The organism is Chloroflexota bacterium (assembly GCA_023475225.1).
Lineage (GTDB): Bacteria > Chloroflexota > UBA6077 > FW602-bin22 > JAMCVK01 > JAMCVK01.
Window position 1 is genome coordinate 1 of the sequence record JAMCVK010000027.1, and the last position, 50,491, is coordinate 50,491.

Annotated in this window: 43 protein-coding genes, 1 tRNA gene and 1 CRISPR repeat array; of the genes, 13 read left to right on the forward strand and 31 right to left on the reverse strand. The window is 55.4% G+C overall.

What is annotated here, in order from left to right:
* The first annotated feature begins 10 nt into the window (after positions 1–10).
* Positions 11–1,566: direct repeats of the CRISPR family, unit length 29 nt; unit sequence GTATTCCCCACGCATGTGGGGGTGAACCG.
* A 32-nt stretch (positions 1,567–1,598) separates the two neighbouring features.
* Entirely contained in the window at positions 1,599–2,114 is a 516-nt protein-coding gene (locus tag M1136_06230) for a ribonuclease H-like domain-containing protein (GenBank protein ID MCL5075228.1), read from the forward strand.
* Positions 2,115–2,386: 272 nt separating this feature from the next.
* Here the strand turns inward: M1136_06230 and aroQ are convergent, their stop codons facing one another.
* Genes aroQ through M1136_06250 form a run of 4 tightly spaced genes read right to left on the reverse strand, consistent with a single transcriptional unit; the run spans position 2,387 to position 5,289 of the window.
* A complete protein-coding gene (aroQ, locus tag M1136_06235) occupies positions 2,387–2,830 on the reverse strand; it encodes a type II 3-dehydroquinate dehydratase (protein MCL5075229.1) in 444 nt (147 codons plus the stop codon).
* Positions 2,823–3,902, reverse strand: coding sequence for a 3-dehydroquinate synthase (aroB, locus tag M1136_06240; GenBank protein ID MCL5075230.1), 1,080 nt, complete (start codon positions 3,900–3,902; stop codon positions 2,823–2,825). Before aroB ends, aroQ begins: the two co-directional genes overlap by 8 nt.
* On the reverse strand, positions 3,899–4,471 hold the full coding sequence (locus M1136_06245) for a shikimate kinase (GenBank protein ID MCL5075231.1): 573 nt from the start codon (positions 4,469–4,471) through the stop codon (positions 3,899–3,901). Before M1136_06245 ends, aroB begins: the two co-directional genes overlap by 4 nt.
* A gap of 32 nt (positions 4,472–4,503) precedes the next feature.
* Entirely contained in the window at positions 4,504–5,289 is a 786-nt protein-coding gene (locus M1136_06250; GenBank protein MCL5075232.1) for an enoyl-CoA hydratase-related protein, read from the reverse strand.
* A gap of 243 nt (positions 5,290–5,532) precedes the next feature.
* Here M1136_06250 and M1136_06255 point away from each other — a divergent pair, with 243 nt between their 5' ends.
* The 10 genes from M1136_06255 (at position 5,533) to M1136_06300 (ending at position 14,777) form a co-directional block, all read left to right on the forward strand.
* Positions 5,533–6,366 carry an electron transfer flavoprotein subunit beta/FixA family protein gene (locus tag M1136_06255; GenBank protein ID MCL5075233.1) on the forward strand — a complete coding sequence of 278 codons (834 nt, stop codon included), beginning with the start codon at positions 5,533–5,535 and terminating at the stop codon, positions 6,364–6,366.
* A 16-nt stretch (positions 6,367–6,382) separates the two neighbouring features.
* Entirely contained in the window at positions 6,383–7,657 is a 1,275-nt protein-coding gene (locus tag M1136_06260; protein ID MCL5075234.1) for an electron transfer flavoprotein subunit alpha, read from the forward strand.
* Positions 7,658–7,718: 61 nt separating this feature from the next.
* Positions 7,719–9,017, forward strand: coding sequence for an FAD-dependent oxidoreductase (locus M1136_06265; protein MCL5075235.1), 1,299 nt, complete (start codon positions 7,719–7,721; stop codon positions 9,015–9,017).
* A gap of 20 nt (positions 9,018–9,037) precedes the next feature.
* Positions 9,038–9,319: a 4Fe-4S dicluster domain-containing protein gene (locus M1136_06270; protein MCL5075236.1), complete on the forward strand. Its 282-nt coding sequence runs from the start codon at positions 9,038–9,040 to the stop codon at positions 9,317–9,319.
* On the forward strand, positions 9,297–9,785 hold the full coding sequence (locus M1136_06275) for a GIY-YIG nuclease family protein (GenBank protein MCL5075237.1): 489 nt from the start codon (positions 9,297–9,299) through the stop codon (positions 9,783–9,785). Before M1136_06270 ends, M1136_06275 begins: the two co-directional genes overlap by 23 nt.
* A 286-nt stretch (positions 9,786–10,071) precedes the next feature.
* Positions 10,072–10,437, forward strand: coding sequence for a hypothetical protein (locus tag M1136_06280; GenBank protein MCL5075238.1), 366 nt, complete (start codon positions 10,072–10,074; stop codon positions 10,435–10,437).
* A 28-nt stretch (positions 10,438–10,465) separates the two neighbouring features.
* Positions 10,466–11,665 (forward strand): M20 family metallopeptidase, encoded by a 1,200-nt coding sequence (locus M1136_06285; GenBank protein ID MCL5075239.1) that lies wholly within the window; start codon positions 10,466–10,468, stop codon positions 11,663–11,665.
* Positions 11,662–12,681: an acyl-CoA dehydratase activase-related protein gene (locus M1136_06290; GenBank protein MCL5075240.1), complete on the forward strand. Its 1,020-nt coding sequence runs from the start codon at positions 11,662–11,664 to the stop codon at positions 12,679–12,681. The genes M1136_06285 and M1136_06290 overlap by 4 nt, the downstream gene beginning before the upstream one ends.
* Before the next feature lie 2 nt (positions 12,682–12,683).
* Positions 12,684–13,817, forward strand: coding sequence for a CoA protein activase (locus M1136_06295; GenBank protein MCL5075241.1), 1,134 nt, complete (start codon positions 12,684–12,686; stop codon positions 13,815–13,817).
* A gap of 6 nt (positions 13,818–13,823) precedes the next feature.
* The gene (locus M1136_06300; protein ID MCL5075242.1) at positions 13,824–14,777 is read left to right on the forward strand and encodes an acyl-CoA dehydratase activase; all 954 of its coding nucleotides are present in this window, start codon (positions 13,824–13,826) and stop codon (positions 14,775–14,777) included.
* Between the two features lie 141 nt (positions 14,778–14,918).
* On the opposite strand, the gene M1136_06305 is transcribed toward M1136_06300, so the two are convergent.
* From M1136_06305 to M1136_06320, 4 genes are all read right to left on the reverse strand, one after another.
* Positions 14,919–16,130: an Nramp family divalent metal transporter gene (locus tag M1136_06305; GenBank protein ID MCL5075243.1), complete on the reverse strand. Its 1,212-nt coding sequence runs from the start codon at positions 16,128–16,130 to the stop codon at positions 14,919–14,921.
* A 53-nt stretch (positions 16,131–16,183) separates the two neighbouring features.
* On the reverse strand, positions 16,184–17,440 hold the full coding sequence (locus M1136_06310) for a CBS domain-containing protein (protein MCL5075244.1): 1,257 nt from the start codon (positions 17,438–17,440) through the stop codon (positions 16,184–16,186).
* Positions 17,441–17,631: 191 nt separating this feature from the next.
* Positions 17,632–18,009: a ribosome silencing factor gene (gene rsfS, locus M1136_06315; GenBank protein MCL5075245.1), complete on the reverse strand. Its 378-nt coding sequence runs from the start codon at positions 18,007–18,009 to the stop codon at positions 17,632–17,634.
* Between the two features lie 185 nt (positions 18,010–18,194).
* Positions 18,195–18,270 (reverse strand) — tRNA-Gly (locus tag M1136_06320).
* A gap of 261 nt (positions 18,271–18,531) precedes the next feature.
* On the opposite strand from M1136_06320, the gene M1136_06325 reads away from it, so the two are divergent.
* Together M1136_06325 and M1136_06330 are read left to right on the forward strand one after the other, a co-directional pair.
* Positions 18,532–18,864, forward strand: a complete 333-nt coding sequence (locus tag M1136_06325; protein MCL5075246.1) for a general stress protein B — start codon at positions 18,532–18,534, stop codon at positions 18,862–18,864.
* Between the two features lie 6 nt (positions 18,865–18,870).
* On the forward strand, positions 18,871–20,172 hold the full coding sequence (locus M1136_06330; protein ID MCL5075247.1) for an NAD(P)/FAD-dependent oxidoreductase: 1,302 nt from the start codon (positions 18,871–18,873) through the stop codon (positions 20,170–20,172).
* A 22-nt stretch (positions 20,173–20,194) separates the two neighbouring features.
* On the opposite strand, the gene M1136_06335 is transcribed toward M1136_06330, so the two are convergent.
* From M1136_06335 to hutP, 23 genes are all read right to left on the reverse strand, one after another.
* The gene (locus tag M1136_06335) at positions 20,195–24,259 is read right to left on the reverse strand and encodes an oligosaccharide flippase family protein (protein MCL5075248.1); all 4,065 of its coding nucleotides are present in this window, start codon (positions 24,257–24,259) and stop codon (positions 20,195–20,197) included.
* Positions 24,260–24,273: 14 nt separating this feature from the next.
* Positions 24,274–24,984: a polyprenol monophosphomannose synthase gene (locus tag M1136_06340; GenBank protein ID MCL5075249.1), complete on the reverse strand. Its 711-nt coding sequence runs from the start codon at positions 24,982–24,984 to the stop codon at positions 24,274–24,276.
* 165 nt (positions 24,985–25,149) lie between these two features.
* Positions 25,150–26,811, reverse strand: a complete 1,662-nt coding sequence (locus tag M1136_06345; GenBank protein MCL5075250.1) for a formate--tetrahydrofolate ligase — start codon at positions 26,809–26,811, stop codon at positions 25,150–25,152.
* 101 nt (positions 26,812–26,912) lie between these two features.
* A complete protein-coding gene (locus M1136_06350) occupies positions 26,913–27,776 on the reverse strand; it encodes a bifunctional 5,10-methylenetetrahydrofolate dehydrogenase/5,10-methenyltetrahydrofolate cyclohydrolase (protein MCL5075251.1) in 864 nt (287 codons plus the stop codon).
* Positions 27,777–27,809: 33 nt separating this feature from the next.
* The gene (locus M1136_06355; GenBank protein ID MCL5075252.1) at positions 27,810–28,436 is read right to left on the reverse strand and encodes a cyclodeaminase/cyclohydrolase family protein; all 627 of its coding nucleotides are present in this window, start codon (positions 28,434–28,436) and stop codon (positions 27,810–27,812) included.
* A gap of 259 nt (positions 28,437–28,695) precedes the next feature.
* Positions 28,696–29,607, reverse strand: a complete 912-nt coding sequence (ftcD, locus tag M1136_06360; GenBank protein ID MCL5075253.1) for a glutamate formimidoyltransferase — start codon at positions 29,605–29,607, stop codon at positions 28,696–28,698.
* Positions 29,608–29,696: 89 nt separating this feature from the next.
* Positions 29,697–31,019, reverse strand: coding sequence for an imidazolonepropionase (hutI, locus tag M1136_06365; GenBank protein MCL5075254.1), 1,323 nt, complete (start codon positions 31,017–31,019; stop codon positions 29,697–29,699).
* A 79-nt stretch (positions 31,020–31,098) separates the two neighbouring features.
* Positions 31,099–32,616, reverse strand: coding sequence for an ABC transporter substrate-binding protein (locus M1136_06370; GenBank protein MCL5075255.1), 1,518 nt, complete (start codon positions 32,614–32,616; stop codon positions 31,099–31,101).
* Positions 32,617–32,796: 180 nt separating this feature from the next.
* On the reverse strand, positions 32,797–33,669 hold the full coding sequence (locus M1136_06375) for an ABC transporter permease (protein ID MCL5075256.1): 873 nt from the start codon (positions 33,667–33,669) through the stop codon (positions 32,797–32,799).
* A 57-nt stretch (positions 33,670–33,726) separates the two neighbouring features.
* Positions 33,727–34,644: an ABC transporter permease gene (locus M1136_06380; protein ID MCL5075257.1), complete on the reverse strand. Its 918-nt coding sequence runs from the start codon at positions 34,642–34,644 to the stop codon at positions 33,727–33,729.
* A gap of 29 nt (positions 34,645–34,673) precedes the next feature.
* Positions 34,674–34,868, reverse strand: a complete 195-nt coding sequence (locus M1136_06385) for a 4Fe-4S binding protein (protein ID MCL5075258.1) — start codon at positions 34,866–34,868, stop codon at positions 34,674–34,676.
* A complete protein-coding gene (locus tag M1136_06390) occupies positions 34,865–36,523 on the reverse strand; it encodes an FAD-binding protein (GenBank protein ID MCL5075259.1) in 1,659 nt (552 codons plus the stop codon). Before M1136_06390 ends, M1136_06385 begins: the two co-directional genes overlap by 4 nt.
* 3 nt (positions 36,524–36,526) lie before the next feature.
* A complete protein-coding gene (locus tag M1136_06395) occupies positions 36,527–37,702 on the reverse strand; it encodes a M20 family metallopeptidase (protein MCL5075260.1) in 1,176 nt (391 codons plus the stop codon).
* 135 nt (positions 37,703–37,837) lie between these two features.
* Entirely contained in the window at positions 37,838–39,493 is a 1,656-nt protein-coding gene (gene hutU / locus M1136_06400; protein MCL5075261.1) for a urocanate hydratase, read from the reverse strand.
* A gap of 192 nt (positions 39,494–39,685) precedes the next feature.
* Positions 39,686–40,678, reverse strand: coding sequence for an ATP-binding cassette domain-containing protein (locus M1136_06405; GenBank protein ID MCL5075262.1), 993 nt, complete (start codon positions 40,676–40,678; stop codon positions 39,686–39,688).
* Positions 40,679–40,701: 23 nt separating this feature from the next.
* On the reverse strand, positions 40,702–41,658 hold the full coding sequence (locus tag M1136_06410) for an ABC transporter permease (GenBank protein MCL5075263.1): 957 nt from the start codon (positions 41,656–41,658) through the stop codon (positions 40,702–40,704).
* A gap of 10 nt (positions 41,659–41,668) precedes the next feature.
* Positions 41,669–42,589: an ABC transporter permease gene (locus M1136_06415; protein ID MCL5075264.1), complete on the reverse strand. Its 921-nt coding sequence runs from the start codon at positions 42,587–42,589 to the stop codon at positions 41,669–41,671.
* Positions 42,590–42,675: 86 nt separating this feature from the next.
* Positions 42,676–44,391: a peptide ABC transporter substrate-binding protein gene (locus M1136_06420; GenBank protein ID MCL5075265.1), complete on the reverse strand. Its 1,716-nt coding sequence runs from the start codon at positions 44,389–44,391 to the stop codon at positions 42,676–42,678.
* Positions 44,392–44,436: 45 nt separating this feature from the next.
* Positions 44,437–45,579: an alanine--glyoxylate aminotransferase family protein gene (locus tag M1136_06425; GenBank protein MCL5075266.1), complete on the reverse strand. Its 1,143-nt coding sequence runs from the start codon at positions 45,577–45,579 to the stop codon at positions 44,437–44,439.
* 20 nt (positions 45,580–45,599) lie between these two features.
* On the reverse strand, positions 45,600–45,809 hold the full coding sequence (locus M1136_06430; GenBank protein ID MCL5075267.1) for a ferredoxin family protein: 210 nt from the start codon (positions 45,807–45,809) through the stop codon (positions 45,600–45,602).
* 1 nt (position 45,810) lies between these two features.
* Positions 45,811–47,466: an FAD-dependent oxidoreductase gene (locus M1136_06435; protein ID MCL5075268.1), complete on the reverse strand. Its 1,656-nt coding sequence runs from the start codon at positions 47,464–47,466 to the stop codon at positions 45,811–45,813.
* A 291-nt stretch (positions 47,467–47,757) separates the two neighbouring features.
* Positions 47,758–49,335, reverse strand: coding sequence for a histidine ammonia-lyase (gene hutH / locus M1136_06440; protein ID MCL5075269.1), 1,578 nt, complete (start codon positions 49,333–49,335; stop codon positions 47,758–47,760).
* Between the two features lie 224 nt (positions 49,336–49,559).
* Positions 49,560–49,997 (reverse strand): hut operon transcriptional regulator HutP, encoded by a 438-nt coding sequence (gene hutP / locus M1136_06445; GenBank protein ID MCL5075270.1) that lies wholly within the window; start codon positions 49,995–49,997, stop codon positions 49,560–49,562.
* Between the last annotated feature and the right edge of the window lie 494 nt (positions 49,998–50,491).

The window sequence follows — 50,491 nt, forward strand, 5'->3', positions numbered from 1 at the left end:
GGCCAGCGGAGTATTCCCCACGCATGTGGGGGTGAACCGTACAGCGCTATCGTATGTTCATAAGTGTCATCGTATTCCCCACGCATGTGGGGGTGAACCGTCGCATCCCCACTGGTAGGGCTTGTTCATAGCGTATTCCCCACGCATGTGGGGGTGAACCGCCTTGGCTGCAGCTAACGCTAAACAAGGCAATGTATTCCCCACGCATGTGGGGGTGAACCGTTCTCGGCAGCGGTGCGTTTATACCTCCCGTTGTATTCCCCACGCATGTGGGGGTGAACCGCTTGAGTGAGGACAAGCAGAAGATTCTCTCCAGTATTCCCCACGCATGTGGGGGTGAACCGTCGCATCCCCACTGGTAGGGCTTGTTCATAGCGTATTCCCCACGCATGTGGGGGTGAACCGTGATTACACCAGGCCTCACCTACCCAGATGCAGTATTCCCCACGCATGTGGGGGTGAACCGGATTTGCGCTCAGGCTATCAACCGGCTATCACGTATTCCCCACGCATGTGGGGGTGAACCGCACAGTATTAATGACTGATAATACATGGGAGTGTATTCCCCACGCATGTGGGGGTGAACCGCGAGGATAAACAGAAGATGCTGCCCAGGGAGGTATGTCCCCACGCATGTGGGGGTGAACCGTAGCCAGGAACGGAACTGCGCTATAGCTGAGAGTATTCCCCACGCATGTGGGGGTGAACCGACATCGTGTCTGGTGCCGCTATCACGTTACTGGTATTCCCCACGCATGTGGGGGTGAACCGTTGGAAAGAGAAGTTGGCGACGGGCCAGCGGAGTATTCCCCACGCATGTGGGGGTGAACCGTACAGCGCTATCGTATGTTCATAAGTGTCATCGTATTCCCCACGCATGTGGGGGTGAACCAGCGATGGCGATCCTGATCGCTGATGGCGCCACGTATTCCCCACGCATGTGGGGGTGAACCGTGGTCTGGCTCACCACTCCGTCCCAACGGGTCGTATTCCCCACGCATGTGGGGGTGAACCGTGTATCTCCCCGGGGGAGAGGCCACCCCGGAGGTATTCCCCACGCATGTGGGGGTGAACCGACATACCTCCCTGGGCAGATGGTATTATTACCGTATTCCCCACGCATGTGGGGGTGAACCGTCGACTTGGCTGAGCTCACCCAGGCCCAGCGGGTATTCCCCACGCATGTGGGGGTGAACCGCGAGGATAAACAGAAGATGCTGCCCAGGTTGGGTATTCCCCACGCATGTGGGGGTGAACCGATATCCTCCGTGAACTGGAAGCATCTACCCCGGTATTCCCCACGCATGTGGGGGTGAACCGCTTCAGGCTCAAGGGGAGCATGCTGGCCCGACGTATTCCCCACGCATGTGGGGGTGAACCGCTCCATCTTGCAGGCTCCGAGTGGCAGGTGCTGTATTCCCCACGCATGTGGGGGTGAACCGCAGCAGGAGCGCCCGCACGCCCCAAGCGGAGCCGTATTCCCCACGCATGTGGGGGTGAACCGTACAATCTGGCCCAGATACTGGGCTACAAGGTCGTATTCCCCACGCATGTGGGGGTGAACCGTGGTCTAGCGCCGGTGTGAAGAGGTATGGTAGATGCTCGAAGCCTACTTGGATATCGAGACTACAGGCCTATCCCCGATACGAGATTCTATCACTGTAATCGGCTTGTGTCTCGCCGATGATAGCCACTATAAACTTATTCAGTTGGTTGGCGAAGGCATAACCAAGCATAACTTGCTCCAAGCGCTACAGGGAGTACAGGTGATATATACCTATAATGGCACTCAATTTGATCTCTCTTTTATCACCGTCTCACTGGGCATAGACCTAGACAAGCTGTGTAAGCATCATGACCTCATGTTGGATTGCTGGAAGAACGATTTCTACGGTGGATTCAAAGCTACGGAGGCGGCTCTGGGAATAAAGAGGCAACTGAAAGGCATCAATGGGGCGGAGGCGGTGAGACTGTGGCGGAAGTATAAGGTCGACCAGGACCAAGAGTCTCTAGCCGTCTTGCTCCAATATAACAAGGAGGATGTACTTAACCTCAAGTTGCTTAAAGACAAGCTATATGCCGCCCGCCAGCATTGTGAACCAAGTCCCCCCTGATCAATATTCTGGCGGAATGTACAATCTCCATCATTTGATGAATCGCACGAACCCCGAAAAACGGTTCTGCACTACTAAGTGGAAAAAGGCTAATTGAATAGCACCCGCTGACCTCTGTAGCCTTTGGTCGGTGAAAAACTCAAAGTAAAGGAGGTCAAGGCGATCCTTCGACTTTATTTACAGCGACTTCTGGCACATTCTAAACCTCCCCCTGGGGGCTTCCCCTTTTGGGTCCTCTGCTATTCGACTCTCGGCGCCGGAGTGATGCTGAGTTAGGCTGAAGGTCTCAATTTGTTGAGGAGAGCGCGCAGCCCCAGCTCGTAGCTCTGCCAGCCAAAGCCACTGATTTGGCCGAGGCAAACGGGAGCAATTACAGAGTGGTGGCGGAATTCCTCCCGGGCAAAAATGTTTGAGAGATGCACCTCTACCGTTGGTAAACCTGAGGCGGCGATGGCGTCCCGAATAGCATAGCTATAGTGGGTGAAGGCGCCGGGGTTGATCACCACGCCCTCTGCCCAATCCATCGCCGCTTGGATGGCCTCAACCAGCTCCCCCTCATGGTTAGACTGGGTGCAACGCAGCTCGATACCGTTCTCCAGCGCAAAACGATTCAGCCTTTCGTCGATCTCCTCCAAGGTCTGGCCACCGTAGATATTTGGTTCGCGTTTCCCCAGAAGGTTGAGATTTGGCCCATGAATGACGATTATCCTAGGCACTGCTGTTACCCCCCTTGAGAGCTATCCTATGTAGACAGCGTTGAATGATGTCTTCCGGTACATCATCTGTGATAACGACCTCGCCGATACGTTTCGGCAAGATGAAACGTAACTTGCCCTCTCGTCTTTTCTTGTCAACGGCCATGGCCTCCCATACCGTGTGGGGATCGACGCTGATACTTACGGGTAGGTCGAATTGGAGCAGTAGACGGCGCAGGCGCCCCTCTACATCGGGTGGACACAGATGCATCTCCTGGGCTATCTGAGCGGCGGCGACCATCCCGATGCTCACTGCCTCACCATGCCGCAAGCGAAAGCTGGTTGCTGTCTCCAGAGCATGGCCGATGGTGTGTCCAAAGTTAAGGATGGCCCGCAGGTCCCTCTCAAAGGGGTCGGTTGTGACCACCTTCACCTTAATGGCTACTGTTTCCCTGATCACGTCTTCCAGAGGTTCATGTCCTTGCCTCTCCAGGTGCTCAAAGAGGGCGGAAGATTGTATAACAGCTGATTTGATCACCTCGGCCATACCGCAGCGCCATTCCTGGGGTGGCAGAGTCTGCAATACGTTGGGATCGGTTACGACCAGCCTTGGTTGATAGAAGGCGCCGATAATGTTCTTGGACCCTCCATAATCGATGGCTACCTTACCACCGATGCTGGCGTCTACCTGAGCCAATAAGGTTGTCGGTACCTGGACGAACGGGAGGCCACGCATATAGGTAGCGGCAACGAAGCCGGCCAGATCCCCGATGACACCCCCGCCTAAGGCCAGGGCAGTGGCCGTCCGGTCCAGGCGGAGGGCGAGGAAACGGTCGTAGAGCTGGGTGGTCGTAGTCAGGTTTTTATGCTTCTCACCATCAGGAACCTCGCAGAAATTGGGATGGAATCCTGCCTGGCGAAGGCTCTGTTCTACGTTTGTCCTATACAGGGAAGCGACGATTGGGTTAGTGATTATGGCCACATTCTTGCCCAGCTGATGCTGGTGGAGGAGCTCTCCTAGTTGGGCAAGCAATCCCTTCCCCACATAGACCTTATAGCCACCTTGGGGCAGGTCGACATCAAAAACGGTCACTTTGTCTCACCCTCGGTCGCTTCCTTATAAGCACGAATCACCTGCGTGGCTACCTCATCAATGCTGCAGCCGGTGGTATCAATCTGAAGGGGGAATTGTTTATAGAGAGGTGATCGCTCCTTTAAGAGGGCCTTTATGCGGGCCATCTTGTCGCCACGAAGGAGGGGACGATCCTCCATGTCCTCTAAGCGGCGGGCAACCTCCTCCGGGCTACAGGTGAGACAGATGATGATCCCATTTTGGGAAAGGGCCTCGCGGTTCTCCTGGAAGAGTAGCGTCCCACCACCGGTGGCGATGACGGTATCCGTTCGTTGAGCCAGTTCCCGCGCCATCTGCTTCTCCTTTTCGCGAAAAGTGGGCTCGCCGTAGCGCGCAAATATCTCGGGGATGCTCATGCCTGAACGTTGTTCGATCAGGAAGTCCATATCGACGAAATGCATCTGCAACTGTCGCGCGACACGCAGTCCTATGGTGGTCTTCCCCGTTCCCATAAAACCGGTGATGACCACGTTCTTGCGTCCTGAAACCAGCCTCTCGGGGCTGGCTGTTTCGCCTTTTGTATTTTCCATACGATTTTCACCAAGGTCATTGTAGCGTATCCTTAACGCCCTTTAAAGGTCGGACGACGTTTTTCGAGGAAAGCGCTCATCCCCTCCAGACGGTCCTCCGTAGCACAGACGAGGCCGAACTGTGCGGCTTCAAAGGCACAGCCACGTTCGAGATCCATCTCCAAGCCAGTGTTGATCGTTCTCTTGGCCAAGGCCACGGCCAGGGGAGCCTTGCTGGCGATGGTCTTAGCGATGCTTTTCGCTGTCGCCAATAACTCTGCTGCGGGCACCACCTTATCTACAAGCCCAATGCGTAATGCCTCCTGAGCATCGATGATCTCACCGCTGAGGATCAACAACTTAGCCTTTCCCAGGCCGACGAGGCGAGGCAACCGCTGCGTGCCACCCCAGCCCGGGATGATGCCCAGATTGATCTCCGGTTGGCCAAACTTGGCCGTATCAGCGGCTATGCGGATGTCACCGGCCATGGCCAGTTCACAACCACCGCCCAGGGTGTAGCCGTTCAGAGCCATGATCACCGGCTTGCTGAGGTGCTCGATCTTGAAGAGGACCAGGTGTCCCTCTCTGGATTTTGCTTCCCCTGCCGAGGCCGAGGGTATGGCCCGCAGTTCGTTGATGTCTGCTCCGGCAACAAAAGCCTTTTCACCTGCTCCCGTTATGACTATGGCTCGAATGTCCTCAACAGATTCCAGTTCAGCGAGGGCCTGCATCATTTCAGCGAGAGTGGCGCTATTCAGGGTGTTGAGCACCTGGGGGCGATTGATGGTGATCACGGCGATGTTCTCTTCACGCTCGATAAGGATATTCTCGTAGGGCATCGCTGTTTCTCCTTACAATGGGATGGCTAAATTTTATCCAGGGTGTTCGATCAGGAAAGGGGATCAGACTGACAGCCAGGGGTATGATAACACATAACAGGAACAGTTTAAAGGTAGTGTGCTCGTCCAGATGGCTCCCCCAAGTTGTCTATCCAAACATTCCCTTCAAGATTGACTACGAACGTGGCACTATGCTATAAAATGGTGGCCATATGACCACCCACAAAGGTAAGAGAGGAAGAGATGCATGCCGTAGTATGTATAAAACAGGTTCCGGACACAACTGAGGTGAGGATTGATCCAGTCACTAACACGCTGCGACGTGAGGGGGTACCATCCATTGTCAACCCCTACGATATGCACGCTGTTGAGGAGGCCCTGAGACTGAAGGATAGGTTTGGTGGCAAAGTTACGGCCATCTCGATGGGTCCCCCCCAGGCTAAAGAGGCGATCCGGAAGGTTGTCTCCCTTGGGGTTGACGTCGGTATTCTCCTCACTGACCGAGCCTTCGCCGGCTCTGACACTCTGTCCACCTCTTACATCCTATCCCAGGCGATTAAGCGCGTTGGCGAAGAGGAAGAGGTAGGCATCGTCTTCTGTGGCAAGCAGGCTATAGATGGGGATACGGCCCAGGTTGGGCCGGGTATCGCCACTCGGCTCGGACTATCCCAGCTCACCTACGTCTTGAAGATCGACTGGATCGACTTTGCTAAGAGGGAGATTCAGGCACAGCGCCTCATGGAAGGAGGGAGGGAGATTGTCAAGACGAAGCTACCTGCTCTTCTGACGATAGTTAAGGAGGCCAACGAGATACGGTATGCCTCGTTGCGCGGACTGCTCAGGGCGATGCGCTATGAACCTCTCATCTGGACAAAGGATTCCTTGGAACTGGATCTTAACCAATGTGGATTGAAGGGTTCGCCAACTGCCGTTAGGCGTATCTTTGCCCCACCGGCCAGGGAGGGCCCAGCGGAGATAATACCAGGTGACGACCCCGAGAAGACGGCGGCCACGCTGGTGAGCGATCTGCTCAAGCGTAAGATCATCGGCCTACCGGCTACAGAGGAAGCCGCTTAAAGCAGGAGGAGTAATATTGAGGGCAAAGAGGAAACCTGTCGAAGTTATTAAGGCCAAATGCATTGGCTGTGGGTTATGTATAGACGCCTGCCGTTTTGATGCCCTCTCTCTCGAGGAGGGCATCGCCGTGCTTAAGGAAGAGCTGTGTACCGCCTGCGGGCTGTGCCTGAAGGTCTGTCCCGCTGATGCCCTCTATCTTGAACGCCCGCCTAAGAAAGAGCGGCGGGAAAGGGTAGAGGTGGTAGAAGAGGGGGCCCCCTCTCCATTGGACGCATACAAAGGCGTCTGGGTCTTCATCGAACAAATGGAGGGCAAGGCTGCGCGGGTAGGCTGGGAGCTGCTGGGTGAGGGACGAAAACTGGCCGATCAACTGGGGGTTGGACTGGCTGGCGTGATCCTTGGGCACGATGTGACCAGGATGGCCAATGAGACCTTCGCTTATAGGGCAGACCTGGTCTATCTGGTCGATGATCCTGTGTTGCATCACTACCGAACACAACCGTATGCCCATGCCCTGGTATCGCTCGTTAAGCGTCATAAACCGGAGATCGTCCTTCTGGGGGCGACAAGCCTGGGACGCGACCTGGCTGGTGCTGTGGCTACCGAGCTGGGCACTGGATTGACGGCTGACTGTACTGGGCTAGAGATCGACCCAGAGACGAGGCTCCTGATGCAAACCCGACCGGCCTTCGGGGGCAATATTATGGCCACCATCCTTACGGCCCAGCATCGTCCTCAGATGGCCACCGTCCGGCCGAGGGTTATGCGCATGCCTCAGAGGGATTCCTCCCGGCAGGGGCAGATCATTCGAGAGCCTTTGAATCTCATGGAAGAGCAGGTGGTCTCTAAGATAGTCGATTTCGCCCGGGACGAAAAAGACGCTGTCCACCTGGCAGATGCGGAGGTCATCGTCTCTGGAGGACGTGGACTGGGTAGCCCTAAGAATTTTGCCTTGATTGAGGAACTGGCCGACGCCTTGGGTGGAGTGGTGGGGGCCTCAAGAGCTGCGGTTGACGCTGGGTGGATTTCACACGATCATCAGGTGGGGCAGACGGGACAGACTGTTCGCCCGAAGCTCTACGTGGCCGTGGGCATCTCCGGAGCTATCCAGCACCTGGTCGGCATGCAGACCTCGGATGTCATCGTGGCCATAAACAAAGACCCGAATGCGCCTATCTTCAAGGTGGCCACCTACGGCATCGTCGGCGACCTCTTCAAGGTTGTGCCAGCCTTAGCGGCCGAGGCGCGAGCTAGGTTGAATGGCGGGTCCGGAAGCAAAAAGGCAGAGTAAGGACACCGAAAGCATTGCTACAGGTGTTGAGGATTGATTCCAAATCGGCATGGAGGGATAAGTGGAAGAGGAGAAATTTGATGTAATCGTGGTGGGCGCCGGGCCATCTGGAATTGCTGCGGCCTACGCTCTGGCTAAGGCTGGCTTACAGGTGGTCGTCTTTGAGCGTGGCGATTACCCCGGGAGTAAGAACGTGATGGGAGGGGTGCTCTACCGCCAGCCAACGGAGGCGCTCATCCCTCAGTTCTGGAAAGAGGCGCCCTTGGAGCGCCAGGTCGTCGAACAGCAGCGGTGGATCATGACTGAGGATTCGGCTGTGATCTTCAGTTATCGTAGCCAGCGTTTCGCCCAGGAACCATACAACGCCTTCACCGTCTTGCGGGCGAAGTTCGATTCCTGGCTGGCCAACAAAGCCACGGAAGCTGGCGCCTTGCTGATCACCGAGACGGTCGTCGAAGACGTCATTTGGCAGAATGGTAAAGTGGTGGGAGTGCGCACCGGGCGAGCCGAGGGGGATCTTTACGCCGATGTCGTTGTGGCCGCTGATGGGGTCAACTCGCTCCTGGCCAAGAAGGCTGGCCTGCACACCGAACTGTCACCGCAGCAGGTCTCCTTGACGGTAAAGGAGATTATTGCCCTGCCCAAGGAGAAGATCGAGGATCGCTTCAGTCTGGAGGGCGATGAAGGGGCGACGATCGAGCTCTATGGCCAGGCGACCAAGGGCATGACTGGCAACGGCTTCATTTACGCTAACAAGGAGTCGCTCTCCCTTGGAGTCGGGGTTATGCTCTCCGATTTCGTCAAGAGAGAAATCTCTCCCTATGACCTTATCGAAGAGATGAAGTCCCATCCGCTGGTGCAGCGCCTGATCGCCGGTGGGGAGCCAAAGGAGTACATGGCCCACCTCATTCCGGAGGGCGGCTACAAGGCCATCCCAAAGCTCTACACCGATGGACTGCTCGTCGTCGGCGATGCGGCGCAGCTGGTCAACAGCCTCTTTCGAGAGGGCTCAAACTTGGCGATGACTTCGGGGCGTCTGGCCGCTGAGGCGATCCTGCGGGCGAAGGAAAGGGGTGATTTCTCAGCGCAAAGTCTCTCTTTCTACCAGCGCCTATTGCAGGAGAGCTTCGTGCTGAAGGATCTGAAGCAGTACGAGTCTGCCACCGAATTTATGGAATCTAATCCACATTTTCTTTCCCTTTACCCCCAGCTGCTGAATGAGGCTGCCCATGAGCTGACCCTGGTTGATAGCGTTCCTAAGAAACAAAAACAGAAAGCGATTATAAGGAACGTACGCCGCCACAGGTCCTTGTGGCAGCTGGCTAAAGATGCCTATAACGCATGGAGGGCCTTCGCATGATAGTCGAACAGAAGCCCAGGATGAAGATAGAGGATAAACTCTATCTGGATCGCTTTAAGCCAGATGAGCAATCCCATCTCATCATCATTGATCAAGAGAAATGCCGTACGACCTGTGTAGCGCAAAATAGACCTTGCACCCACTTCTGTCCCGCCCAGGTCTACAAGTGGGAGGAAGATAAAATAACGGTGGCCTTCGAAGGCTGCCTGGAGTGTGGGGCGTGTCGCATCGGCTGTCCCTTCAGCAATATTGATTGGCGGTACCCAAGGGGCGGCTTCGGTGTCCAATATAAATTTGGTTAGTCCTCCTCGAACAGCCGCACGACTCAAGGGCACCTACAACCTGCTGCTTCACTTGGGTGAAGAGAGACAGCTAACCATCGGCCGCTTAGGGCGCTTTCGTTTTGAGCCAGGATATTATGTTTACAGTGGCAGTGCTCTAGCTGGGCTTACCTCGCGGCTAGAACGTCACCGCCGTCTCTCCAAGAAACCGCACTGGCACATCGATTACCTGCTGCCCTGGGTCACCTTAGACGAGGTCTGGGTAGTGTCCTCTCCGGAGCGTTTGGAGTGTATCTGTAGCCGTCTTCTGTGCCGTTTATCTGGCGCAAGCATAGCGGTGCCAGGGTTTGGCTCCTCTGACTGTCGCTGTCCCAGCCATCTGGTCTATTTTTCTAGCCCTCCTTCCTTAATCACTATAGCTGAGACCTTACAGCGTGAACGTCCTGATAGCCCCTGCCTTCAGCGTTGGGAAATGTGCACCCTATAAAATGGGGCGTGCGGAGGGACTTTACTCCTCCGCCTGTCTGCGCCTACGGCAGGCAGGGGTTTGGGGTGTCCCCAATTTTATGTCCCCTTCTTCCGCCGGAGTACAAAGGGCGTGGAGACCACGCCCCTACAGGGTTACGGGCTCTGCCCTTAATCTCTTTCCCCCTTCCCCCATAGGGAATGGCGGTAGTCCAGAAGGGACGCTTCCCTTCTGGGGGGCAGGGGGGATGAGGGAAATACATGGTAAGGTTAGCCACTTTACGTTATAATCAAAGGTAGAGGTTAAGATGTCGGAAAGGGCCGGGCTCAGACTGTTGATCGTCCTCCTGGGCGGAGGCTGGCTTGGTTTGGGCTATATCATCTTCTACACGACACCCGATGCCCTGGCCAGTCGCCTTCTTTTCTTCACCTTTTTCTTCATCGCCCTATTTGGGATGCTGGGGTTGGTGGCTTATTTGCTCAGCTTCCGCCTCTTTTCCTTGAAGCTCTATCGGGGCAATGTGGCGCGTTCCATGCAGCAAGGAGCCCTTTTGGCGACGTTCCTGCTGATAGCGGCCTTGCTCCAGATGACGAGGGCCTTAGCGTTGCCCAGCGGACTGCTCTTGGCCGGCACTCTTTGCCTGGCCGAATGGTTTACTCTAACACGAAAATAAAGGGATTATTCCTTTGCCGGAGAAGAAGATGGATGTTGCCGCATTGAAGCGAATCGTCGGTGAGGAGATCGACCGCCGTCGAGAGGACCTTGTGCGCCTCAGCACAACTATCCACGCCAATCCGGAGCTCGGTTTTCAGGAGTTTCAGGCTATGCGTCTTCTGACCGATTGGCTGGAAGAGCTTGGCTTCACCGTGGAGCGAGGTCTGTCTGAACTGCCGACGGCCTTTCGAGCCGCTTATCAAGGACAGAAGGAGGGTCCACGCGTGGCTTTCCTGGCTGAATATGATGCTCTAGCCGAGCTGGGTCATGCCTGTGGACATAACATTATCGGTGTAGCCAGTGTTGGGGCGGCAGCCGCCCTGCGCCAGGTTATGGACGACCTACCCGGCACCATCGTTGTCTTAGGTACCCCTGCTGAGGAGGGCGGTGGCGGCAAGATCTTGCTCAGTAGGCGTGGTGCCTTGGATGGCCTTGATGCCTGTATGCTCGTTCACCCTGACACCAGAACTACGGTAATCGCTGAAGCCCTGGGGGCTGTCAGCGTGGATGTCCAGTTCTTTGGTAAAGCCAGTCATGCGGCCGCCGCGCCGGAGAGGGGCATCAATGCTTTAGACGCGCTGGTACTCAGCTATAACAACATCAATGCCCTGCGTCAGCACATTCGCCCTGATGCCCGTATTCATGGCATTATCACTAAGGGTGGGGAGGCGCCCAATATCATCCCCTCCCATACGGCCGGTCGCTTCATGATTCGGGCTAAGGACGGTGAATACTTGGAAAGTCTGGTGGAGAGGGTGTTGGCCTGTTTTCGGGCAGCGGCTGAAGCCACTGGGGCACGGTTAGAATATCGCCTACTCGAGCCGCGCTACGAGCCGATGCGCACCAACCAGGCTCTGGCGGCCGCCTTTGCGGCTAATCTGGAGACTCTGGGGGTAGCCATTCAGCCTTTTGATCCTGAGAGAGGCTACGGTTCAACCGATATGGGTAATGTCAGCCAGATTGTGCCCAGCATACACCCTCATATCGCTATAGCATCGGAGGAGGTCGCTGTACACTCCCCGGAGTTCGCTGTTGCGGCTATTTCAGAAGAGGGGCAACAGGCCCTGCTCCTCTCAGCTAAGGCCATGGCCATGACGGCTATCGATATTTTTACCGATGCAGAGTTGTTGACCAGCATCAAGGCCGAATTTCAGGCGAGGCCGGGCGTTGCCAAGGGACAACAATGACGAAGGTCGGCCTACCACGCGCTTTGCTCTACTATCAATACTATCCGATGTGGCGGACCTTCTTCGAGGAGTTGGGGGCTGAGGTGGTCGTCTCCGTTCCTACGACGAGGGCTGTACTGGCGGCTGGGTCTGCACGGGTGGTAGCGGAAACGTGTCTGCCCACGAAGGTCTATTGCGGGCATGTGCTGACCCTTGTGGACAAGGTCGATTACCTTTTCATCCCAAGTATACGCAGCATCGAGCGCAACGTCTACAATTGTTCCAAGTTCCTCGGCTTGCCTGATCTGGTGCGCGGTACTATCAAGGAATGTCCACCTATCCTTGATATCGATATCGATATCAACAAGGGGGAGAAGGCGGTTCGCAATCAGATCCACTGGCTGGGCAGGCACTTCACCCACAATCCCTTTAAAATCGATAGGGCTATACGCCGAGCCCTGGCTATGGACGAGCTGTATAAACAGACTACGCAGTCTGGCTTGACTCCGCCGGAGGCGCTGCAAAAGTTAGGGCTAGATGACTCTATTTCGGGGGAGAAGCGGCAGGGACGCCGTCCTCTGTGGCCATCTGAGAACAGCGATCTGAAAATAGCTGTGATCGGGCACCCCTACAATATTTACGATGGATATATTAACCATCAGCTGATAGAGCGGTTAAAGGGCATGGAAGTGGAGATAGTCACATCCGAAATGGTGACAGCTGGCGGTCTCGATGCCGGTACAGCTAAACTGGTGGGTAAACCTTATTGGACCTACGAGGATGAGGTGGTGGGAGCAGCCGGCTATTACCTGGATGAAGATGTGGATGGTATCCTCGGCGTTGTTTGCTTCGGCTGCGGTCCTGATTCGCTGATGATCGATGTAATCCAGCGTGCCGCTAAGACACGGAAGAACAAACCGTTGATGATTTTAACCATCGATGAGCACACTGGCGAGGCTGGTCTCATCACCCGTCTGGAAGCCTTCCTGGACATGTTGCGGAGAAGGGGCAGCAGACTGGCGAAAAGAGGAGCGTAGCTTTGAAGGTAACACTTCCCCATATGGGCAATATCTATGTCGCTTTCAGCGCTCTGTTCCGCGCACTGAATATTGACTTTGTCATTCCCCCACCGTGTAGTCGGCGAACGCTCAGCCTGGGGGCACGCCATTCGCCGGAGTTCGTTTGCGTGCCCTTTAAGCTCACCCTCGGTAATTATATCGAGGGACTGGAATTGGGGGCTGATACCCTGCTGATGGCGGCCGGTCCCGGGCTATGTCGTTTCGGTTACTATGCTAAATTGCAGGCCGAAGTTCTACGTGAGCTCGGTTTTCAATTCCAGGTGGTAGATACCCAGCCATTCGAGGGTGGCCGCATCACGGGGATAGCGAAGAAGATCCGCTGGCTGGCCAACGATGCCCCCTGGCCAAAGGTCATCGCGGCCGTGCGCTTCGCCCTGGCCAAGATTGCTGTTCTCGACGATCTAGAACGGATCATCCACTGCGTGCGGGCCCGGGAGTTGGTCAAGGGTACGGCCACTAAGGTATGGCAGGAGGCCATCAGGGCGATTGACGTGGCCGCTGACAGCCGTACCCTACACCAAACAAAGACAGATTATATCGAAAAATTAGGTTCCATTCCCATAGCCGAGGATGAACAACCCCTCCGTGTCGGCATCATCGGTGAGTTCTATGTCGTTCTGGAACCGTTCTCTAATGGGGATGTGGAGATAGAATTGGGTAAGTTAGGGGTTGAGGTGGCCCGGACGATGTTCGTGAGCGAGTGGACGAAGATCTCTCTCTTTCTCAGTGCCCTCGGACTCAGCCCCAAACGGGAGATCTTTCGGGCAGCTAACCCCTACCTGAAGCGGGATGTGGGCGGTGATGGCTGGGAATCAGTGGGCGAGACGGTCCTCTACGCCACCCATGGCTTCGATGGGATGGTCCATCTAGCCCCCTTCACCTGCATGCCGGAGATCATCGCTCAGAATATCCTACCCACTGTCAGCCGCCAAAGCGACATCCCTGTTTTAACAATAACCTGTGATGAGCAGATGGGCCGGGCCGGTCTGGTGACACGCCTGGAGGCCTTTGTCGATCTAATGCGCCGTCGCCGTCGGGCTCCTCTTCATCAGGGCAGGGGCTTAAATCTGGCCCAATCACGCAAAGGAAGGTGATACGATATGGAAGTATATGTAGGCATCGATGTCGGCTCGGTGACGACGAAATTCGCCGTCCTGAATGAGCAGAATGAGCTGCTCTACAGCAATTATATGCGTACTCAGGGTAAGCCCATTGCCGTCATCCAGGAGGGACTGCGCGATGTAGCCGCACATTTGCCCTCTGAGGCTCTAATTAAGGGGATAGGCACTACAGGTAGTGGGCGCATGTTGGCTGGGGTAGTAGTGGGAGCAGATGTAGTCAAAAATGAGATCACAGCGCACGCTGTAGGGGCTGCCCACTACGTGCCGGATGTCCAAACAGTCATCGAGATTGGGGGACAAGACTCCAAATTTATCATTCTGCGCGGTGGCATCGTGGTCGATTTCGCTATGAATACCGTTTGTGCGGCCGGCACGGGGGCCTTTCTAGATCAACAGGCTGCCCGCCTGAACATGAGGATCGAGGATTTTGGTCCGCTCTCGCTGAAGTCTAAGACACCGGTGCGCATCGCCGGACGCTGTACCGTATTCGCCGAATCGGATATGATTCATAAACAGCAGATGGGACATCGTATCGAGGATATCCTCTATGGCTTGTGTGAGGCGATGGCCCGTAACTATCTGAACAACCTTGGCTTAGGTAAGGAGATCTTGCCCCCCGTTGTCTTCCAGGGTGGCGTGGCTGCCAACGTGGGCATCGTGCGGGCCTTCGAAGAGGCGTTAAAGACCCAGATTCAGGTGCCACCCCACCACCACGTCATAGGGGCGATCGGGGCGGCCATCCTGGCCCATGAGCACATGTCCCTCGATGGACGCGTCACCAAGTTTAAGGGTTTTGGCATTAGTGAGGTGGAGTATACGACTTCATCCTTCGATTGCAAGGCCTGCTCCAACGTCTGTGAGATCGTGCAGATCAAGATGAATCGAGAGGTGGTCGCCCGCTGGGGTGGACGCTGTGGCATGTGGGACACCTAAGGATTGCCAGCCCATTGAATAAGGGTATGTCCGGAGGAAAGACCGCTCTGGTAAGATTTGTAGGGGTGTCGCTCACCCTGGGGTTGGGGCTGACGGGTGGTTTTTATACCCTGAACGAATAGGACACTCTTCCTTCCAGCTTCAAGCGGGTAAAAAGGGGCTCAGGAGCGGGGAAAAGAGGAGTAAAACGGTAAGGATGATGAGGCCGATGGCTGTTCCCCAGGCGATGAGATTAAAAACGGGACCATTCGCATAACGGCCCATTATGCGCTTGTTACTAGCTATCCTTAAGGCATAGAAGAGGATTACAGGCAACAAGATGCCGTTAACGTCCTGGGCGACCAACATCACCCACATCAGTGGCAGACCCGGCACTAGGGCCACGGCGGCCCCAAAGCCTAGGGTGAACGTGAAGAGCCCATTGAAGAGGGGCGCTTCCCGGAACGAGCGACTGACACCGGCCTCCCAACCGAAGGCCTCGCAGATGGCGTAGGCTGTAGCCAAAGGCAAGATGGCCGCTCCCAGAAGCGAGGCGTTGAGCAACCCAAGGGCGAACAGTCCCTCGGCAAAGCGGCCGGCTAATGGCTCTAGGGCGAGAGCCGCGTCAGCTGCTGTCTGAACACCGATCCCCCTCACGTAGAGAGTAGCGGCCGTACAGACGAGGATAAAGAAAGAGACGAGATCGGTGATAAAAGCGCCGAGGAACACCTCAAGCCGTGTGTATTTGTACTCCCTAATACCGAGGCCCTTATCCACCACGTAGGATTGAATGAAGAACTGTCCCCAGGGGGTGATCGTCGTTCCCACTAGGGCAATAAAGGCCAGCAGATAACCACCCTCCAGACGAAAAGATGGAACGAAGGTCTGGCGGATTACCTCTCCCCATGGCGGCTTGACCATGATCCCCGAGATGATATAGGTTACATAGAGAATGGAGAAGCCGAGGAAGATGCGCTCCACCCCTTTGTAGGAGCCCCGGGTCACCAGGAGCCAAACGATGATGGCTAGCGTTGGAACGGCGATATACTTGGAAACGCCGAATAGCTCCAGGCTGGCCGCCATACCAGCGAACTCGGATACAGTAGTGCCCAGGTTGGCAATGAGCAACGTCAGCATGGCAAAAGCTGTCGCCCTCAACCCAAACTCCTCGCGGATGAGCCCGGCCAATCCCTTCCCCGTCACTGCCCCGGTACGGGCGCCGATCTCCTGGGTGAAGGCCAGGCTGAGGGTGATGACGAAAAGCACCCAGAGAAGGCTATAGCCATAATACGCCCCGGCGATCGAGTAAGTGCTGATTCCGCCCGCATCGTTATCGGCACAGGCGGCGATGAGCCCGGGTCCCAGGATGGCCATAAAAAAGAGGGCGCGCCGCCGTACCCCTCTCAGCCAGCGCACGTCCGTCCCCCTTAACCGAACAGTCTCGGTAATCTCTTCTTCCAGGCCGTCGGGAGGATGATGTCTATGGCGTCATCGACGGTGACGATGCCCTGTAGTCGATCCTGGTCATCCACTACCGGCAGAGCAAGCAGGTTATACTTGGCGATGGCTTTGGCTGCCTCCTCCTGTTTGTCGTAGACATTCACCTTGACCACGGACGTAGTCATAAAGTCGGCCAGACGGCTGTCAGGTTTGGCAACGATCAGTTCGTAGAGGGAAAAGACCCCCAGTAGATGTCCCTCCTCGTCGGTCACGTAGATATATTGCGCGATATCCGGCTCCGGGGCGAGCTCGCGCAGGCGGTTGATGGCCTGCTGGGCTGTAAGGTCAGGTGGAAAGGTGACGAACTCGCTGGTCATAACGCCACCGGCCGAGTCCTCAGGATAAGCGAGCAATTCCCGCACATCCTCGGCCTCCTCGACATTCATCAGGTGCAGCAGCTCCTCGCTTTTCTCCTTGGAAAGCTCTGCCAGCACGTCGGCCGCATCATCAGGAGCCATGGCTTCCAGGATGTCGGCTGCCCGCTCGTTATCCATGCTCTGAATAACGGAAGCCTGGAGGTCGGGCTCAAACTGTTCGAGTGTATCGGCCACCGTTTCGTTGTCCAATGACTGGATCAGTGTATCACCGGTATGACGATCAAGTTTAGCGATGATCTCGGCGATATCAGCTGGATGGAGACGGGTGATCTTGGCATGGGGTACCTTCAGCTTGACGCCGGCAGCGTTAATCTCGATGGGATCGACATCCTCCCAGGCGATGTAGTGCTCGGGCAGCTCGTATTTCAATAGGGCGGTGATCTTCTTCAGGGACCCTTCCCAGCCGAGCCGACGGACGAGCCCGTGCAAACTGATATCAACCCCAACCAAGCGGTAATGGGCGTTCACTCTGGCCAGCTGAAGGTCGTTCGCCCGCACCACCTTGGTGCCATCGGTGGCCACGATCTGCTTATCCAAGACATCCCTGGCTAACCAGATATCGCTCTCGCTGGGCTCGTAGGAGGCCAAGGTGTCAAGCGGCTTGCTGAGCCGTACATCTGGTCCTTCCAGGTTTGCCACCTTATTCCAGGGGAGAATAAACTGTCTCTTCTGTTTGGCGGCGATGACGATAGCGATGACCTCCGGATAAGGCACCGTCGTAGAGATAATCAGGTCCTTGAGCTTCCCCAGGGGGCATCCCTCGCTGTCTTGCACGTCATGATTGAGTATTTGGCTTATAAAGAGCATAAAAAACCGCCTCCCCCAAAAATAGATTTGGTGAGGCGGCACACCGCAAACGTCCTTGGCGATGGCGCAATCAATCCCTTCCTGGCTTCAGGCGATAGCAACCTTGGGCGCTGAGGTGGCCGGCCTCGAAAGTACCTTCTTCTGTTAGGCTACATAAATGACTATGGTCATCATCCATAGGCTATTACCACTTACTGCATGCGCAACACAGTTGTCGCCTTGCTCCAGAGCCTCTCCAGGCGGTAGTACTCGCGCTCGCTTGGGGCGAAGATATGTACGATTACGTCCCCATAGTCCACCAGGACCCAGCCAGAGTGGCTGGTGCCTTCGGTTTGCAATGGCTTTACGCCGACGGATTCCAGGCTCTTGAGAATGTCATCGGCTACCGCCTGGATTTGCCGCTCGCTCTGGCCACTACAAATGACAAAGTAATCAGCGATCAAAGAGACGCCCCTGAGATCCAGCAAGATTATATCACTTGCTTTCTTATCAGAGACGATCTCGACTACTTTATGGGCCAGCTCGACAGATTCCAGAACGCAAAATCCCCCTCGGCATAATTCTAACATAATTATAGCAAAGATTTTTCTTTTTGGCGAGGTTCGGCGTCATAGAGGGGGACGTATCCGCTTGTAACGGGGGTATCTGAGTGAGGTTCAGATCTAGCGAACAGGACACAGCTCATCGTCAGCGCGCCCATCGATCCTGGGCATAGCGGACCCTTTCTAAGGACTAAGGAGAACGCCCATAAAAATGGAGCGGGTGAAGGGGCTCGAACCCTCGACATCTTGCTTGGGAAGCAAGCACTCTGCCAACTGAGTTACACCCGCTCGCATCTGCATTAGAATATTAAAGGAAAAAGAGTGAAAAGTCAAGGATTCTTGGGCTTAAAAGGGGTTAAGCACACCTTGTTCAGCCGCTAATATTGGTAGGCTCTCTTGCTTTATCCGATACTTAGAACTAAAATAGAAACCAAGAGGGGCGGCAATCATCTTCCAATGCCCAAAAATTTGGGGTATGTATCATATCAGTGACAGCTATAATCTAGGAAAGGATCGGATTGTTCCCAGGAGAAGGAGGCGATCAACAGAATGACTGAACCAAAAAGCGGACGAGAAATGACCGTAAGGGAAGCTGGGCGGAAGGGAGGCAAGGCCGTCAAAGAGAAATACGGACTGGCTTTTTACACCGAGATCGGTAGAAAGGGTGGCCGGATAGTGGCCGACAAGAGAGGTTCGGCTTTCTACGCCGAGATCGGCAGGATCGGTGGTGAGCTCATCAGGGATAAATATGGTTCTGAGTTCTACGCTGAGATTGGCCGAAAAGGCGGTGAGATGGTCAGAGAGAAACTCGGCTCAGAACACTACTCGCGTATCGGTAAAAAGGGTGGGCAAAGATCTAGGCGAGGCCCCACCGTCAAATAGAACTGAATGAATGGTAGCACCGCTGGATACTCCTCCTTCGACGTTATCATCATTGGCGCCGGACTGACTGGCTTAGCCGCTGCCTATGTCCTGACCTCGCGGGGACGCCGTACGCTTGTATTGGAAAAAGACACGGACCTTGGGGGCCTGGTGCAAAGCTACGATTTCAACGGCTTTGCCATCGAGAAGTACTACCACCACATGTTTGTTGATGATCAACACCTTTTGCGGTTATTCCGGGAACTCGGGCTTGAGCGAGAGATATCCTGGAAGACCGGCTCAACAGGCTATTTTATCGTCGGGCGAACATATCGTTTGGATACTCCCCTAGAAATCCTACGCTACGACCGCCTCAGCCTGATCGATAAGATGAGACTCGCCCTGGCCGTGCTTCAGATCCGCCGTAAAGGGCTATCGGCCGAGCTGGACAATACCTCTGCCCGTCGGTGGATCAGTCAAAATTGTGGGGAGGGAGTGTTCACTAACTTCTTCCGGCCCCTCTTGCACAGTAAGTTTGGCCCGGCGATGGATCAGGTCTCGGCTGCATGGCTCACCGCTAGGGTAAGAATAAGATCAAGCCGCTCTGTCACTGGTGAGCAGTTGGGTTACCCCCAGCACGGCTTTAAGTCCCTCGTAGATGCCCTCGCTGCCCGTATAAAAGAAAACGGTGGTTCGATCCTCGCCAGTACAGCGGCGGAGAGGATTATCGTCGATGCCCGGAACACCGTACAAGGAGTAAGCACAAGGAAGGGGGAGTTCTACGCCCCCAAGGTCCTCAGCACCGTTGATCCGGGCACATTGCGGACATTGGTCAACTTACCGGGAAGTGACCTAACCCCCCTCCACTACCAAGGGGTTAGCTGCGCCCTCTTCGGATTGAAGCGGAAGATTACCAATACCTACTGGCTGAACCTGGACGCACCAGAGCTACCTTTCGGCTTGCTAGTCGAGCATACCAACTTTCATGACATCCTGGAGTACGGCGGAGCAAAGATGCTCTACGTCGTGTCCTACCACGCGGACGATGGCTTCATGCAACAGGATGAGGACAAGGTCATCGAGCAATACCTCAGCGGGCTGCGGAAGGGTTTTGATATTCTCCCAGAGGATGTGCTCTGGTGGCGCCTATCTCGTCATAAGGCGGCGGGCCCGATCTACGCCATAGGCTATCGCTCCCTCATTCCTCCCCACGAGCTGAGCGTCAAGGGGCTCTTTGGGGCCGGCATGCTCTACAGCTACCCTGATCGCAGCATGAACGATTCCGTACGACAGGGTCTGTATTGGGGGGCAAGATTGGCCAGCAACTAAGTTGCCCGATTGGTTATCCTCATCATCTTATCTCAACGGCGAGCGTGCCCCTATCCTTGCCTAATAACCGCCGCAGCAAGAGCACATCTTGTGCGTCGAAGGTGCGCAGGAGCAGCAGAAGGGCAAAATAGACCAAGCCCGCCCAGGGCACCAGGAGCAGGGGGTTAAGCGCCCGCAGCCACCACATAAATAGCCCCATCAGCAGCGCTGCCACCGTGGGGCGCACAGCCAGGGCGAGTAAGGAAACCTCACCCACGTGCCGATGTACACTGTACATAAACGGTACCAGAAGGACAACCTCGGAGAGCACAGTAACAATGCTGGCCCCCACGTAACCCAGGGGAGGGATGAGGAGAAGATTAGCCACAATGTTAAAGGTTGCCCCAATGAGGAAACTCAAGGTCAGAAAGCGCTGCTGGTTGACAGCGATGAGAACGTACTGAGTGACACTATTAATATAGCTTAAGGGTAGAAAGGTGATCAGTAGCTGGAGGGCAATAGCCGAATAAGGAAGGTATTGCTCGCCCCCTAAGAGAAGAATCAGCTCTGGTGCCAACATGGCTGTACCTACGGTGATCGGTAGACTGACGATCAGTAAGACCTTGAGCGACAGAACGTAGGCCCGCAATAAAGCCTCTTTGGCTGATTCAGCATAACGTGAAATAATTGGAAAGATGGCGAAGGTGAAAGACGAAGGGATGATATTGAGAGCATTGAGGAACCGATAAGCTGTGCTGTAATAGCCCACCTCGGCATCGCCCCGCATGGGCTGAAGGAACATGATATCTATCCTGAAGAACACCGTCGCCAAGAGATGGTTCAGCATCAAGGGATATGACTCGCCTAAAGCGGTGCGTGTCAGGACACCGTCGAACCCCAAACGTGGCTTAAAGAATATGCTCTGCACTAGATAGACGAAAACCAGGGCCGTAATGACATTAATTAGCACCGATACCGCGGCCAATCCGATGATGCCCCAACCCGCTAGCAGTGCAGCCACGCCCAAGGCAACCTTCAGCAGATTAGTAACGACGCTTACAGCCGCCGGATATTCCAGTTTCTCATAGGCATAGAAGAGCGAGCTCAGTCCAGTGGCCATGTTGCTGGGCACAAGAGAAAGGGACAGGAGCCCAATAACGATGATCGTCTCCAGGTCCAGACCAAAAGCGATGCGCCAGAGGAGCACCAACCCAAAGATGAGCGGAGCTGAGACGAGGCAGAGCAGTAGGCGGACGATGGTCGTACTGTTTAAGTAACGATTGCCACTGGCCGGGTCTTTAGCCACCTCGCGGGTCAGGAGGGTGTTGAGGCCAAAATTGGTAAGGATCTCGAAATAGCCAATGAGGATGATGGCAAAGTAATACTTACCAACGGCTGTTGGATTGAGGATGCGCAACATAAACATGGCGAAGGCAAGGTCGATGACCTTGTTCAACAGAGAAGTGGACATCGGCGTAAGACTGTTCTTGGCTATCCTTTGTACCGTGCTCATCCCTTGTTGTTCCTGGTAGAGCCAACGCCAGGCCAGGTAACCCGCACCCAGCAGCAGCGTCAGAAAAGCCAAGAAACTTCCCAGCAGCCCCACTTTGAAGGACAATGGACTGTATCTGAATACCACAGTATGCTGTCCCGGTTCGAGAGCGACCGCTCGGAAATTGTAGTCGGCCTTATAAATACGACTCTCCAACCCATCAACCGTCACTTGCCAACCAGGAAAGTAACTATCCGTCAAGATCAGGAGCCCTGCCACTGGGGCCGTGACTATCACCACTACCTTGTTCGGTTCGTAAGAGACCACCTGCGCATTGGCCGTGAGGGTTCCTCTCACCGCGGAGGTTTCGGGCTGGGACGGATGATTCCCTATAGCGGCAATGCTCTTGGTCAGGACGGATGGCTCCTCCCCAGGACCGGCCTCAAGCACAGCGTAGATGCGGGGGTCGAACTTCGCCTTCCTTATTTCGGCCAACGCCTCCGCCGGGCTGGCAACGATCCTAGCCGCCGGCACGAAAAAGGCCCGCGGAAGATAATCCTCGTTGCGGTAGATGTTCACCTCACCGCGATAGACGAGAGAATAGTGGGGTAACCTGATGTTCTGTGTAGTCAAGACGTACTTGACGTTCAGCAGATCCAAGAGCGGTGATTCTAAAGAGGAGGGCTGAACCAGCTTGTGCACCATACTATAGAGAAGCCCGTGTGGCTCTTCCATCAGGCTCCAATAGTCAACGTATTGCTTGGGGATAATCGTATCGTAACCACGACTATCCTGCAGTGAATAAGACATCGCCGTGTTCGGTTTGAGGACATCATCGTAGCCAAAGCTGACCAGGCGGTACAGCTCTCGATCACTTTTTAGAAACTCGATAGCTGGTGGTACGAAAGCAAGCAATCTGGGATCGGTCTTAGAATTGAAGCCCATACCAAAGGAGAAGAGGTCAAGAACCAGGACAAGGATAGCCAACGGTTGCCAAAGGGGGAGTAATAAACGCCATCTATTCCTGGCGGCGTAAAAGGTGATCCCGGAGGCCCCAAGCAGAAGAGTGAAGATAAAGATGTTACGAAATTGATAAGAGTAGAGCATCTGGCCATCGGCGAAGGCCCCCTGTAACCTCTCCGAGTGCTGGATGGCCCACGTGGCCAAACGAAGGCTTTGCCCTTCCATAAGAAGACTGGCCCCCAGGGCGAGTAACAAAGCCGATCCTGCAAAAAGAAGCCCCCTGCTTAACCAGGTCAGCAGCCTCCCTCGTGGCGATCCCATCCTTTGGGCTAGATAGTCTGCCCCGAGCCCAGCAAGAATAGAAAGGCTAATGGTATAGGGGAAGATCCAGCGAAAAGGGGAGTGTAATTGGCTAAAGCCTGGTATCCCGTAGAAGAAGATGCTGTAGAGAGGTGAGCCAAAGGCCAGGAGAAGGGCCAGGGCAGCGTAGAGAGAAAAAATGACGGTATATTTACGGCGTCGGCTGAGTAAGGCGACAGCGGCCAGGGCCAGGGGAAGGATACCTACATAGCTACCAGCTTCAACATAATTCTTAATGCCCCAGAAAATGGTATGAGGTGGTTCGGTTGGCTGACCCAGAAAGTTGTTCGGCGCAAGCTGTGTTCTCCACTGGATAAGGTCAAAATAGCTATGATGGGTTGGATTGCCGAAGAAGTCTGGCATCAGAAAACTGAGTAGCTGTTGTTTAGGAAGAGCCCAGCCGATGACATCCTGGTAGGTGACCAATCCGGCACGCACGTTCTGCTTTATCGCCTCATAGAAGGGTATCAGCTGGATGGATGCTAGGGCAGAGCCGAGGGCCACCATGGTAGCTAAAAGAAGGGCAGCCCGCATCATCACCAACAAGCGGCGTCTTTGCCACCAATCGCTGAGGAGGCGGGAGACAGCATAGAACAACAGGGTGAAAAGGATGTAGAAGCTGATCTCCATATGCCCAGCCAGAAATTGGAACCCTAGGGCGACGGCTCCCAGCAATACCCAGACTATCGCCGTAATACCCCTAGTTTCACTGTCACGGATGATCATTTCCACCATCAGAAGTAGCAGAGGTGCCCAAATGGCTGTACTGACGACCTGGGGCCAGACGAAGCTGACGATGATGAAGGTTGAGAAGGAGAAGGTGATGGCCGAAAGCAGGGCTCCGATGGGCCTGACCGCGATGACGCGCATATAGGCGTACATAAATGCCGCACCCAGGAAGAGATGCAGAGCTATGAACCAGCCGTAAGCTTTAGCCACGGGCAGGACATAGAATAGCACTCCTAAGGGATAGAGAACCCCATATTGACCGGCAGCCAGGAAGGGCACACCCCCGAAGATATAAGGGTTCCAGAGAGGAATCTGCCCACTTCTCACCATCTCACTGGCAAACAATTTCCAGGAATAGTTCTGGACGATGAGATCACCGATAAGGTTATTGTGGGGGATGGATGCGCCAAAGTGAGGGGCGAAGCTCAGCCAGGGCTGAAAGTAAAAAAGGTTATCGATCGGCAAGAGAACCTTGTCGGTGAAAAGCACTTCCCAAAGGTAGATGAGGGGCAGGATGAGGAGAATAAGAACGGCCAGCAGGTCAGGGCGCGCCAGCTTCTTCACAAGAAATTATCCTTTTAATATCGCCACTTAATCTGCCAGACACGCCAGGCTGCTTCCAGGCTTATCCAGGGCGACATCTTAGATTGGCCTTTAGCCCGATCGTTGAACACTATAGGGATCTCCAGAACACGGTAGCTCTTCTTCTGGCAAGCGTAAGCCATCTCTATCTGAAAGGCATAACCCTGTGAGCGGACCTTGCTTAAATCGAGTCCCTCTAGCACTGCGCGACGGAAGCACTTGAAGCCAGCCGTGGAATCGCGCACCTGGAGTCCTAGGATGAGACGTGCATAGAGGCTATTAGCCCACCAACTGAGGAAACGGCGCCAGGTGTTCCAATTCGCATCCACCCTACCCCCGGGGACATAACGTGAACCCACGACCACATCGTACTGTTGGATCTTCTCCAGGAATGTAGGGAGGTACGCCGGAGAGTGGGAGAAGTCAGCGTCCATCTCGATGATGCGATCAGCGTCGTGCTCTAAAGCGAAACGAAAGCCAGCGATATAAGCGGTGCCAAGACCCAGCTTGGCTGGCCGATGGATCACGTGTATCCTGTTTGGATAGATGGCCACCAGTTTTTCAGCAATCTCGCCGGTGCCGTCCGTAGAGCTATCATCAACAATCAGGATTTGTAGGTCAGGGATATCAAGGGTGAAGATGGCCTCCACCATGGCCGATAGATTCTCAGCTTCATTGTATGTCGGTATGATGATCATAGTCTTCATGCTTTGCTCCCCCCTGCAAAGGGATGGGGGAGTGCAGAGGGGCGAAGCCCCTCTGCTGGGGTTTTGGGGTGTCCCCAAGCCTCTATACCCCCTTCTCCCGTCCTTCTCTGAGGGACGGGAGAAGGGGGTAAGGGGGATGAGGGCGTCTTCCCCCAAAATTTGAACCTAGAATAGACCTACAGTCCTACCAGTCTCAGGGTCGATATCTACAAAGGTGCCAGCTGGAATGGAGGGCAACCCAGGCATCGTCCGCATCTCACCAAGCAATGGATACAAGAAACCTGCCCCAACGGAGGCGCGTATATCTCTGATAGGCACCCGGAAGCCGCGCGGTCGCCCCTTGATGTTCGGGTCATGGGAGAGCGAGAGATGCGTCTTAGCCATACAGATGGGTAATTTGTCATAACCAAGCTTTGTATACAGGGCGATCTTCTGCTCGGCTAACGGGGCATAGTCAACTCCGTCCGCACCGTAAATCTTGGTGGCAATGGTCTCAATTTTCTCTTTGATTGAGGCCTCCAATGGATATAAGAAACGGAAGTTGCTCAGCCTCTCAGCCGCCTTGACCACTGCCCCAGCCAACGCTATACCCCCAGCACCTCCCTTGGCCCAGACCTCGCTAGGAATGGCATCCTCGGCTCCGGCCGCCTTAGCTATGCGCTGCACTGTCGCTATCTCCGCATCCGTATCTGTTGTGAATCTATTGATGGCTACCACTACCGGAACACCAAAGAGGCGCATATTCTCGATCTGTTTCTCCAGGTTCTCGCAGCCTTTAATCAGAGCCGGAATGTTCTCCTCTTTTAGCGATTCATCTAACGGCTTACCAGCCACGACTTTGGCCACCCCACCGTGCATTTTCAGGGCTCGAATGGAGGCTACAATCACTACGACATTTGGACGGAGTCCACTGTAGCGGCATTTGATGTTCATGAATTTTTCCGCCCCACAGTCGGCGCCAAAGCCACTCTCTGTGACCACATAATCACCCAACTTGAGGGCGATCATATCGGCCAAAATGGAATTGTTGCCATGGGCGATATTGGCGAACGGCCCAGCGTGCACGAAGCAGGGGGTGTGCTCGATCGTTTGCAGCAGGTTCGGTTTGATCGCATCCTTGAGAAGGACAGTCATCGCCCCGGCTGCCTTCAGGTCTTCTGCGGTCACCGCCTTACCATCGCGCGTCATGCCGATGACGATACGTCCCAGCCTCTGGCGCAAATCGAAGATATCCGTGGTAAGAGCCAGGATGGCCATTACTTCGGAGGCTACAGCTATATCAAAGCCGGTCTCCCTGGGGATCCCATTATCCCGGCCACCTAACCCAGTAATGATACGACGTAGGGCTCGATCGCTGACATCCACCACACGCGGCCAGGTGATGCTCAGGGGATCGATGTCTAACTTGTTACCATGCAGGATATGGGCATCAATGAAAGCGGCCAAGAGGTTGTGGGCCAAGGCCACGGCATGGGTATCGCCGGTAAGATGAAGGTTGAAGTCCTCCATGGGCAGTACCTGAGAGTAGCCTCCACCAGCGGCTCCACCCTTGATCCCAAATACAGGCCCCAACGAGGGTTGGCGAATGGTAGTGATAACATTTTTCCCAATGCGGTTAAGGGCCATGGATAATCCGATAGTAGTCACTGTCTTACCTTCACCCAGGGGTGTGGGGGTAATGGCCGTCACATCAATATATTTGCCATTGGGCTTATCTTCTAACCGTTTCAGAACGTCTAGGGAAACCTTAGCCTTATATTTACCATAGAGCTCTATCTCGTCTTCTGTCAGCCCCATTCCCCTGGCTATCTCGATGATGGGTTTCATCTCAGCCGCTTGGGCGATCTCCAAATCACTTGGAACCTTGTACTCCTCTAGAATCACTTTTATGTGCTCCTTTCATTCTTTATTAGAGATTTCGGTGTTGTTTATTTCTCCATGCCAGCTTGTCGCCGGGCTGCTTGCAAGGTATTGCGCAACAACGCGGCGTTCGTCATCGGCCCAGTACCCCCGGGTACTGGAGTGATAGCTCCAGCCACTTCCTTGACTGAATCAAAGTCCACATCTCCCACCAACTTCCCCTCAATGACGTTGACGCCGAAGTCTATGACCACCGCACCTGGCTTCACCATATCCTGTTTGATGAGCTGCTCCTTACCCACGGCGGCCACCAGGATATCGGCTGTACGGGTGACCTCACCCAGATTCGGCGTACGGGAATGGCAGATAGTGACCGTAGCGTGTTGATGGAGGAGGAGAAGGGCCATTGGCTTGCCAACGATATTGCTTCGTCCCACGACAACAGCGTGCCTCCCAGTTATTTCTATACCATTGCGCCTGAGCAGCTCCATCCCGCCGGCCGGCGTAGCCGGTATGAAGTAGTCCCCGCTGCCCATCAGCAACAAGCCAGCATTGAGGGGATGGACACCGTCCACATCCTTTAACGGTGAAAGAGCGGCTACCAATGTTTCCTGATAAAGATGCTTGGGCAATGGCAGCTGAATGATGATACCACTGACCTCAGCTTCAGCATTCAGCTGTCTGATTACCCCTAAGGACTCCGCTTCGCTCACCATCTCGGCCAGAGTGCAGAGTCGGACCCCCATGCCCACGCCCTCGAAAGAGCGAGCGATCTGCTTCACGTATCGCTCCGAGGCCGGATCACCGCCGACCTGGATGACAGCTATGCCAGGGACAAAGCCGTGCTTCGCCTTGAACTGTGTCACCTCCGTCTCAACTTCAGCCTTAATTATAGCCGCCAATGCTTTGCCATCCAAAATCTTAGCTTCCATCTAACCATGTCCTCACTTAAGAATAGCGCTCATCTAGAGTCTCGCTTCCACTCGTTTCAGCACCTCCTCCTTGCGCGCGCCCCTATTTTCAAGGTATCCCTTCAGAGTATTTCGAGTATGATGAACGAAGGATTCATCCTTGATAGCTCTAAGATTGATTTCCACATTCAAGGCAGCGCCTCTGAGACCTGCCTCAGCCATAAGCACACCGACACCTACGTCGCTGATAGCGGCGACATTTCCCTTCTCGACCGCCGGGAGGCAGAGGTCCACGATCTCAGCGCACCGTCGGGCGATTTGTAGTGGTGGGTCAGTAGCCTCTCTAAGAGCCCGTTGAATGGCCGCTGATCGAGTTACTTGCTCATCCGCCGTCGCCTTCGGGAGACGATATGCAGCCGCTACCTTGCTATAGGCTTGAGTATCGGCTTCTAACAACTTCAGTAGTTCGTCCCTTAGAGTCTCGGATCGAGAGAGGATGGCATTTATGTCAGACTCGACTTCTTTGTACTTCTCCTTGCCGAGGGTGAGGTTACAGACCATACTGAGCAGGGCAGCCCCTAGGGCGCCGCTGAGGGCAGCAACACTCCCTCCACCGGGAACTGGCTCTTTTGAGGCTAACTGATCCAGGAACTGGTCAAGTAATCCTTGGTAATGTAGCAAGGCTATTTTTCCTCCTTGAAAATGCAGAGTGGTGGCCTAACATAGCGGGCCTGAGATAAGGGTTAGCCCTATCGCCGTGGAACTGGTATGTCTGGGAAGCATTCGGGCAGTCCATAAGTGCGGCGCCATTATAACATAAGGGCGCAGCCCCTTGGAATACCCATTGTTGATAGTTTCTGAAGGCCAGTGGTAGGGCACATTTACCGCGAATCAGTCGATACAATCAGCGGGACAGTAGCGGCCTACTAGCGACACCGCTTCAGTTATCGCCCAGCGCTTCCTGGAGACGATTCTCGAGGACCTGCCTCGGATCGAACCGTTCTAGCTGAAGATAATGTTTCGCTACCTGAACCAGAGCCTCGCCCGGAACCAGGCCGACAATTTCACTCTCCAGTATAGTCACCCCGTATTTGGCTGCCGCCACCTTGATGGCTTCGAAAGCCTGAAATAGCGGTGTCTCTCGATAGTTGGTCATGTTCAGCGATACCTGCACGATGTTCCGGTCGGCTATGGGCAAACCGATGGCTTTAACGTAGGGCAACCCCCCGCTAGACTCCCGAACCGTTCGAGCGATGGCCTTGGCTATGCTGACATCGTCTGTGGCCAGGTTCACATTGAAGGCGATCAGGGGCAGGCGGACCCCGACGGCCGTCGCCCCCGCTCCGGTAACCCTGGATGGGCCGAAGTCGGGCTGTCGCGCCGGATTGGTGGCGATCTCCGCCTCCAGAGATTCAAACTCTCCCCGTCTGATGTCGGCCAGGTTGCGGCGCTCCGGTCGCGTCGCTGCCTCGCTATAGAGGTAGACCGGAATTTGCAGCTCTGCGCCGATACGGCGTCCCAACTGTCTGGCCAGGGGGACACATTCTTCCATGGTGACGCCGCTGAGAGGCACCAGTGGCACTACATCCGCTGCACCTATGCGTGGGTGCTGTCCGCGGTGTTGGTGAAGATCGATCAATTGCGCTGCCATCTTAACCGTTTGAAAAGCGGCCTCCAGGACTGGTTCAGGCTCGCCACAAAAGGTCAGCACAGCGCGGTTGTGGTCTGCATCCGTCTCCACATCCAACATATAGATGCCCGGCACATCTCGGATGGCTGAGACCACCTGCTCCACCACCTCTGGACGACGTCCCTCGCTGATGTTTGGCACACATTCGATAAGCCTGCGCATGTTTCAGCCCTCTTGACTCCCAAACGATACCTCAAGGTAGCCGACCCCAGGGGCTCTACCCATTTGGAGTCTCCTTTGCCAAATGACTTCTAGACAAATAACTGGGGTGGTCTCTCTAAGTCAGGCGCCAGCCGACTGTTTTGCACTACTACACGCCCCGCCTTTATGACTGTATCGACCTGGTTTATTCCCAGATGATAGGGCAAATGCTTATGGTTAGGGATATTTAGAATGATGATATCAGCCATCTTGCCCGGCTGTAGGCCACCTATCTTGTCGCCCTGCTCAAGAGCACAGGCAGCGTTGAGGGTGCTGGCCACGATCGCCTGAGCTGGAGTAAGCTGCATGCCTACACAGGCAAGGGCTATAACCAGCGACATCGACTCGCTCATATAGGTGCCTGGGTTTAGATCGGTAGCCAGAGCGACCGCCACCCCTTCGGCGATGAGCCTTCTGGCCGGCGCATAGGCGTGCCGCAGGGTGAAGGAGGTGCCGGGCAACAGGGTAGCCACGACATCACTGGTGGCCAGCAGCCGGGCATCCTCTTCTGTCAGGGCAGTCAGATGGTCAGCGGAGGCCGCTCCCATCTCCACAGCCAAAGGGGTGGCGCCAATCGAGGCAAATTCATCAGCGTGGATTCTCACTCCTAGCCCGGACGCTTTGGCAGCCGCCAGGAGGCGACGGGATTGGTCGACGTTGAATACCCCCTGTTCGCAGAAGACATCGCAGTAAACGGCCAGTCCCCCAGCAACCACAGCCGGCAGCGTCTCCATGATAAGGTGATCAATGTAGGCATCAGGCGCGCCATGAAATTCGGGAGGAACGGCGTGCGCTCCCAGGAAGGTGGGTACCAGGGTGATAGGATGATGTTGCGCAAGCTGGCGAATCACCTCCAACGATTTAATCTCATCCGCCGTATTCAGTCCGTAGCCACTCTTGGCTTCAGCTGTAGTGGTGCCGTGGAGAAGCATAGTGTTCAGCCTGTGCCAGGCCAGCCTGGCTAGCTCCTGAGGTTCGGCTGTTCTGGTAGCCCGCATCGTATTGAGGATGCCTCCCCCGGCGGCCAGAATCTGCTGATAATCCTCCCCAGCTATGCGCCGCGCGAACTCGTCCTCTCGGGAGCCAGCGAAGACCAGATGCGTGTGGGGATCAACGAAGCCGGGCAAGACCACTTTTTGGGAGGCATTGATGACTAGGGTGTCAGACGACGTCTCGAGATGGCCCATGATCTCCTCGCTGGGGCCTACCGCAGTGATGCGTCCTTGTCGAATAGCCAGAGCGCCCTGGGGGATGATGCCCAGCTCGTCCATTTGCGCACCGCGTTTGGGGCCTGGTCCCCTGTGGCTGACAGTCACCAACTCAGCAGCATTATAGATCACAATCTCCACAGGCTGCCTTTCGCTCTTATCCACGGTCAATCTCCTGGATCCCTGGGGGATCTAAGGGGCATGCGGGCTTTGCCCGCATGCCCGCTGGGTAGCCTGAACCAGCTCACTTAAAGGAGACACCATACATGGAGACCAGCTCGTCAGAGCGTGGCTTCCAATCCACATTCTTGCGCGCGGCATAAATATCGACCTGCTGGTATAAGAAGATCCAGGGTGCTTCCTCATGGATCAACTTGGAAGCCTTGTGGTAGTCCTCTAAACGTTTCTTCTCATCGATGGTGAAACGGGCCTCATCCAGGAGCTTGTCCAGCGCCGCATTGCTGTAGAAGGAGCTGGCTCCCTTGCTATGCATTACCTGGCGAATCTGTCCATCAGCATCGAAGGTGGTGTTGCCCCAACCGAGGAAGTAAAGGGGGTCAACTTTACGTGAGACCCTCATCTCTGTATAGACGCCCCATTCCAGGACCTTAAGATTAGCCTTCACTCCCACCTTTGCCAGATAGCCAGCCACGGCCTCGGCCACCTCTTTGTCCATGAGATAACGTCCCACCGAAGTGTCGAAGTTGACCTCAAAACCATTGGGATAACCGGCTTCGGCCAGCAGCTTCTTGGCCCGCTCCGGATCGTAGGGATAGGGCTTCACTTCTGGATTGTAACCGAAGAAGAGTGGTGTTAATGGGGAAGCGATCCGATAGCCCTGGCCCAAGAGCAGGTCCTTAATGATGGTGTCTACATCCACCGCAGAGTTGAGGGCCTGGCGCACCTTCGGGTTGGCCAGGGGGCCACCCTGATCACAGCGGATGGCGATGTAGATCACCCGCACGCTTGGCGCAGACAAAACCTGGATGTTCGGATCGCCTTCCAGGCTCTTAGCCTCCATCGGGGGCACGTTGGTGATAACATCTACCCCACCAGTCTTCAGCTCGGCGATGCGGGCCGCATTCTCTGGAATCGGACGGAAGATCACCGTCTTAATCTTGGGTGGTTTCCCCCAATAATCCTTATTGGCTTCCAGGATGATTTTGTCATCCTTAAGCCATTGCTTTAGGACATACGGGCCCGTGCCCACCGGCTGACTGGCCACAACCTCATTGCCCTTCTCCTTAACATACTTAGGGGGCATCATCAGTAGCTGAGTCATGAAGGCCGGCAGGATCGGGAAGGGCTTGTCCGTGATGAGTTGGATGGTATAAGGGTCGATGATCTTAACCTCTTTGATGGGGGTATAATTCGGTCGGATGCGGGCTTTGGTGGCTGGATCCAACACCCGTTCGACGGTAAACTTGACGGTCTCGGCGTTGAACTCTTCGCCATTGGTGAATTTGACCCCCTTGCGCAATTTGAACTCCCAGGTCTTATCGTTCACTGCCCTCCAGGATTCAGCTAAACAGGGCTGCATCTTCAGTTCCTGATCTCGATCAATTAAGGGCTCATAAATGTGTCTGAGCACATTATTGGTGGTGGCTATAGTGTGCATCATCGGGTCCATCGTGGTAGCATCGACGCCTTGGGCTACGGTTATTTGATCCTTGGCGGCTGGTGCCAGGCCACAGGATGATGAAACTAGGCCAACTACGACCAGGAATCCGATAGCTAACGTCAACAATTTTCTTCGTCCCATTGTGCCCTCCTTTTTCTACTCTAGGAACGCAGGGCCTTCCGTCCCCGCCTATTTAATCTCTTCCCCGCAGCGTGGGGGGGCAAGATGATCGCAGTATTTTCACACTCCTTTCCAGCCATCACACAAGGTCGGCTGTACCCCTTAGTTAGATCGGCCCGAATAATGACTCAAGCCAGCTCCTCATAGCTTCAGGGTAGGATCAAGGCTATCGCGCAGCCAATCACCAAGCAAATTGATGCCTAATACGGTGAGAAAGATGGCCACTCCGGGGACAGTGGAAACCCACCAGGCGAGAGCGAGGTAGTCACGCCCGTCGGCAACCATGCCCCCCCACGTGGGCGTAGGTGGCTGTACCCCTAAACCCAGGAAGCTGAGCGACGCCTCAGCGATGATCATATGGGCTACCTGTAAAGTGCCCACCACGATGATCGAGGTGCTGACATTAGGTAGGATATGAAGCCGGATGATGCGGTGATTTTGCGCTCCTATAGCTCGCGCCGCCTCAACGAATTCCCTCTCTTTAACTGATAAGACCTCGCCACGAACGATACGCCCATAGAGCACCCACCCTGTAAGTCCTAAAACGATGATGATATTTCTCAAACCTGGCTGCAACATAGCCACCACGGCTATGGCCAGCACCAGAAAGGGAACGCCCAGCTGAATATCAGCCAGCCGCATGATGAAGCTGTCAGCCCTTCCTCCATAATAGCCGGACAGTAATCCCAGGAAGACGCCGATGGTACCTGAAATGGCTACCGAACACAGCCCAACCAACAAGGAGATACGTGAGCCATAAATGATACGGCTTAAGATATCCCGGCCAAGCGGATCTGTCCCCAAGAGATATTCCATATTCCCTGACATCCAGAAGGGGGGCAGCAAACGTTTCGAAAGGTTTTGGGCTGTCGGATCATGAGGAGCCAGATAACCGGCCAGCAGGGCGCTGGCGATGACGACCAGGACTATCGTCAGGCCAAGGAGGGCCGTCTTACTCCGTTGCAGGCGCAGTAAAAGGACGCTGGGGAGCGTTCTCCGCTGGGCAGCAGCCAAAGCAACACCCAATGGATATTCTTGGACTAAATTCGCCTTGGTAGCCAAGGTCAACTCCTAGGTATATTTGACCCGTGGATCCAGGTAGGTGTAGAACAGATCCACTAATAAGTTCATTAGTATGATCACCACGGCGATCACCATCACGAAGGCCTGTACCACTGGGATATCGCGGTTGCGGATGGCCTGGATAGCCAGTAATCCCATACCAGGATAGGCGAACACGGTCTCGGTGATGATAGCCCCTCCCATCAGAGTTCCCATCTGCAAACCGATGACTGTAACCACCGGGATGGCCGCATTCTTTAGGGCATGGCGGAGCAGAACGACTTTTTCGGCCAGCCCCTTAGCCCGAGCGGTGCGTACATAGTCCTTACTCAACACCTCCAGAAGGCTGGAGCGAAGGAGACGTGTTTTTACCGCAGCTGTAGCCATGCCCAAGGTTATGGCCGGGAGGATCAGATGGTCGATCCCCCCACGGCCAGAGGCAGGTAGGAGCCGCAGCCCAACCGCAAAGATCAGGATGAGCAGAATCCCTAACCAGAAGGAAGGCATGCACTGTCCGGTTAGGGCCATCAGCATAGCACCAGCATCGTAAACACTATCCTTCTTAAGGGCGGAGATGATGCCAGCCGGGATAGCGATGAGTAGGGATATGAATAAAGCCGCCAGGGTGAGTTCCAGCGTGGCCGGTAAGCGGTCTAGAACCAGTTGAAGCGCCGGCTGTCCATGCCTTAACGAGTTTCCAAAATCTCCGTGGACCACCCGGCTGAGGAAGAGAAAGTATTGCTCATAGAGTGGTCGGTCGAAGCCCATGCGGTGACGAAACTCGGCAATATCCTGCACCGTGGCCTCCATGGGCAGCATCAGGGGAGCTGGGTCACCCGTAAGATAGAGCAGGGTGAAGACGATCATTGAAACGCCGAGAACCACCAGCAGTGAGTGCAGCACTCTTCGTATCAGGTACTGAAACATCGTCTCCCTCTATACAGCAAGCAACTCTTCTAACGGATCAGAAAGGGCAATTGCACCGTTAGAGCCTTCTCCGGACACTCCACCTCACAAGCGCCGCAATACCAGCACTCCGCGTATTTTAGAACAGGGAGTTCCCTCTCGTCCAATCGAAGACAATCTAAGGGACAGCGTTCGACACACAGCCCGCAGGACGTACAGCGCTCTATGGCCACCTCCAGACTCATAGTGTTTCCTCCTCGACTGATTTGAAGGAGACCTGAATTCCCGCATCATGGTCACCTCTTTGGAGGACTACATGCTTGCGCCAATTGGCATCGTCGGTCTCGGGGAAATCAGCGCGGTGGTGGTAGAGACCCCAACGACTCTCCTCTCTAGCTAGAGAGGCAGTGGCAGAGAGCTGAGCGCAATCGATGATGAATCCGATCTCCAGGAACTTGCCTAGCTCATGATAATCCCGCACGATCGCCCTCTGTTCCAGCTCCTCCCGGAACCTTTCCATCCACCATATCCCCTGGACAAGCTTGTACTTGTTCTTAGGTGGAGTGAGGTAATCGTTGATGGTGCGGCGAACCTTGTACTCGAACTGCTCCAAGGTAACCTGCCTATCGTTTCCCCCCTGCCACGGGGCGACAACCTGATGTTGGCTCTGCAAGACTTGCCCCTCGTCCGCTGGATAAACTTCCCTGGAGAGAGCGATCGCATTTTCGGCTGCTATCTCTCCGAAGACGAAGGCGCCGGTGAGGTGTTGTCGGGGGACAGAGGCCACGTCTCCAGCGGCGAAAAGCCCCTCCAGCGAGGTCTCGGCTCTATCGTTGACCACCAGACCGCTGAGTCCATGTCCACCACAGAGGTAGAACTCAGTAGGGGCGAGCTCGACGAGCTCCCTGCGAAAATTGATGCCCCTTCCCTGGAAAAACCTCTTCTGAAGCGGCCTCTCGGTGAAGAAGAGGATCCGTTCGATCTCAGCAATTTCAGTCTCACTGAGATGGGACATTTTCAGGAAGACGGGACCCCGCCCGGCCATGAACTCGGCCAGAATGGCGGCAGCAGAGATGCGGCCGCGTTCCACCCTTTCGCCCCGGGCGTTGACCACCTCACCTCCTCGCGTGAGGACGACATTCAATAACGGACAGTGGATGTCTTTGATCAAAGGTGTGGTCATTGTATATTCGAATCCCGTTAATTCGGCCCCGGCGCGAAAGGCCAGGGCATAGCCATCGCCGGCGTTGCCGGGATAGTCGGCTGTTCCGTAGAGGTAGCCTGAACCGGGCAGACCAAACCGTGCCGCGCCTCCAGTGGCCAGGATCGTGGCCTGGGCTGAACAGACGATGAACTCACCCGTCCGTACATTCAAAGCGGTGGCCCCGACCACCCGCTCACCCCTGGTAAGCAGAGAGACAGCCATCGTTCGATTGAGGACACGGACACCGAGCTGGCGTAGCTTATTGGCCAGGATGACCTTCAAGTCCGGCGCATCCATCTCGACACAGAAGCGTCCCTTGGGGTGAATCTGAAATGCTCGGTATCGGCCTTCCCCATCTCTGGGAAATTTCACCCCCCAGCTTTCTAGCTTCTGCAACATTCCGTAGCTTCTCTCGGCCAAAACATAGCTGGGTTTATAGTCCAGGATGCCTTCTACGGCTGTGCGGTTAGCCTCCACGTAGAGCTCGGGCGTCGTGAGACCAGGTAAGCAGACGATGTTAAGCGCATCCATACCCAGGGCGATGGAGCCACTCCGCGTAATATCGCCCTTCTCCAGGACTACCACATCCAGGCCAGGTTGGCGTGATTTGGCCACGATCGCCGCCAGGCAACCAGCGCTGCCCCCTCCTAAGATCAGGATATCAGTCTTGAGATCTACCCTCTTTACGGTGGCCATCGCTTAGTGCTTCTCGAATTCCTCTCGTATCTCAGCTAATAGCCCCGGTTTCGTCAATAGATCCAGAGTTGTCAGGGCCATGGCCTTGGCAGCCAGGAGCATCGCCTGGTGCCCCGTTTCGCTATCGGCCGCAGCAGCGAACTCCGGGGTATGGGATACTAAACCCGGCGACCCAATGGCTACGCGGGGGTGGATGGCTGGAACGACGTGGCTGACGTTGCCCATATCGGTTGAGCCCATCTTCTTACGGCCGGATTCGTCGGTGGCGATGCCCAGGGCAGCATAGCTGGCCGTAAAAGCCTTGGCCAGGGCTCGATTGGACCGCATCTCCATAATAGGATGTTCAGAGGTGCGGATCGACACGGTTGCCCCGGTGGCCAAGGCACCCGCTTCGGCACATCGCTTCACCTTCTCCAGGGTTTCCAGCATATAGTTCGTATCAGCCGCCCGCACCCTGAACTCTGCCTCGGTATGGTCAGGCACGATATGGGGGGCCACACCGCCCTTAGTGATGATGCCGTGGATCCGTACATCATCACGCAGGAACTGTCGCAGGGCATTGATGTTGTTAAAGGTCTGTAACAGGGCATCTAGCGCGCTGATGCCCTCTTCCGGCGAGGCAGCCGCATGCGCCGGCTTTCCTTTGAAAGTGAATTCAACCCGGATCGAAGCCAGCGAACTGGACTCGACCGCTGTGATACCGGCCGGATGGACAAGCATCGCTGCCGCGACGTCAGCGAAAAGGTCGGCCTTCACCATTAGAGCCTTGCCAGCGCCACCCTCCTCGGCTGGTGTGCCCAAATAGGTCACCCGCCCAGCGAGGGAGGGCAAAACCTTTTTGAGGGCAAGGGCCGCCCCTAAGGAGATCACCCCGATCAGGTTATGTCCACAACCATGTCCAATCTCCGGTAGGGCATCATATTCGCCCAGCAAAGCGACGTTTGGCCCAGGAGCACTTCCCTGAGCTGTTCCGATGAAGGCTGTTGCGAGACCAGCCACCCCTCGCCTGACGATGAAGCCCGCCGTTTCCAGTTCGGTGGAGAGCAAATTGGCTGCCCTGACCTCCTCAAACTTCAGTTCTGGATGAGCATGGATCTCATGGCTGAGGGCGATCAGACGTGGGGCCAGTCTATCGACCTCAGCCAACAACTGTTTCTTCAATGCAACGACTGACTCCAAAATCACATCCTCCTTAACGAAATAGCCGCTCGAGCAGCGAGCGGCGAGATGTGTCCAGTCTTGTCCTCGCTGGTAGCGTACGACGTTGGCAAGAGCGCTAGTGCTTGACACAAAATGAACTATTGAGCAAATAACCTACTTCAACATCGGGATCTTGAGTCCATGTCGCTTGGCCATGGCCGCAGCCTCTTCATAACCGGCGTCGACGTGGCGCATAATGCCGATCCCCGGGTCAGTGGTGAGCACTCGCTCCAGGCGACGGGCGGCCTCGGGGGTGCCATCAGCGACAATGACCTGTCCGGCGTGAATGGAATAGCCTATGCCTACCCCTCCTCCGTGGTGAATGGACACCCAGGTAGCACCACCAACGGCGTTGATCAGGGCATTGAGGAGTGGCCAGTCGGCGATGGCGTCGCTGCCATCCTTCATGCCCTCCGTCTCACGATTAGGTGAGGCTACTGAGCCGCAGTCAAGGTGATCTCGTCCGATGACGATTGGTGCTGAAATCTCGCCCCGACTTACCAGCTCGTTTATGGCCAGACCGAAGCGGGCCCGTTCCCCGTAGCCCAACCAGCAAATACGAGCGGGCAAACCCTGGAAGGGCACCTTCTGTTGGGCCAACTTAATCCAGCGCACCAGATGCTCATCATAGGCGAATTCACGCATCACCATCTCATCGGTCTTGTAGATGTCCTTGGGATCACCGGAGAGAGCTACCCAACGGAAGGGTCCTTTGCCCTCGCAGAAGAGTGGCCGTATGTAAGCCGGCACAAAGCCAGGATAGGAGAAGGCCTCCTTGACACCAGCCTGATAGCCCCGCTGCCTTAGGTTATTGCCGTAGTCAAAAACGATGGAACCCTTAGCCTTCATCTCCAGCATCGCCTGAACGTGGACGCCCATAGAGGCGATGGCCAATTGACTGTGGCGGGCAGGATCGCTCTTCCACATCTTCTCCGACTCAGCCACGCTCAGTCCAGCTGGGACGTAGCTTAATGGATCGTGCGCTGGCGTCTGATCGGTAACGACATCGGGTATGATGTCCCGTCGTACCAGCTCCGGGTAGACTTCAGCGGCGTTGCCTAGCATCCCGATGGAAAGGGCCTCACCGCGCTCCTTGGCCGCCAGACCCTTCTCCAGAGCCTCGTCCAGACTGGTCGTCCAGGTATCAAGGTACTTCATCCCCAGGCGACGACGGATACGGCGCTCATCGACCTCCACGATGAGGCCTACTCCCTCGTTCATAGTTATGGCCATGGGCTGGGCTCCCCCCATTCCTCCCAGACCAGCCGTCAGCACCAGTTTGCCCTTCAGGCTACCCCCAAAGTGTCTCTGTCCAACGGCGCTTAGGGTCTCATACGTCCCCTGGAGAATGCCCTGAGTACCGATGTAGATCCAGCTACCGGCCGTCATTTGGCCGTACATCGTAAGCCCTAGACGATCCAGTTCGTCGAATATCTCCTGTGTTGCCCAAGCCGGCACCAAATTGGCGTTGGCAATCAAGACTCGGGGCGCATCTGCATGGGTGCGGAAGACGCCGACCGGCTTACCTGATTGAACCAGCAGGGTCTCATAGTTCTCCAGCTCCCGTAGAGCAGCTACTATAGCGTCAAAACATTTCCAGTTGCGGGCCGCTTTACCTCGACCCCCGTAGACGATCAGCTCAGCCGGTCGCTCGGCCACCTCTGGGTCCAGGTTATTCATCAACATGCGCAAAGCAGCTTCCTGTTGCCAGCCGCGGCAGGAGATGGTTGTGCCGCGGGGGGCACGAATGATGCGTGCAGTCTCAATCATGGCGTTCCTCCTTACCGAAACCTTTCTCTGATTCAGCCAGAGCATTACCACCTTGCCTCATATCCCCTCTAAGACCCTACGACCTGAAAAACCGTCCCTAGAGAGAAGTGGCTCATTCCTCTCTCCTAATATTAACATAAAAATCCCAAGGGGCGAGGAGAATCGCAAGCAGTGCCTGGCCTTGGACTAGGCTCAGGGATAATGGCAGGCCACATAATGCTCCTTCTCTAGTTCAACAAGCTCGGGCAACTGTTCACGACAGATATTCTGAACGCGATAACAACGAGGATGGAAACGACAACCTGGGGGTGGATTCAACGGGCTGGGCACTTCGCCCTCAAGCAAAATGCGCTTCCGACGCCGTTCTATCTCTGGGTCAGGGATGGGTATGGCCGAAAAGAGGGACTGTGTATAGGGATGCATGGGGTTGTTATATAAGACCTCACTATCACTGATCTCTACGATACGGCCCAGGTACATCACTGCTACTCGGTCACTGACATGTTTGACCACACTCAGGTTGTGGGCAATAAATAGGTAAGTCAGATTGAGCTGTTCCTGGAGTGATTTCAGGAGGTTGAGGATCTGGGACTGGATAGAGACGTCAAGGGCCGAAACCGGCTCGTCGGCCACGATGATGACCGGGTTGGGAGCCAGGGCCCGGGCTATGCCCACCCTTTGCCGCATCCCTCCACTCATTTGATGGGGGTAATAATTCCGATGGCCCGGATGCAGCCCTACCATGTTCAGTAGCTCTTGGATACGCCGACTGCGCTCCCGTGGCGTGCCTATGGCGAAGTTCTCGAGGGGCTCGCCGATGATTTCCCCTACCGTCATACGCGGGTCGAGACAGCCAGCCGGATCCTGAAAGATCATCTGCATCTTGTGTCGATTTTGCCGCAGGTTGGCACGGTCCATTCGGGCCAGGTCCTCACCCTCCAGCCTCACCGCGCCAGCCGTCAGCGGCACTAACCTTAAAATAGCCCGTCCCAGCGTTGTTTTTCCACAACCACTCTCCCCAACCAACCCGAGGGTCTCTCCCTTTGTAACCGTAAAGGAGACGCCATCAACAGCCCGGACTAGGCCAATCTGGCGAGCCAACAGCCCCCCTTTGATGGGGAAGTAGACTTTGAGTCCCTCTACCTCAAGGATTGGGGTGTGGTCGGTGTTTCCGGTTCTTGTCATAAAATATCGTCGCTCTCTTGATTCTAATCCCTCATCCGCACATCGAAGGCATCACGTAGTCCATCGCCTACATAGGAAAAGGCTACTACCAGGATACATAGGGCCAAGCTAGGCCAGAATACTTCGCCCCAGTTGGTCTCTAAACGGTTCGCGCCGGCCGCAATCATGATACCCAGGCTGGACATTGGAGGCTGAACACCCAGTCCCAGCAGACTGAGAATAGCCTCATTGAGAATCACCCGGCGGATGTCGATGGAAACCCAGACCAAAGACAGCCCCCAAAGTCCAGGCAAGATATGGCGGCGGATGATATTTAGCTCAGATGTCCCGCAGGCCATGGCTGCCTCTACAAACTGCTGTTCCTTAAAGGCTAATACTTGAGCACGGATGACACGCGTCATCGCTGGCCAGCCCACTAAACTGAAAATCAAGAACACCATAAATAGTCGCCCCAGGCCACCCATAAAGGTGTCGAATTGTCCCCCGAAGAGGGACATCACAAAGATAACCAGCAGTAGTCCAGGAAAGGCGAATACAAGGTCAGTGATACGGGAGGCAAGGCTATCTATCCATCTGCCAAGGTAGCCAGCTACTACGCCAATGCCTATTCCCAGGATAGCTGTAATCAATTCAGTGAAGATGGCAATAGCGAAAGATACGCGTAGCCCATAGAGCAGACGAGCCAGAATGTCGCGTCCCAGGTCATCAGTGCCCAACCAGTGGGTGGCGCTCGGCCAGGCATCTAATTGGGTGTAGTCCTGGAAGTAAGGACTGTGGCGGGAGACCCAGGGTGCAAAGATAGCTGCCAGGCAGAAGACAACGATCAGGACCAGGCTACCTATAGCTACGTGATCCCGGCGCAGGTGACGCCAGGCACGCCTCCAGGGTGAAATCGGCTCTACCTCTACCAGTTCCACCCCCTCTTTAGCTCGCAGGGGCCAATAGAGGGTTTGATTTAGGCCTACCTTGCTCTCCTCCATGCAGCTTCTCCTACAACCGGATGCGAGGATCAATAACGGTGTACAGGATGTCAGCAATCATATTCATCAAGGCCACAGCCACAGCCAGAATGAGTGTTAGTGCCGCTACCACAGGATAGTCATTCATCTGCGAAGCCTGTATGGCTATATAGCCGATCCCAGGAATATTGAACATCGACTCGATGATGAAAGCACCGGTGACGATGAAAGCCAAAGAGGGACTGAGGGCCGAGACCAGCGGAATCAAGGCGTTGCGCAGGGCATGGCCGTAGATGACCATTCGCTCTGGTAGCCCCTTAGAACGAGCCGTACGAATGTAGTCCTCGCGCATGACCTCGAGCATGGTACTACGGGTAAGGCGGGCATAGAAGGCCGTGCCTAAGGCCGTGTAAACTGCAACTGGCATAACCATGTGTGGGGCACTGCCCCAACCAGCTACCGGCAACCAGCGTAACTGCACGCCAAAGACCAGCATGCAGATCGGAATGAGGACGAAATTGGGCACCGAGTAAAGTATCATCATTACACCCATGTTCATCCGATCAATCCAGGTATTTTGCTTGATGGCCGATAGCACCCCACTCGGGATGCCAATGATCAGTTCCAGAAGTATGGCTAGACCACCTAGCTGTAGGGATATGGGTACCCCAGATCGAAGGATGTCCGCTACTGGCCTCTCAATGTAGTGATACGATTTGCCAAAGTCACCATGGAGCAGTTGCCACATGTAATTGATGTACTGTTGCCAGAGCGGCTGGTCAAAGCCATAGCTATGACGTAGCTGTTCGTAGACGGCCTGGTCATACCGTTCCCCCAGCATCATCGTGACCGGGTCCACGGGTACAAGATGAGAAAGAAGAAAGATGATGGTGACCACTCCCCAGAGGATGAAGACCGTCGAGAATAGTCGCTTAATGATAAATTGAATCATCCTCTCATCTACACCACCTGTTCGGCTGGCTTAGGGATGGCAGGCCAAAGGATATTGGCCTGCCATCCCATTATCTGGCGCAAAGATCAATGAGCAGATAGATACACTTTGGTCCAATCTGGGGCCATAACGCCAAGCATCCAAGAGGGGTATGGTACGAAGCCATGCACGTAGGGTTTCAGCCTGTACATGCGCACGTGTGAGCCGATGGGAATCCAAGCTACATCGCTAATGGCCATCTGCTCAGCCTCAGCGTAGAGAGCCAGCTGCTTTTTCTCATCGGCAAAGGTGACGTCAGCCTGATCAACCAGCTGGTCATATTTCGGGTTGCTGTATTCACACCAGTTGGTCGGCAATCCGGAATGCAGGAGCAGGCTGAGATAGTTCTGTGGATGAGGCCAGTCGGCTCCCCAACCGGTATAGATGAAGGGAAGGGTATGGTCATTACGCGCCTTGAGGAAGGCACCGAATTCCATACCATTGAGCTTCACCTCGATACCGACCTCTTTCCACATCTGCTGCATAGCCGTCACCGTTCTGGTCGTTTCTGGATCCGGCCCACCGGTTGGATAGGATAGGGTCAGTGGGGGCAGTCCTTTGCCTCCGGGGTAGCCAGCCTCAGCCAGCAACTGTTTGGCCTTATTCAGATCGTAGTTGTAACCCTTGATGTTAGGGTTATAACCCATCATGCCGGGCGGGATGATGCCCTTAATGGGGGCCAGCTGTCCTCGGAGCACTACGTTATCGATGGTGGCCCGATCCAGGGCGTGAGCCAGGGCCTGGCGTACCTTAGGGTTATCAAGCGGAGGATGTTTCAAGTTGAGCACTAAGGTCGCCACTCGCAGACGTGGCGCCCGGACGAAGTCAGGCTGTTTCTCCGCCTCAGCAATGTTATCGGAGGGTACCGTCGTGAGATGGGCCTCGTCTGTCAAATACATTTTATAGGCCGTGGCTGCGTCCTTAACGAAGGGCATGCGGTATTCGGCCAGTTGCAGCTTGCCACCATACCAGTAAGGATTAGGAACCAGAACCATCTCCGCGCCGTGCACCCAGCTCTTGATCATAAATGGTCCGGTGCCGATGTTGGTCTCCACCTTCGTGAAATCGCCCTTATTGGCCTCGACAGCAGCGCGTTTGACGGCCGCTGAGGTGGTGAAGTAAAAGGTATCCAGGAAGAAGCTGATCGGCTTCGTCAAGGTGATTTGAAGCTTAAGTGGGTCCAGCACCTTCACTCCACTGGCCGTGGCCGCCTTCCCTTCCAGCACATCAGTCGCTCCAGCGATTATGCCGAGGTAGGCCTTGGCCTGGCGGGATTTCGTAGCCGGGTTCAGGGTTCGGTTAATGGAATAGGCGAAGTCCTCGGCTGTACACGGCGTTCCATCGGAGAACTTAATGTCATTGCGCAGGTAGAAGGTGTAGACCAAGCCGTCCTTGGACACCTCCCATTTAGTGGCCGCATCTGGTACTGGTCTGAGGTCCTTATCTTGCTTCACCAGTCCACTGTAGACCAGGCTCACCACCTCTACAGAATTGCCGTCTCCAGCCAGAGCTGGATCAGTAGTCGGTGGCTCCGTGATGCCAATGTTGGGGAAGATCAACACCTGTTTGGGAGCCGGCGTGGGCGTAGGTGCTGGTGGCTTAGTCGGCGATGGTGCTGCTGTCGGGGTTGCTGCAATAACCGCTTTAGTCGGCTCAGGCGTCGGCTGTGGCGGTGCAGCGCAGCTACCGACCAGTACAGCAATGAGCGATACGATGACCAGTACCCCCATCCAGTTGAACCTGCGATTAGTCGGTGATAGCATTTTTACACACCTCCAAATTTAAAACTAGTCGACGGTCACCACAGACTATTGTAACGCAGTCTCGGCAGCGGCCACCCCCTTTCCCAAGATGTCTGAGCGCCCCATCTCCAGGAGCACTTGCTCTAAAACGCTAATACCGCCAATGATATCCAGATCGGTGACGTTCCCCATGTGGCCGAGGCGGACCCCTTTGCCAGATAGCACACCACTACACGGTGCTACCACCACGCCACGCTGCTCGACGCCGGCTCGAAAAGGAACATCGAGGACCCCTGTGGGGTAAAGGGCTACGGTCACCGTGCTGGCTGCTATCTCCTCTCTGGCCAGGAGCTGAAAACCCAGGGCCCGCAGGGCCGCTCGCACCGCCCTGGCCCAACGCTCATGCTGGGCGATGCGTTTCTCTAAGCCATCGCCCAGGATAAAGCGCAGCCCTTCACGTAAAGCATAAATCATATTAACGGGATGGGTCACGTGGGTCTCCGCGGTCGGGTTCTGAAGAACGCGGAGAAATTCCAGCCAGTCACCGTAGTAATTCGGGATGCTCTCCCTCTCACGACGTATCTGTAAGGACTTGGGACCAATGCCTACCATCGCCAGTCCGGGTGGACAGCCCAGCGCCTTCTGGGAGGCGGTGACCAGGACATCGATGCCCCAATCATCCATCGGTTCGCGCACGGCCCCAGTGCTTGATACACCGTCCACGAGGCATAGGGCATCATACCGACGCGCCAGGCGGGCGATTTCGGCTACAGGCGCACGCACACCGGTGGAGGTCTCCACGTGGGTCACTAACACAGCCTTGTAGCGCTGTTGTTTCAATTCGCTCTCTACTGTGCTCAGCGGTACGATCTCCCCAGGCTCAGTCAGCAGCTCCCTCACCTCTGCTCCATACCGTTGCGCTATCTTAGCGAAGCGCTCCCCCCATTTTCCATGGTTCAGAGCCAGCACCCTATCCCCAACCTGCAAGGTATTAACTATGGCCGACTCCAGCCCAAGCGTCCCTGAGCCAGCCATAATGATCACCGCGCCCCGTGTCTGCATGACCGCTTTCAAGTCAGCGATAGTGTCAAGAAGTATCTGGGCGAACTCCTTGCTGGTGAAGGAGAGGGTATCCTGGCTCAGGGCGCGCAAGATCCGGGCATCCACTGGGGTAGGGCCCGGGATCATAAGCAAAGGAACACTTCTCATTGGCGTCTCCCTTTATTCGCTCACTCGGCTACAAGGAGCGTACTCTCAAGAGGGAAGACCATCTCTATGGCCTCCTCCGGACACTCCAGCTTACATACCCCGCACTGCCAGCACTCCTCTGGATACTTGAGTACTACTTCTCCATCTTCCAGCCTGAGCACATCCTCAGGGCAATACTCAATACAAATTCCACAGCCGGTACACAGCTCTGGGTTTACCTTTGGTGGCATGTCAGGACCTCCCATAAATTATTGGAATGGGTCTTTGCGTGACCCTGATTCCTTCCCCATCCTTTTGCAGGACCACAAACTTGAGCCAGTTCTCATCGTTCCGCGCGGGGTATTCCCTGCGCTCAAAGTAGGGAAGGTGTCTGCTCTCCTTCCTTTCCAGAGAGGCGACGATGCACATGCGGGCCACATCCAAAAGGCTTTGCACCTCAGCAGTGCGGTAGGCCTCATGGCTGTCCCTGGCGATCAATCTGTGATTGGCGACCTCGGTGAGTTCCTCCACCTTTCGAAGGGCGTAGCGCAAGCCGCTCTCTGTGCGCGGTCTCTCCACCTGTTCAGACATAATCTGTTGCAGTAGCCCCTGCACCTCTGTCCATCTTAGCCCCTCCTGGCGCTGAAGGGGTGTCTCCAGCCGTCGTCGTTCGGCAGAGACCTGCTGGGGGTCGATCTGACCATGGGCCACATTGCTGGCGTAGGTAGCAGCACCTTCCCCAGCCTTCCATCCCATTGTGATAGCTCCCGGCATCCCAGCCTCGGCGACACCGCCCATAGCATCCCCGGCAGCGTAGAGTCCAGGCAGAGAGGCCCGGCCATAGCGATCGATGATCAGCCCACTGCGCCCGTCGCGGAGGTCATACTCAGTGATTCCCACGGCTAGCCTGGTCGCCTTACGAAACAGGCCGGATTGCTTCAGGTACTCCAGGAACATAGGGACCTCGCTGCCCAGACCCATCTCTACCCATTTCCAATTTTCGTCGGCGATGCCCGATGTATCGACGAAGAGAGGGCCGTTTCCTTCCTCGATTTCGCGGAGGAAGTTGGCCGCAAATTTGAAGCGGAGATGGGTTTTGGCAAAGGGCTCTCCCTTGACGTTGACTAACTTACCGCCAACATAAGTGAAATTGCCAATGGTCCCTGGTCTGAAAGACTTAGGCGCTGCCGTGCCCTCGGAAAATTCCATACAAGTCAGCTCGGCTCCGGCATGGAAGGCCATGGCAAAACCATCGCCCGTATCAGATGGCGCGGCGAAGGTGCTGAAGGGACGTCCCGAGGGGGTGTGATAGATTCGGGTTGCACCACCTGTAGTAATGACTACTGCTTTGGACTGGATCACAGTGAAGCAGTTCTGGCGATGGTTAAACACGAGGGCACCGATGACCCTCCCCTTGTCCGTAAGCAGACGGGTGGCCATACTCCGTTCCAGAACCCTGACCTTGCGTTTGCGGGCCTCCTCGGCCAATACGCGTTTGATGTTGTGCCCAGCAAAATGAATGCTCAGGTCGAAGGGATGAATGAAAGGTTCACCAACCCAGCGATATTCACCGTTAGCGGCGCGCATGTTGACCCCCCAGGTTTCGAGGTCCTTAACTCTCTCGAAGCTTTCCGTAACGATGGTGTGGAGAACCTCTTGATCCACCAGATATTCCACATTTTCAGCGTATTGCCGGATGAGCTGCTCGGCCGTCACACCCCTGTCAGGGGGTAACGTCCAGAAGTGATCCAGTCCCGTAGCGGCGCAGCCACTCCTTTCCGGCTTACACTTTTCCACTAAGGTCACATCCAGAGGGTATTCGCTGGCCTTTATCGCCGCCATACAGCCAGCCAGTCCACCACCTAACACCAATACATCTGTTTGTAGGGATCGTTCTTCGAATCTCATCTTGGCGATCTCCTCGAAATGATTATTTATGGGATACCCTCACCCCCTGACCCCCTCTCCCGTCCTTCCCGTCCGGGAGAGGGGGGATCGAGGCTAGGGCGGAGCCCTAGAACCCTCCCAGAAGGGGATGACCCCCTTCTGGACTACCCCCGTCTGAGAGGTGATTGAGGGCTAGGGCGGAGCCCTATCCTTCTTCGAAGGACTCCCAGAAGAGGGCAACCCCCTTCTGGACTACCCCCCAGCGCTCCAGCGGGAGGCTGTAAAGTGTTGCTACTGGACCCGCAATACCGGCTAAATCAGAGTGACCACCTCCGCCGCCCTCTCCACCAGCTCCCCCGAGCGTACCAGGTTGAAGATCTGCTCGATATCAGGGGCGAGGATACGATCCTCCGTCAATGGAGCCACCTTGCTCCGGATAAGGTCGTAGGCTACCGCCACTCCCCGTCCAAGATGGCCTGGCTGACGAAGGTCCAAGGCCTGCGCCGCGGCCAGCAGCTCGATGGCTACCACATACTGCGTGTTGGTGAGTATATCCCACCCTTTGCGTGCGGCGATTGTCCCCATGCTCACGTGATCTTCCTGTCCGGCCGAGGTGGGAATGGAATCGACGCTGGCCGGGGAAGCCAGTATCTTATTCTCAGAGACGAGCGCTGCTGCTGTATATTGGGTGAGCATCAGCCCCGAATTGAGTCCGCTGTTTCGTGTCAGGAAGGTTGGTAATTCATTAAAGACGGGATTCAGTAGTTTGTCAAGCCTTCGCTCCGATATGCTGGCGATCTCAGCGAGAGCGATACCCAAAAGATCCAGGGCCATGGCCACTGGCTCACCATGGAAGTTCCCCCCGGATATGACCAGGCCGTCGCTCGGAAAAAGGAGGGGGTTATCTGTCGCCGAATTCATCTCCGTGGTTAGAATACCTTTGACGAAGGCGATAGCTTCTCTGGATGCCCCATGCACCTGAGGGATGCAGCGCAAACTGTAGGGATCTTGGACCCTATTTGTGTTGGGCATCCTGTAGAGATCGCTATCCTCTAGTAGTGAGCGCAGGTTGAAGGCACACTGTGCCTGACCCTGGTGGGGGCGAAGGGAGTGAATTCTACTGTCGAAAGCGATAGGATCCGCTCTAAGGGCTTCACTGGTCATAGCTGCGGCGATGTCGGCTGTTTTAAGCAAATATTCCCCATCGTGTGCGGTCAGTATGCCCAGAGCGGTCATCACCTGCGTCCCATTGATCAAGGCTAGCCCCTCTTTTGGGCCCAGTTGCACGGGGGCGATGCCGCACCTCTCCAAGGCCTCACGCCCCTTCAAGTGTTGTCCTCGATAGATGGCTTCGCCCTCGCCCAGCATCACCAGAACCATATGGGACAATGGAGCCAAGTCGCCACTTGCCCCGACCGACCCCTTCGCCGGAATAAGAGGATGAACCCCCGCATTCAACATCGCTATCAGGGTCGAAATGACCTCAGGGCTGACGCCTGAGTGCCCCTTAGCTAGGGCATTAGCGCGCAGCAGCATGATAGCCCTCACCACCACCTCCTCGAGGGCCGGTCCAACACCAGCGGAGTGACTCAAGATAAGGTTTCTTTGTAGTGTACGGGCATCCTTGGCTGAGATGGGAACATTACACAGATGACCGAAGCCGGTGGTAACGCCGTATACGGTGGATTGTTGTTCTACCAGCCTTTGAACCATCTCATAGGACTCTAGCACGCCTCGCCGGGCATCTGAAGATAGAGCCACCTTCTTGTCATAGCGGGCAACAGCGATAACATCCTTGATGGTTAGGGATTGTCCATCCAGCACTATTTCTGGCTCGAAGCCGACCTTCTGCGCGGTTCGGCCGGGGGCTGCCTCACTGCTGCCAGCCATCTCGATTCTCCTCTTATCGGGCTTCCCGATGGTCTTCTTCACCTGATCTCCTCTAAACAGAAAAAGGGCAGGTCTCAAGCCCAATGGCTTGGACGCTGCCCCCTTGCGACTTTCGACTTTGGGCGGCGTCAAATTGCAATTTGCGCCTTGACCCACTGGCCAGGATGGGGTTGGCTACCGTCTTTCCGCTATGCTGTCACAGGCGAGAGGTTCCTCCTGCCAGTTCAGAAGTGGTTGATACCCAGACCGATTACCTCGTGTTCCCAGCCCTTAACTGGTGCCCCAATGCTGCCATAGAGGCAGAGGGCAATCCACTCACGATCGTTGGCGTCGCCCCTGGTTCTAGGTCCTCGCAGGATGGCGAAAGATAAGCCGACCGTGCGGAGCAGGTTGCCCAGGGCGAAGGGCCCCCGATAGACCCCATGGAGAGCTTCCAGAATCACATGGTAGAGCGCATGCTCATCGCCATAGACGCCATGGACGATACCTTCACGCCTGGCCGCAGTCTCTATGGCGGCCACAATCTTCTGCGTATCCATCGACCCTATTTGTCCCTTGCAGACGAGGAACCCGCTCTCCCTGGCCGCCTCAGTCAGGGGCTGTTCCAGGTCTGTTCCAATGGCCATAGTGACCATAATAGCCGCCTTACCGATGCGGTCCATAGTAAGCAGACCCGTCTTCGCCTCGGGTGAGGCAACCGCCGCTACATCTGCGGCATTAGGTAATGGCCACTCGTTCAAGAACATCACCCCAACCATGACTGGAACCACCCTTAATATAACACAGCCCGAACAGCATGTCAAATCACTGCTGTGCCAGGGTATCGAACAACGGGGGTTCCAAGGGGGCGTCCTTCTTCGAAGGACTGGGATGGCCTGGGGACACAGCCTCTCTTTCCCCTTCTCCCGCTGGAGTAAGGGGGGTGGGGGATAAGGGCATCTCCCCCAAGCGGGGGACAAGCCCTCGCGCTACGTCTTTATTCCCCCTCTCCCGCTGGAGCAAGGGGGAGGTCAAGGAGGGGGGCGCAGCCCTCAGGAGTGGGCAGATTTAATTGATGTTTTATCACTAGGCAGCCTCCTTACGTTGCTTGTGAGTTGGTGGTTTGTGAGTTTGATTAGCAAGGCTCATCTCAGGGTTGAATTGATGAATAAGTTGG

Coding starts and splice junctions, on each gene's coding strand:
- M1136_06230 (MCL5075228.1), top strand. CDS start 1,599: ATGCTCGAAGCCTACTTGGATATCGAGACTACAGGCCTATCCCCGATA.
- M1136_06245 (MCL5075231.1), bottom strand. CDS start 4,471: ATGGAAAATACAAAAGGCGAAACAGCCAGCCCCGAGAGGCTGGTTTCA.
- M1136_06250 (MCL5075232.1), bottom strand. CDS start 5,289: ATGCCCTACGAGAATATCCTTATCGAGCGTGAAGAGAACATCGCCGTG.
- M1136_06255 (MCL5075233.1), top strand. CDS start 5,533: ATGCATGCCGTAGTATGTATAAAACAGGTTCCGGACACAACTGAGGTG.
- M1136_06270 (MCL5075236.1), top strand. CDS start 9,038: ATGAAGATAGAGGATAAACTCTATCTGGATCGCTTTAAGCCAGATGAG.
- M1136_06280 (MCL5075238.1), top strand. CDS start 10,072: ATGTCGGAAAGGGCCGGGCTCAGACTGTTGATCGTCCTCCTGGGCGGA.
- M1136_06285 (MCL5075239.1), top strand. CDS start 10,466: ATGGATGTTGCCGCATTGAAGCGAATCGTCGGTGAGGAGATCGACCGC.
- M1136_06290 (MCL5075240.1), top strand. CDS start 11,662: ATGACGAAGGTCGGCCTACCACGCGCTTTGCTCTACTATCAATACTAT.
- M1136_06300 (MCL5075242.1), top strand. CDS start 13,824: ATGGAAGTATATGTAGGCATCGATGTCGGCTCGGTGACGACGAAATTC.
- M1136_06305 (MCL5075243.1), bottom strand. CDS start 16,130: ATGGCCATCCTGGGACCCGGGCTCATCGCCGCCTGTGCCGATAACGAT.
- M1136_06310 (MCL5075244.1), bottom strand. CDS start 17,440: ATGCTCTTTATAAGCCAAATACTCAATCATGACGTGCAAGACAGCGAG.
- rsfS (MCL5075245.1), bottom strand. CDS start 18,009: ATGTTAGAATTATGCCGAGGGGGATTTTGCGTTCTGGAATCTGTCGAG.
- M1136_06325 (MCL5075246.1), top strand. CDS start 18,532: ATGACTGAACCAAAAAGCGGACGAGAAATGACCGTAAGGGAAGCTGGG.
- M1136_06330 (MCL5075247.1), top strand. CDS start 18,871: ATGAATGGTAGCACCGCTGGATACTCCTCCTTCGACGTTATCATCATT.
- M1136_06340 (MCL5075249.1), bottom strand. CDS start 24,984: ATGAAGACTATGATCATCATACCGACATACAATGAAGCTGAGAATCTA.
- M1136_06345 (MCL5075250.1), bottom strand. CDS start 26,811: ATGAAACCCATCATCGAGATAGCCAGGGGAATGGGGCTGACAGAAGAC.
- M1136_06350 (MCL5075251.1), bottom strand. CDS start 27,776: ATGGAAGCTAAGATTTTGGATGGCAAAGCATTGGCGGCTATAATTAAG.
- ftcD (MCL5075253.1), bottom strand. CDS start 29,607: ATGCGCAGGCTTATCGAATGTGTGCCAAACATCAGCGAGGGACGTCGT.
- M1136_06370 (MCL5075255.1), bottom strand. CDS start 32,616: ATGGGACGAAGAAAATTGTTGACGTTAGCTATCGGATTCCTGGTCGTA.
- M1136_06380 (MCL5075257.1), bottom strand. CDS start 34,644: ATGTTTCAGTACCTGATACGAAGAGTGCTGCACTCACTGCTGGTGGTT.
- M1136_06385 (MCL5075258.1), bottom strand. CDS start 34,868: ATGAGTCTGGAGGTGGCCATAGAGCGCTGTACGTCCTGCGGGCTGTGT.
- M1136_06390 (MCL5075259.1), bottom strand. CDS start 36,523: ATGGCCACCGTAAAGAGGGTAGATCTCAAGACTGATATCCTGATCTTA.
- hutU (MCL5075261.1), bottom strand. CDS start 39,493: ATGATTGAGACTGCACGCATCATTCGTGCCCCCCGCGGCACAACCATC.
- M1136_06405 (MCL5075262.1), bottom strand. CDS start 40,678: ATGACAAGAACCGGAAACACCGACCACACCCCAATCCTTGAGGTAGAG.
- M1136_06410 (MCL5075263.1), bottom strand. CDS start 41,658: ATGGAGGAGAGCAAGGTAGGCCTAAATCAAACCCTCTATTGGCCCCTG.
- M1136_06415 (MCL5075264.1), bottom strand. CDS start 42,589: ATGATTCAATTTATCATTAAGCGACTATTCTCGACGGTCTTCATCCTC.
- M1136_06420 (MCL5075265.1), bottom strand. CDS start 44,391: ATGCTATCACCGACTAATCGCAGGTTCAACTGGATGGGGGTACTGGTC.
- M1136_06425 (MCL5075266.1), bottom strand. CDS start 45,579: ATGAGAAGTGTTCCTTTGCTTATGATCCCGGGCCCTACCCCAGTGGAT.
- M1136_06430 (MCL5075267.1), bottom strand. CDS start 45,809: ATGCCACCAAAGGTAAACCCAGAGCTGTGTACCGGCTGTGGAATTTGT.
- M1136_06435 (MCL5075268.1), bottom strand. CDS start 47,466: ATGAGATTCGAAGAACGATCCCTACAAACAGATGTATTGGTGTTAGGT.
- hutH (MCL5075269.1), bottom strand. CDS start 49,335: ATGGCTGGCAGCAGTGAGGCAGCCCCCGGCCGAACCGCGCAGAAGGTC.
- hutP (MCL5075270.1), bottom strand. CDS start 49,997: ATGGACCGCATCGGTAAGGCGGCTATTATGGTCACTATGGCCATTGGA.